Source organism: Rhodococcus sp. BP-316, from assembly GCF_019836105.1.
Classification (GTDB): Bacteria; Actinomycetota; Actinomycetes; order Mycobacteriales; family Mycobacteriaceae; genus Rhodococcoides.
The window spans coordinates 168,689-224,660 of record NZ_JABUEE010000009.1 but is presented as its reverse complement, the minus strand read 5'-3'; the positions used below and the strand labels follow the sequence as shown (position 1 = coordinate 224,660).

The following is a 55,972-nucleotide window of genomic DNA, read 5'->3' as shown; positions in this document are numbered from 1 at the left end:
TCATGGTGTCGAGTGTGTTCGCCGAGAACGAGAACGCCCACGACGTCTCCCGCTACCAGCTCGAGACGATGACCCGATACGTCGAGAAGCACTCCTGACGAGGGCGACCGAGGCGAGCATCACTCGGTGGCAGTCGTCGGTGGTGGGGCTGTCCCGGCATCAGGGCGTGGATGGGACGCTTGCCGAAGGCGCTGCCAGTGCTGCAGTCGTTCAGCGACGGCGTGCTCGTAGCCGTTGCCTGTGGGTTCGTAGAAGATCGTTCGTTCGACGCCGTCGGGGAAGTAGTTCTGTCCGGAGAATCCGTCCGCGGTGTCGGGGTCGTATCGATAGCCGTCGCCGTAGCCGAGCTCCTTCATGAGCTTGGTGGGGGCATTGAGGATGTGTGCGGGCGGCATCAGCGACCCCGTCGCTCTCGCTTCACGCGTGGCCCGGTTCAGGCCACGGTAGACGGCGATCGACTTGGGCGCTGTGGCGAGATAGACCACGGCTTGGGCGAGTGCCAGTTCTCCTTCTGGTGACCCCAATCGCTCGTACGCGTCCCATGCGGCGAGGGTGTGCTGGAGGGCGCTCGGGTCGGCGAGCCCGACGTCCTCACTCGCGAACCTGGTGATCCTGCGAGCAATGAAGAGCGGGTCCTCGCCACCGTCCAACATCCTTGCCAGCCAATACAGTGCCGCATTCGGATCCGATCCGCGCATCGCTTTGTGAAGTGCGGAAATGAGGTTGTAATGCCCCTCCTGCGATTTGTCGTAGAGCGGAGCCCGTTTCTGCACGGCCGCAGCGAGCCCTGCTGTGTCGACGGGGCCGGGGAGCGGATTCACTTGCTCGACGATGTTCAGCAGGTAGCGACCATCGCCGTCCGCCATGGCGATCAGCGCGTGGCGGGCATCGTCGTCGAGTGGCAGCGGTTGGCCGAGCAGATCTTCTGCCCGGCCGATGAGTAGCTCGAGCGCGAGATCGTCGAGACGCTTCAGAACGAACACCTGGCAGCGTGACAGCAGCGCGCCGTTCAGTTCGAAGCTGGGGTTCTCGGTGGTGGCTCCGACGAGGACCACGGTGCCGTCTTGCACGCAGGGAAGGAACGAGTCCTGTTGGGCACGGTTGAACCGGTGGATCTCGTCGACGAACAGGAGTGTGCCCTGCCCGACCTCGCGGCGCTTCTTCGCCGCTCCGAACACCTTGCGGAGGTCCGCGACACCGGAGAACGTTGCCGACAGCGGTTCGAACGCGAGACCGGTCTGCTCGGCGAGAAGCCTTGCGATAGTGGTCTTCCCGCATCCGGGAGGGCCCCACAGCACCATGGACGCGAGTCGTCGTGTCGCGACCATGCGGCCGATCGGACCATCGTCTGCAAGTAAGTGGCTCTGCCCGACGACCTCGGTCAGCGAATGTGGACGCAGCCGGTCCGCCAGCGGCCGGGACACCTCGTCCGCCGCGAACAGGGACGGTGTATCAGTCATCAAGACCCCGACCGGTGGCCGGCTGCAAGCTCGTGAGAGCCGTGCACCAGATCCTCGACGAGCCGCTTCGTCACGCCCCGGCCTGGACCGACCGAGGTCCAGTGCCGCTTGTCGAGATAGCGCCCGGCCGTGATCGAGTCGTGGTCATGTCGCAGTGCAACAGCGTGATGCGGGTCCACCTTCACGGTGATGATCTGCAGATTCGGGTCGTCGTCGGTCACGATGAGGAACACCTTGTCACCCACCTTCCAGACATCCAGATGCGGAGTGAACGGATGTCCGCGGCTGACATCGTCGAGTGTCTCCGCAGTGTCGCGGGCAATCTGCTGCACCTGCGCACCTGACAGTGTCACCGGTACCCCGGATCCGTACGGAGCAGACCGCGTACTTCCGTCGGTGAGTGGCGGCGCATCATGTCCTGTCTCCCTTCGGACTGTGTGAATCATCGTGCGTCACGACGTACGCACGATACTCCCCGACACGTGTTCGCCCGAGGCCCGTCACCCCGTCTGGAGGGCTGGCACGACGCGTTTCGGGGCGTTCGAGGGGCTCGATACCCGACGTTACTTGGCTAGCCACACACATGTGTGTAGAGTACGTGGCTAGCCAAGTAAATCGTTGACGAGCCACGGGCAACCGATGGTCGTCATCACCATCGACGAAATGAGCCTGCCATGCGTGTGACCAAAGACATGATCGATCCATCGTTGCGCCTGCCGGGCCGGATCGTCGACCGACTCATGGGAGGCACGCAGACCGTCACCAGTCTGCGCAAGGGCGACCCCACCGCGTTGAAGCTGCTGAAGTACCTGCCTGCCAGGGGGATTCGCCGCTACGAGGTCACCGTGACTCGTCCGGACGGAACCGATCTGCGGCTGATCGTGATGGCTCCGCTCACGCCGGTCCCCGATGCTCCGGCGCTGCTCTGGATCCACGGCGGCGGCTACGCGTTCGGTTCGCCCGACGGTGAGGCCGTCTCGGTGCGTCCCATGATCGACGCCACCGGCGCCGTGGTGGTCAGCCCGGACTACCGGCGCAGCTCACAGGCTCCGTATCCGGCCGCGCTCGACGACTGCTACACCGCGCTGGTGTGGTTGCGCGAGAACGCCGTACGACTCGGTGCCGGCGACGACCGCATCGTCGTCGGCGGTGTCAGCGCGGGTGGCGGCCTCACCGCTGCGCTGTCCCTCCTTGCTCGCGACCGCGGCGAGGTGAACATCGCATTCCAGTGCCCGATCTACCCCATGATCGACGACCGACCGACCCCCTCGTCGACCGACAACACTGCCCCGGTGTGGAACAGCGTGACCAATCGCAACGCGTGGCGTCTCTACCTCGGCGATCTCTCGGGGGACGACGTGCCGGCGTACGCGGCGCCCGGACGTGCGACCGACCTCTCGGGTCTCCCGCCGACGATCACGTTCGTCGGGAGTATCGAGGCCTTCCACGACGAGACGAGCGCATACGTCGACGCGCTGAACGCGGCGGGGGTTCCCACCGAGTTCCGGGTGGTGCCCGGTGCATGGCACGGGTTCGACGCGGCGGCACCGTGGACTCGCCCGGCGAAGGAGGCCAAGGCGTGGTTCCTGGAGCGGTTCGTCGAGTACACGGCGCGTTACCGCGCACCGCAACCCGATCCCGCCGTCTGACAACAGAGCACGACCGATCCAACTTTCCCGCAACAATGAATCAGGAGACACCATGAAAGCCATTCGTTTCGACCAGTTCGGCTCGACGTCGGAACTGCACCTCGTCGACGTCGACCCACCGCAGCCCGAACGCGGCCAGGTCCGCGTCCGTGTCCGCGCCGCGGGGGTCAACGCGCTGGACGGGAAAATTCGTTCGGGTGCGATGAACGCGGTCTTCCCCACCCAGCTACCGGCCGTTCCCGGCGCCGAGGTGGCGGGTGTCGTCGACGCCGTCGGCGACGAGACCCACGGCGTCTCGGTGGGCGACGAGGTATTCGGCTGGTCCGACACCGGTAGCTACGCCGAGTACGCCCTCGCCACGACCGTCGCGATCAAACCGACTGCGCTCGGCTGGGATGATGCCGTTGCCCTGCCTGTAGCGGGCGCTACCGCACAGCGAGTGCTCGATCAGCTCACCGTCGTCGACGGCGACACCGTGCTGCTGCACGGCGCGGCCGGAGCTGTGGGAACCATCGCCGTGCAGCTCGCCGTCGCGCGCGGTGCGCGTGTCATCGCCACCGCGGGACCAGGGAATCACGACTACCTGTCCTCCCTCGGCGCGACACCCACCACGTACGGGGAGGGGCTCGTCGAGCGAGTTCGCGCACTCGCTCCCGGGGGTGTCGATGCGATCTTCGACATCGCCGGGAAAGGCGCGCTCGAGGACTCGATCAGCCTGCGCGGAGGAACGGACCGCATCGTCACCATTGCGGACTTCCGTGCCCACCAACTGGGGGTCGCCTTCTCCGCCACTCCCGCCGAACGGTCGACCGGCCTGCTCGACGACTTGGCGCGCGCCGTGGCCGCCGGAACAGTGGCCACGACCGTCACGACGTTTCCTCTTGCACACGCGGCCGCAGCCCAGGATCTCAGCGACTCCGGTCATGTGCGCGGCAAGATCGTCCTGTCCGTCGACTGACGCGTCGACGACCCCGCTCGACAGCACCGACAGAATGGTGACATGCCCGAATCCGCATCATCGTTTCCCGCATCCTTCAACGGCGGACAGGTGAGTTACACGATCTTCGAACTCGCGCGCGCCCACCGCGGTTACGCCTCGACTCTGCTGCGCGGCCTCGAGCTCCACCCGGGCCAGGAATTGATACTCATGCACCTGCATCACCGCGACGGGCAGACGCAGACCGAACTCGTCGCCAGTGTGGGCGTCGACCATTCCACGATGTCGAAAGCATTGCGGCGCATGCAGGACACCGGCCTCATCGTTCGAGAACCGGCCGAACACGACCGGCGAGTCTCGGTCGCACACCTGACTTCCAAGGGTGAGGCGATGCGTGAACCCATCGCCGCCATGTGGCGCGAGCTCGAATCCGTCACCACACGCGACCTCACCCCCCAGCAGGCTGCGTCACTCCTGACCGCGGCCCACACCATCATCGACTCCATCCGAGGCCGGACGACACCGGACGGCCCGGACGAAAGAGGCACACCATGAACACCACACCCCCCACCGCACCTGTCCTCGTCGTCGGCGCGACCGGAAACCTCGGCGGACAGGTCGTCGATGCGCTGCTCGACATCGGCAAACCCGTTCGCGCACTGGTCCGACCCACCACCGATGCCGGCAAGCTCGAAAGTCTCGGCGTGGAGATCGCCCGAGGCGACATGCTCGACGTCGACTCCCTGGTGACGGCGATGACCGGCGCCGACGCCGTCATCACCACTGCAGCCGGCTACACCCGAGGCGGTAAGAACGCTGACGACATCGACACGATCGGCAACGCCAATCTGGCCGAGGCCGCGCACCGCAGCGGCATCCGAAAATTCGTCCTGACCAGCATCCTCACCAGCGACCGCACACCCGACGTGCCGCACTTCTGGCACAAGAAGTTGGCGGAGGACCGTCTGGAAAGTCTGGGGGTGCCGTTCGTCGCGCTGCGTCCCGGTGCATTCCTCGATCAGATCGCCACCATGGGTGGTGACCCGATCAGCAAGGGCCGCTTTCTGTGGGTCGGCAACGCAAACACTCCACTGACATTCGTGTTGATCGCGGACCTCGCCCGCTACCTTGCGGCAGCAGTCGACGCGGACACCGAAGTCGGCGAACGCATCGACGTCGGGTGGGACCGGCCCGTCGGTGCCCGAGAGGCCGCGCTCCTCCTGAGTGACGCCACCGGACAGGACATTTCGGTGCGGGCGATCCCGGCACCGCTCGTCCGCGCGGCCGGCACGGTCACCAGCCGATTCGTCCCGATCATCAAGGACATGGCCGCGATGTTCAGCTGGTTCGACACCGGCAACTACGTCGCCGACATCACCCGCCAGACCGAACTGTTCGGACCCGCCCCGACCGCCGAGGACGCCACCCTGCGACTCGGTCACAGGCTTGCGTCGAGCTCGGGGCACTGAGCGGCCACACTCGATGGCATGTCCATATCCGGTTCGAGATCTGTCCCTTCACCGGGTGGTTCTCCACGGCAACCGGAAGGACGAATAGTGAACGGCAGGAAATTTCAGGGGTGAGCGGCCGCCTGCGCGTGTGGAATCCGGCGGCGAACGTGACACATCCGTTCGACACGGACCGGGGAGGTTTCACATATCGCGACACAGTGTTCATACTGCGCACTGTCGTCATTGGTGAACCCATCGTCGTGGTGAGAACGGAAACCTTGCTGGGTCACCGGTTGTCAGGTGCCCGATCTCGCAATCAGTGCTATCGGTGAAATACATCGTAGACAAACGGGATATGGATGGATTACCCCGGGGCACAAGCACCCTCGGTGTCACGGAGATGTCACAAGTCGGGACGGACGGAGGTGGACCGAGGCGGACGCCAGTGGACAAAGGAGAAGCCCAGGACGGGTTTTGAGAGTCCAGGTGAATCCACCTGATCGGGTCGTCGAAGCCTTGTAAGCGAAAGGTCGTCAGTTCAATCCTGACAGGAGGCTCTCGATTTGCCTCTGAGCAACAGAAATGCCCCGAAATAGCGTGATCTGACCTTTCGTTTCACGACTCTTGCCGGTACGTCCGTGCAGGTCCGCCGAGGTCCAGGGGAGTCCACGCACCTGCGACATCTCCCGAAATGCCGCTCGATGTCACGAGTCTTCACAACTTGTTCGTAACTCATTCGATGGACGCAGGTGGACGTGTGTGGTTGTCGGTGGATTTTCGGCAGGCGCGTGGACGACAGTCCGTGGATCCTCGAGGACTTTTGTGGATGGGTTCTACTCGCTTCCAGCTGTGTCAGCGGATGGCGTGGATGTGTGCGGACCTCGGTGGACAGTGCGCTGCCCGCTTCGGGCCTGTCACTCCGCCCACCGACTCATCGCAGGGGGAGCACCAATGAGCGACAACACCGTGAGACCTGTACGAGCGTCCGACCGCGTGCTGCCGCATCTACCGCGGCGGCTACCGGTGGTCGGCGACATTACGGACCTCCACGTCACCGAGTCGAGCCAATGGGCGAAGCGTGATGCGCAGGAGTACGGCTCGGCTTTCGGACGAAACGTATTCGGCACCCGCGTGACGTACGTGTCGGGACTCGTGGAGGTTGCGGCGGTGAACAACTAGACGATCTGGGCAAAGTCGAAGGTGCTGCCGATACCACCCGCGGGCGGACCAACCGATCGATTCATCGTCCGCGCGTCAGCCCATCGACTCGGCAGATGCCGGGCCCCACGACGCCAATATCGGAAGTGCCCGAGCAGTGGACGACTCGGGCTCGACGGTGTAGATGATCAAGCGTTGCTCCGGATCGAGGGGCGACACAAGAGATTCGATGCCGAATGCGAGTCGGCCTACCGCGGGGTGAGCGATCTTCTCGCCGACGGACGTGCGATCCGCTACGCCGTGATCATTCCACCAATGGGCGAAGTCGTCACTTGCCAGACGGTATTCGTCGATCAGAACCGTCAATCGGGCGTCCGCGACGTGGCGTCCGACCTCGTAGCGCATCGCTCCTACCGCGGCTGACGCGTGATCGGACCAGTTGACGATGCGTTCCCTCGCACGCGGGTCCAGGAAGAGCCAGCGCACCAGTACGACACCCCTGTCGACCTCCTCGCCGAGGACTGCCCCCGCCGTTGCGGTGGCCTCTGCGCTGTTGAGAGCGGGCGCCTACTCCCGCGGGCACGGCTCCGCGGGCGAAGCACATCGCGTCATCGACTCGATCAACTCTGTCGACCCCTGAGGACCCGGCCGATCCCGTCATGGGCGCGTCGTCGGCCATAGATGGCGACACGGAGCTCCGCGAGTCGGCTCATGGGCGAATCCGACTCCTGCGTCCGGTGCGGAGGGGACACGCCGGGTGATCGTCGGGGTGGCTGAGCAACCTCCGGCGCTGCCCGCACGCCGCCTCGGAGCTGATGTGCAGGTCTACGCGAATCCCCCGGTAGGCACGCCGGGAACCTCGCGACGGTCGTTCCTTCGCGGCGAGTTCGCCGACGGCCCGGGCGAGGTCACCGGCGAATTGTCGACCCGCAATTTACATGAACTGGTCCGACTCGTTCGAAGATCATCCTCTTTCGGTGCGGTCGAGAATCAGTCGAGTGGCTTCTTTCGGTGCGTCCCATTGCGGAAAGTGACCGCATCGCTCGAACCAGTGCAGAACGGCATCGGGGAACAGCTCCGAAGCGCGCGCCGCTTGCTTCGGCACTGTCACCAGATCTCGTCGTCCCCAACCGATTGTGACCCGCCCGGGCACTGTGCCGGACGAGGCGCCTTCCTGCTTCGGCCCGTGGATGAGGGCATTGAGAGCGGCCTGGGTCGACGGGGAGTCGGCGAGGCCGCGCACGTCGGGCAACACGGTGTCGCGTGAGAGCGCCCATGGCCGCGCCGACAACTGTGCCAGCAGCAGAGTCCTCCCCGCAGGGTTGCCCAGAAGCGCAGGCAGGAAGCGCCGTAACACTGTGACAAGGGCTATCGATGGCCGGAGTGTGGCGCCGAAGACAGCGCGTTCGCGGTCGCTCCAGAAACCGCCGGGGTCGAGTGCCACGGTGTCGCCGCCGACTCCCCGCCGCGCGAGTTCCAGGACGATTCGACCGCCCATGGACTGACCGACGGTGGATATGCCACCTAGATCGTGTTCGCGAATGAAGTCCGCGACGGAGTCGGCGAGAGCGGCGATCGACACGTCGCCCGTCAGCGGCGGCGTGTCGCCGAACCCCGGTAGGTCGACCGCGATGACGTCACGGTGTTCAGCCAGTTCGTCGATGATAGGGGACCACGATCGCCATCCGACGCCCAAGCCGTGCACCAGCAACAGCGGGCTGCCATGTCCGTATCTGACATAATTCAGTGTCATCTAAGTGACGGTACGCGAATTCCCGGTCGACGAACGGCCTCCGGAAGACCGATGGCACCCGCTCACCCAGCGTTCGAGTCGGCCACTCTTCGCCGGGTACGACTGTTCGGGACCACGTCCCCGGCGTGGCGATTCGCGTTCGCTGATGATCTCGAGATGCCCCGGAGGCGACAGCGCGTCTTCGCGTTCCGGCTCGTCCCGCGGTGAGAACGCAGGTACCTGTCCGGGTCGTCGAGGCCGCGTGCGCGAGGCAGCCGGTCGGCTTCCGGCGAGGTTCAGACGAGAGTCGTCCGGCCCATCACGTCGACGTCCCCGACCGGCCCCGAAATTCGACCACCGTGGACCCCCACCCCAGGCTTCCGACACGTGCGTCGGCACCGAGGGACTCGGCAATCAGCTCGCGCACTTCGGCTTCGGTGCGTCGCCCGGATCCGTACAGGCACAGTCGGACCAAGTCGTCTTCGGTGTCGTGATCGTCGGTGGTCGCCGGGTCGAGCACGTCGGTGACGAGGACGACCCTGCGCGCGGAGGTCGCCAGCATCGACAGCAGCAGGAGGGCGTCAGCGTCCGGGTGAGCGTCGATCAGGTCGACGGCGATCGCGAGGTCTACGGGGGATCCCGACGGGGTGATATCGGTGGAGTCGATGCAGTGCACCGCACCGCGCCGCTCGTCGGCCACGTCTGCCAGGTTCCGGCGGTTGCGGTTAGGATGTCCGACGAGCGTGATCTCGAGGTCGGGACGTTCCCGTACGAGGGTGTCGGCGTAGACGCCTGCCCCGTCGCCGTGGAGTGCGACCGTCCGGACTCCGTCGAGATCGACCGCGTCGGGCAGTGCGGGAGCGCGGTAGACAGCGGAGAACGCCGCTTCCTCGTGGAACTCGTCCGCGACACCGGGCTCGGCCATCTTGTCGGCGAAACGATGCCTCGCAGGGGGTGTTCCGGTCCGGATCGTCTCGGTGAGTCCGAGGAGCGACAGTTCGAGTCGGGTGTGGATCCTGTCGTCGTGCAGCGATTGGTTGAGAAACGCGTCCTGGTCGGCGAGCAGGGACCCCATCTCGGTGAGGGCGCAACGCTGACCGTCGGTGGTGAGAAGGTCGAGCAGCACGAGGTGCCGCACCAGCTTCGCCGTGGCGCCGGGGTGAGTGCTGCATGCTGCGGCGATCGCGTCGACGGTGTCGGCGCCGCCGTCGACAGCAGCGACCACCCCGAGCGTCACCGCGGTCCTGATCACCAGCGGGGTCGCCAGGTCCGCCATCTCGTGCAGGCGCGCCGCGGCGTCCCTCGCCTGGCCGCTCTCGGCCGGGGACGCGTCCGTTCGTTCCTCGCGTCTACGCCAGTACCCGGCGATCTCGACGAACTTCTTGTCGATCTGCTTGTCCTGCTTCGCCCATCGACGTAGTGGCGTGATGGTCTGTGCTTCGCCGGCCACCCACAGGTACGGCTGCCCGGGTCGCCACGGCGCCGTGCGGACCGCGTCGACGAGCCGGGAGTCGCCTCCGGCTTCGGACCGGTACAGCCAGGTGATGTCGACGTCGGCAGCCGAGCGCAGCTCCTGCCGGTGCGAGCGTTCGGCCACTTCGACGACCACCGTCGCCGGCAGATCAGCGGGCAGCATCTCGAGGCAGTGCGCGATGGCGGGCAGGGCGGTCTCGTCGCCGGCGACGAGCATCCACTCCACCTCGCGCGGCAGGCCCGCGGAGTGTTTCGGTCCGGCGATCAGTACCGTGTCGCCGGGCTGCACCGTCCGGGACCAGGTCGCGGCGAGTCCGCCCTCGTGGGCTGCGAAGTCCAGCACCATCTCTCGCTCGGCCTCGTCGAACCGGCGCACGGTGTACGTCCGTGCGTACGGGAACGATCCAGAGGGCCAGTCGACGGTGCCGTCGTCCTGATTCCTGGGAACCGGGAACGGCAGGGTCCCGGTGACCGGGTCGACCGGAAGAATCTTGACGTCGTCGTCGAATCCGGTGGTCCGCACCGGAGGCAGCTCGACACCGTCGCGCACGTGCCGGTCCATCGACGGCCCACCCACCACGACCCGTCGCATCCCGGGGGTCACGTCCTCCACCCGCAGGACATCGAATTCTCGCATGCAGATCGGAAAGACCTGAACGTCGCGCACTGTGCCCGCCATAGGAATCCCTACCTCCTGATCCGTTCTCACCGAGTGGCACTGCTACGCGGCGAACGTCTGCTGGATCTGGTCCAGCGTGGCCATGACCCCGTCGTAGTCGGGTCGGTAGCTCGTCGCCGGGAGCTCGTGGACAGTGCTCGCGGCGAAGGCCGGCAACACCGCGTAGGCCGGATCCTGCTTCAGCTGCTCGAGGGTGCGCCCGGCAACCGGGACGACGAACATCACCGGGGCGGTGGCGACGGAACCGAGCAATTCGGGGCTGACGATGAACGAGTCCCCGGAACCGTACAACTCCGGATTCCCGGCCTTGGTGAGAATGTCGTCGGCTTCGAAACCGACTTCCGACAACAACGTCGGCAATGCCGCGGTCTGCGGAATGAAGGAGGGTTCATTGGTGCTCAGCGACAGGAAACAGGCGACGGGAGACCCGGGAACGGTGATGGAATCCCTGACATCGGCGACCTTGTCCTCGTATGCCTGCAGGAGAGAGTCGACCTTGTCGCTCTCCCCGGCGGCGTCGGCGACTGCCGCGAGTTCGCCTTGCCAGGTGGTGACCGTGGACGGGATCAGCACGGTGGGTGCGATCGCGGCGAGCTGATCGTAGGCATCATTGGCCAGGATGGCGGAGTAGCCCTGCCCGCCACCGATGATGAGATCAGGTTCGGCCTGCGCAATGGCTTCGATGTTCAGCGATTCCCCCGCCGGCAGTTCCACTGTGCCCCGGGCCTCAGCCTTGTCGGCCCACTGTGGAGGGAAGCCGCCGTCGAGGTTGGTCACACCGAGCAGTCGGGTGTCGGTGATGGCGACGGGCGCGTCTAGTGTGTAGAGGTATCCGGCGAATCCGGCCGAGAGGACCGCGATGCGCTGGGGGTCGGCGGGCACAGTCACCTCCCCTTTGTCGGTGGCGATCACGCGGGTCTCGCTCGGTGTCGGCTCGACAGTTTCTGCGGTGTCATCGGCGGTCGAACTGCACGCGGACGCGCCGAGGACGACGAGCGCCATCGACGCAGCGGCGGCGAGGCGGACGCCTCGCCGGCGAAGGGGGGAGTGCACCATGGCGAATCCTTTCGAAAGCACTGTCGTGCGTGTCATGGTTGTGTCGAGGCCGCGATACGCACCTCGTTCCGAGGGCGGGCGTACACGGCGGTCCGCGCGCCGTCGATGTCGTGGACGCGCACCCGGGTATCGAACACGTCGCTCAGGATGTCGTCGTGCATGATCGCGCCGGCGGGCCCGCTGACGACGATCCGGCCGTCCCGCATCGCGACGATGTCGTCCGACCAGGCCGCCGCGAAGTTGATGTCGTGCACCACGAGCACGATCGTGCGCCCCAGTTCGTCGGCCGCGCGTCGGAGATGGCCCATCATCGCCACCGAGTGCTTCATGTCCAGATTGTTCAGCGGCTCGTCGAGCAAGACGTACGGAGTGTCCTGCGCGAGAACCATGGCGACGAACGCCCGCTGGCGTTGACCACCCGACACCTGGTCGAGGTGGCGCCCGGCGAGGGTGTCGAGGTGCAGGAAGTCGAGCGCACGGTCGACGTGTTCGTGGTCGTGTGCGCGGAGTCGGCCGCCGCAGTGCGGGAACCGGCCGAACGAGACGAGCTCGCGGATGGTGAGCCGCGCGGTCAGGTGGTTGTCCTGACGCAGCACCGAGACGATGCGGGCCAAGTCTCTCGTGGCCGTGTGCTGCACCACGGCGTCTCCGATGGTCACGGTTCCGGTGGTCGGCTCGAGCAGTCTGCCCATGATCGAGAGCAGGGTCGACTTGCCCGCTCCGTTGGGCCCGACGACCGAGGTGATGCCACCCTCTGCGATGGTGCCGCTGACCGGTCCGAGCACCGTCTCGCTCTGGTAGGTCTTGGAGACGTCCGAGAACGTGATCACAGTCTGCCTTTCCGGAGGACGACGACGAGGAAGAGCAGTCCACCCGCGAATTCGATGACGACCGTGAGGAAACCGGCCGCGTAGAACACGTGCTGCATGACGAACTGTCCGACGACGAGCGTGAGCATGCCGAGCAGGAATGCCATCGGCAGCACGTACTGGTGTTTGTAGCTGCCGGTCAGCTGATAGGCCATCGTCGCGACGATGAAGCCGAAGAAGGTCATCGGCCCTGCCAGCGCGGTGGAGAACGACACCAGCAGCGCCACCAGAACGAGCACGAGCGTCAGTTCACGCTTGTGGTCGACGCCGATGGTCGTCGCGGAGTCACGGCCGAGCAGCAGCGCATCGAGCCGGAAGCGTCTGCGCCACAACACCACTCCCACCGCGGCGCACACCGTGAACGCGAGGGGAAGCATGCCCGGATCCACCCCGCTGAGGCGACCGAACAGGCGAACGGACAGCAGGTCGTACTCGGTGGGGGAGAGCAGACGCTGCAGGAACGTCGAGAGGCTGTCGAAGGCCAGCCCCAGGACGACGCCGACGAGCAGCATCGTGAAGAGACTGCCGAGGCGACCGGAGAAGAGCCAGCGATAGAGGATCGTGGCGAACAGGACCATGGTGAGGGTCTGTGCGATCACTTTCGGGGTGCCGTCGGTCCGCGCGATGACGGAGCCGCCGAAGACGAACACCATGACGGTCTGCATCAGCACGTACAGCGAGTCGAAACCGACGATGGACGGAGTGAGCAATCGGTTGTCTGTGACGGTGTGGAAGACGACGGTGCCGAGCCCGTGGGCGAAGGCCGCGACGGCCATGGCGCCCAGCATCGTGGCGCGGCGTTCCACCGCGAACTCGAAGGAACCCCGGACGAACAGGAGAAGGAAGCAGGCGATCGCCCCCGCCAGCACCGCGGAGGCCACGAGAAGTCGTCGGCGCGGACGTGGTCCCGAGTCGGTGCGTACCAGCGTCGGCATCGAGGGTGATTCACGCAAGAACATGACGTCGCTGCCTCACCACGAGAAGGACGAAGACCGCGGCGCCGAGCGCGCCGAGAATCACCGAGGCTGGAATCTCCATGGGCGCGACCACCGTGCGCCCGATCAGGTCGCACGCCAGCAGCAGTCCGACGCCCAGCACCGCCACCCACGGGAGGTTCCTCCGTACGTCGTCTCCCAGGACCATGGACACGATGTTCGGCACGATGAGGCCCAGGAACGGGATGAAGCCGACCACCACGCTGGTGACACCGGTGCACACCGCCACCATCGCGACGCCGAGCACGACGGTCGCGTCGTAGTTCAGTCCGACCGTGGTGGCGAGGTCCTTCCCGAGGCCGGCGACGGTGAAGCGGTGCGCGAGCAGGTAGACGAGCACGGCGATGACGACGACGGCCCACAAGGGTTCGTAGAAACCGCGCACGATGCCGCTGAATCCGCCGGACCGCCACGCGGACATGGACTGCAGCAGGTCGAATGTGCCGGCGAGGAAGGTGGTGATCGCGCCGACGACGGCGCCCAGCATGATGCCGACCAGGGGGACCACCAGTTGTTGTTCCAACGAGATTCGACGCAGGACGCCCACGAACAACATGGTGCCGACGAAGGCGAACGCGGTGGCGATCAGCATCTTCGGCATCGGCCCCAGATTCGGCGCCAGCAACAGGGCCGCGAGAATGCCCAGCCCCGCCCACTGGCTCGTGCCGGCGGTGGTGGGCTCGACGAACTTGTTCTGAGTGATCATCTGCATGACCACGCCGGACACCGCCATCGCGACGCCGGCGAAGATCAATGAGAGGGTCCGCGGGACGCGAGAGATGAGGAACATCTCCCGCGCCACCGGGTCGGTGAGCAGTGTGCCGAGCGAGATGTCGAACTCGCCGACGAGCAGCGACGCCGCGACCAGGGCGGCGGTGACCACCGCCGTGCCCAGAAGTGCTGTCCTACGATGCATTCGAGAAGGCGTCCGCGAGCTGCTCGTACGTCTCGGCGTACGCCTGGATGCTCTCCCGGGTGTAGAAGTACGGATCGAGGTAGACGATCTGGTCCTCGGACGCGAACGTCGTGCGGGCGAACGCTTCCTGTGCATCGATCACCGACTTCGCCGGAGCGGCACCGGGTTCACCGGCCGCGGCGTCGCGGTCCAGCACGATCATCCAGTCCGGGTTCGCCGCGGCGACGGCCTCCGGCGCGAGGCCGGAGTCGCCGTGCACGTCGCCGGCCTCACCGGCGAAGACGTCGCGCAGGTTCAGTGGTTCGATGATCCGACCGATCCGTCCGGCACCGTTGTCGATCTTGCCGCCCGAGACGACGGACAGGAACACCGACTGGCCGGTGGTCCGCTCCGCCGCGTTGTCTTCGGCGGCGTCGAGAGCCGCAATGATCTCGGCCGCCTGCTCCTCGCGGCCGAAAACGACGCCGAGAGAGGCGGTCTGGCGCTTCAGTGACTCGACGTAACCACCCTCGGCATCGTCGGACGGCGCGATGTCCAGCGTCGGGGCGATACGACCGAGTTCGTCGGTGTACTCCGAGAAGCGGTAACCGCCGATGATGAGATCGGGTTCCGCCTCGTTCACGATCTCCAGATTCGGCTCCCTGTGCGTCCCCACGTCGAGGATGGCGTCGTCGTCGATCCAGTCCTCGAACCCTTCGTACGGCATGATCGGCTTGGGCAGCGCCACCGGTTCGACGCCGAACGCGCGCAGGGTCTCCAGCGACGTGTTGTCGAGGGCGACGACACGCTGCGGGTTCTGGGGGACCTCGACAGGTCCGGTGGCGGTGTCGATCGAAACGGTGGTGGCGGAGTCCGCGGACGTGGTGTCGTCGGTGCTGCAACTCGCGAGCGCGCTCACCGTGATCACGGTGGCGAGGAGGGCGAGGATCGGGGTTTTCGGGGTCTTCACGAGTCTCCAGGGGTGAGTTCTTGACCGAACCTTTACCCGCTGGAGAGTAACTACTTAGGTAAGGCTACGCAAACCCGTCCTGCGTGGCTGCGACGGTCTCAGCGGCCCGCGCGTGAATCGGCGTCCTGTCTGAGCCACCAACATGTCACCCCGTACAACGCTCCGAGCCACACGGCGGCCACCGTCAGCATGCCGCTGAGGCTGTTGCTGCCGGAGAACATCGCGACGGCGATAGCGACGATCAGCACGGCATAGCTGATGGCCACGACCACCACTCGGTAACTCGACCGGCCCACTGCGGCGCGGCGGTCGGCGAGGGAAGCGCTGAGAACGGAACTACTCATGATCAAGGCATACTCTTCCGTCCGAACCGGGGAGCGTTCGAGGCGCTCGCAAGGGGGCGCACCACGCTCAGTTCAGATCAACGGGTCCACCACCCCGTGCCTGGACGGTGTACCGCTCGCTTCGAGAATCTCACATCTCACTCCTTCTGCGTGTTCTCGTGTCGCTGGCGCTGTCTGGTTCCGTAGGCGGCTTCCTCGACTGCGTCGTCGTCTTCGAGGCCGGATCCGAGGGCGCCGCCGATGGTGGCGATGGAGGCGAGGAGCCAGCTGAGTTCGAGGTAGTCGGCGACGGTCGCGCTGTGCCCGAGGGTGGAGGACAGGACGTGCGCTCGGAGGGAGAGCCAGGCGGTGAAGAGCAGCAGACCGAACAGGGCGATGTGGAGGACGACGACGCCGATGGTCAGGGTGATGACGGTCGCAGTGTTGTAGAGCCTTGAGCGTTCGCGTTCCTCGTTGGATTCGGGCCGTTCCCACAGTTCGTGGTCGATGACGAGCCAGAGGATGAGCGCCACCGTCGACAGGATCGTCGCCGCACAGAGGCGCCATCCGCCCATGGTGTCGGCGAACGACCAGATGGTGCTGGTGGACAACGCGAATGCGCCGGTGGCGAAGGCGCCGACGAGCACCTTGGACAGGCCGGTGACCAGCCGCCAGGGCCGGTTGGCTCGCACCATTCCCGAGAGCAGCCGGAGCCTGCGCAGTCCCTTCGGTGCGAGGTACCGGGTGCCGGTCTCGTGCTGTTCGGAGGGGAATCGTCTCGTGCCGCTCGTCGGTGCGAGTTCGGGTTCGCCGAGGATGCGTGCGAGGGCGAGTTCGACGATGGTGGTGACGCGTCGAGCGAGGTCGATGGCGCCGACGGCGGCGATGGAGATCAGCGCGAACGCGTGATCGGCGCTGACCTCGCCGATCACGGGGACGGTGTTGTCGCGGCGGGGGAGGTCGGTGAGGTAGACGACGATGTCCTCGTGGTCGGAGTCGGAGTCGGTGTCGACGGTGTCGATCACGACGTCGAGCGAGGCGTGTTCGTCGGATACGAGGGGTTGTCGGCGCACGGTGGTGGTCCATCGGCGGGGCGGTGATCCTCGTTCGGTGAGGCGTTGGGGTAGGTGGTCTGCGAGGTACTCGGCGAGATCGGCGGGTTTGCCGGGGTCGGCGATGAGCAGTACCGATACGCCGTCTCCCGGTGGACGGGTGGGTCCTTCTCGGTGTGGGTCGTGGTCTGTCATCGCCCGGTGCTACCCGGTCGATCGACCGATAAATGTGACGACTGGCCGTCCGTGGTGGCTTTTCGCCAAGGCCGAGGTGCACGTGCAAATATCGAGCGGGCGGAGAACGCCGACACGGTCGACCTTGGGTGAGAACGCAGATTTCCGGCGCCGGGGATCTCGGAGCGCCCGAGGTGACACTGCGCGTCACAGTTGTCGTTCGCGATGCGATCCTGTGGTCGAGGGCTGACCGATCGCGAGATGCGCGGCGTGCAGTGCCGCCATCACCACCGTCTCGTGCGGCCCGACCGAGGGGACGCTCGGGAACATCGACGAGTCCATCACGTGGAGGCCGTCGATTCCGTGCACGGCGCAGTGGTCGTCGACCACGGAGAGCGGATCAGTGCCCATGCGGGCACTGCAGCACATGTGCGCCGACGTTCCGAGCCTGTCCACCAAGCGCTCCGCGCGAGCACTCTCGACCACGCCGAACGACGACGCGAGCGTTCGAGCCAGAGCGACGCCGGCCTGCAGCTCGGCTCTGTCTCGTGGTGAAGTGAGGTAGCGGTATTCGATTCGCGGCGCGGCGAATGGGTCGGCTGACACCGGCGAGATGCGTCCGCGCGAGTCGGGTCGCATGAGAGCAACACCCAGCACCGGATTCATCGGCGGCAGCCCGGATATCAACTGGTCGAAAGATGCTGTGTAAGGACGGATCTCCACATCACCGACGTGAAGGATGGCATCGAGAGCGCGTGTCCGTCCGCCGGACGTCGATCGAAACGGCACGTACGACACCGTCACCTCCGGGTGATCACGAAACCCCACTCCCACGCCGGGCAGCGTATGGTGCACGTCCACGCCCACGCTTCTGAGCAGTGCCGGGTCGCCGATGCCTGAATGCATCAGAAGCAGTGGTGTTCTCACCGCACCCGCGGTCAAGATGATCGTGTCCGCCCGGAGGACGAAGTGCCCGTCGTCGTCGGTGCCCGTGACGCCGACCGCGCGTGTCCCCTCGAGAAGTACCCGCGCGACACGGGTGCGTGGCCGCACGTCGACGAGATGGCGTACCGGCGCCAGATACGCGTGTGCCGTGGTGACGCGGTAGCCGTCCCGAACATTCGAGGGCACGGCCATCCACGCATCGGTGCCTTTCTCGGCTCGGCTGACACATGAAAACCCGGCTGACGAGCATGCCCGGGCGAAGGCTCGGCCGATCTCCGACTCGATACTCGCCGTGGGCACCATGTGCCGCTCGACGTCGTCGTAACGGCGCCGGACCGTGGGCCAGGACCATGTCGTCCGCGGCCAGGCGTCGAAGTCGGCAGAGGGGGCGCGGAGAAAGTACGCACCGTTGACGGCGCCGCTTCCCCCGAGGACTCGGCCTCTGGCCATGAATCCTGTCCGACCGGCGGAGAGCTCGACCTCGAACGTGTCCACCCGCTCCGATCCGGGCCCGATAGGCAGCTGCGTCGCAGAGCGCAGATCCTCGGCGTCAATGTCGGACTTCCCGGCTTCGAGAAGTGCGACGGTGGCCCCCGCCGCAGCGATTGTCGCTGCGACAACGCATCCCGCACTACCGCCCCCGACGACGACGACGTCGAACGAGTCACCGGTGGTCACAGTCGGCCGTGCGTGTCGGGAGCCCACGATCGAACGGCTGCGGCGAGGGAGTCCCGCATCGATGCCACGAGCAAAGCGCCCTCGGCGGCGCTCGCACCCCGAGGGTCGCCCAGAACACCGTTGCTGGTGATCGCGCTCATCCCCAGGGTGCGTAGGCGCGGAAGCAACGAGGCGATCGGGGCGGTGATTCCCACCTCCACAGCAGACTCGTCGACCAGGTTCGGTGCGAGATGCATCATGAGGGACGTTTCCGTACGACCGGCGTGGGCATCGCCGCCGGCGACCGCGCAGGGAAACCATGCGACATCTCGGCCCTCGTATCGCAGGAGACCGACCGCGGAGACGAGGGACGACAGGTTGCCACCGTGGCCATTGACGAACACCACTCGATCGGCCCATCGGCAGATGGATCGGCCGTACTCGACGAGGACAGCGGTCAGTGCTTCGGCTCCGAGAGAGACCGTGCCGGCGAAGCCCTCATGTTCGCCGCTGGCCCCATAGGCGAGGGCAGGGGCGAGAACGGCGTCATCGAGAGATCCCGCGACTGCTGCGGCGACGCGGGTGTCGGTGTCCAAGGGGAGATGCGGGCCGTGTTGCTCCAGCGACCCCACCGGCACCGCCACCAACCGAGCCCCGACCGTCTCGCGCGAGCGCATCGCTCCCAGGTTCGAGGACTGAGCGGGCCTCGACGACGACACGCTGAGCCGCCCTACCGTCAGGACGACCGACGTGCGGAGGTCAGCACGGTGGTGGCAGCATCGGACACTGCCGGCGCGGGCACGCTCTCGCCCAGCCGGCGAGTGAAGCCGTCCGGAACGACGATGTCCTGCGGGGTCAAGTCGTGGATCGAACTCTTGCCCATGCCGAGCAGCGCGCTGTCTGTGCCCATACGCAGCACATCCAGAACGTTCTCCACACCGGCCTGCCCGTTCGCGGCGAGCCCCCACAGATAGGCGCGGCCGATCATCACTGCGCGGGCACCGAGGGCGACGGCTTTGACGACATCGCTGCCGCGGCGGATTCCGCCGTCGAGTAGTACCTCGATCTCGTCACCCACGGCCTCGGCGACGGCGGGCAACATGCGGATGGTGGCCGGTGTGCCGTCGAGGTTGTTGCCCCCGTGGTTGGAGACGGAGATCGCGGAGAAACCGGCGTCGACGGCTCGGTGGGCGTCGTCGATGCGGGAGATGCCCTTGAGCATGAACGGGCCGTCCCACTGCGCACGGAGCCAGGCGATGTCGTCCCAGGACGGCGGCGGAGTCTGCTGCCACATGCCGTACGCGCCGAAGAACGTAGGTAGCTGAGGCGCGCCGGCGGGCAAGATGTTCGGCGTCGTCAGGTTGGGAACTCTGCCGGTTCGCGCGAACTTGTACAGCCAGGCGGGCCGGAGAATGCCCTCGGGTGCGAACTTGACCATGGCCGCGAGATTCATCTTCTCCGGAATGGCGGGGCTGCCCCAGTCGCGCCCGTAGGAGAACGACCAGTCGAGGGTGAGGATCATCCCCACCGCACCGGCAGTTTTCGCCCGTTCCATGCGGGCGACCATCTCGTCGCGGGTGCCCAGCCAGTAGACCTGGAAGAGTGTTTGCGGGTTGGCCGCCGCCACGTCCTCGACCGACTTGGATGCGAACGAGGACAGGCCGATGGCGGTGCCACGTGCCGCCGCCGCACGAGCCACGGCGACCTCACCGTCGGGGTCGACCGCCTGAACTCCCGTCGGCGAGATGATGACGGGCATGGAGATGTGCTGCCCCATCACCGTTGTCGACTGATCACGCTGGTGACAATGTCCGGCGACCCTGGGTGCGAATCCGAGTTCGCCGAAGGCCGCGAGATTGTCGTCGTAGGTCGTGCCACGTTCGGAACCGGCGATCAGTGCGGAGTACACCGATGCCGGGAGTCGCTTCTTCGCTCGTCTCTGAGCTTCGGCGACAGTCTCCATCCAGGCGGGTCGTGACCAGGGGGTGCGCATGGTGTCAGTCCTTCTCTCGAGGCATCCCCGCAAGGGGACTCTCGTCACACAGTTTCGGAGCCGGTCGGCCTCCGCCCTCCACGAGGGCGGGTGCGCCGTCGCGGCGGGTGAGCAGCGTCAACGGAATCGACGCTTTCGGGGTGGACCGCTTGCCGGTGCGGGAGTGGTCGACACTCGACTTCGGAACGGCGCCGCGGTCGGCGGCCAGGGCGGATTCGCCGTAGCCCTGTACACATTCGGGGTCGGGGCCGTCCATAGGCAGTCCGGTGAAGAACTTCGCGGCCATGCACCCGCCGCGGCAGGCGTCGAAGTGCGCGCATTTCGTGCAGGCGCCGGACGTCTGCGGTGAGCGCAGTTCCTGGAACAGTTCCGAGGTCTGCCAGACGGCCTGGAAGCCGCCCATGTCGGGGGTGGCGTCGCGGACGATGTTGCCGGCGAGGAACTGTTCGTGGATGGCGAAGGGGCAGGCGTAGACGTCGCCGATCGGGTCGATCAGGCACACCACTCGTCCTGCGCCGCAGAGGTTCAACCCCGGCAGGGCGTCGCCGAAAGCGGAGAGGTGGAAGAACGAGTCGCCGGTGAGCACACCGTCGCCGTTGGCGACGAGCCAGTCGTAGAGCTCGCGCTGCTGTCCGGCGGTGGGGTGCAGGTCGTCCCAGACGTCGGCGCCGCGGCCGGACGGTCGCAGGCGGGTGATGCGCAGGGTGGCGTCATAGGCGTCGGCGAGGGCCTTGAAGTCGTCGAGCTGGGAGACGTTGTGTCGGGTGACGACGACGGAGATCTTCGCGTCGCGGAACCCGGCGTCCTTCAGGTTCTTCAGGGCGCGGACGGCCATGTCGAACGAGCCGGGGCCGCGGACGGCGTCGTTGACCTCGGCGGTGGCGCCGTCGATGGAGATCTGCACGTCGACGTAGTCGGACGCGGCGAGCCTGGCGGCGACCTTCTCGTCGATCTTGACGCCGTTGGTGGAGAACTTGACGCCCACCTGGTGGGCGGTGGCGTAGTCGACGAGCTCCCAGAAGTCCGATCGCACAGTCGGTTCGCCGCCGCCGATGTTGACGTAGAACACCTGCATCTTCTGCAGTTCGTCGATGATCGACTTGCACTGCTCGGTCGACAGCTCCCTCGGGTCGCGCCGCCCGGAGGAGGACAGGCAGTGCACGCAGGAGAGATTGCAGGCGTAGGTGAGCTCCCAGGTCAGGCAGATGGGGGCGTCGAGGCCGAGTTCGAACTGGTCGACCAGGCGGCCGACCGGTTGCTCGGGGCGGGCGAGGGTGGAGGTCATGCCGGGCCTTCCTTCACGGGAGTGGGAACGATCATCGTCGAGTCCGCGAGAGCGGCGAGTGCCTGCGCGTAGCGCGGTATCGCCGATTCCTCGATTCCCATGGCCGACATCGCGGATCGTGCATCCGGATGCGACGACAGCGAGGTGACCAGTGACACGATGACGGCGTTCTTGAGGAACGAGAGCTTGCGGGTCCCGAAGTGATACAGCAACGCCCCGAACGGTTCCGGGCGCAACGCGACCTGAGGATTGAGCTGCCACGCCAGGGCCAGGTCCACCGTTCGGGGCGATGCAGCGAGCACGTCGGTCACGGCCGACTCAGTAGACGCCGCACATACCGTCGATGGAGACTTCCTCCACCAACGACTCCTGGACCAACGGTTCCTGCTGCGACGTGTCTGTCGTCTCGGTGGGATCGCTGTGAGTCATGACGTACCTCCGGTCTCGGGTTTCTCAAACGCGCATTCTCGTGTGAGGTGCGTGAATTCACTGTAGGACCGAGAGAGGTTCAGGTGTCCGATGTTCCTCTGTGACAGGCCTGTTGGCGCCCGAGGACTGCCCGATCGGGCAGGTGCGGAACCGGCCGTCACGTTGCGGCGTTCGGCCCTAGGATCGATGCTGTCCCCGACAGATGTGGGAGAGGCCTGTGACCGCGACACTCCAACCATTCGATTCCCTCGCACCGTGTGCGCCCGGTGTGTGGAGGCACGGCAACGTGACCGTCACCCGTTCCGACGATCGGATCGCCGGTGACATCCATATCGGGCGCAGCGGAGGCGTGCTGGAGGTGCGACACTCCCTGACCGCGGACCGTCTGAGCGATGCGCTGGTCGGAGAAGTCACCGACCGAGTGACAGCCGCCGGCTCGAGCAGATCGGAGTTCGAAGCGATCATGGTCGGCCTCGTGCGGTCCACCGTCCCCGGTGCGGTCGCAGCGTGGGCCACGTACTATCGTAATTCTTTGGCAGAGTTGACATCCGGTACGTCCGCCTTTGCGCCGATTCATGCCTGCGCTGACGATCTGGTCGACGGCGACAGCGTGCTCGACCTCGGTTCGTGCTTCGGGTTCTTCCCCCTGCGGCTCGCTTCTCGCGGCGTGAACGTGATCGCCACCGATCTTCACGAGGGAACCGTGCGTCTGCTCGACGCCATGAGTACTGCACTGGGCCTCGACGTCGCCACCCTGGTGTGCGATGCCGCCTCCGTGCCTGTGCCCGACGGTCACGTCGACACCGTGACGGCGTTGCACCTCCTCGAACACGTCGACGTGAGATCGGGTGACGCGATCGTGCAGGAGGCGCTGCGCGTCGCACGCCGGCGAGTGGTGATCGCGGTGCCGTTCGAAGAGGAAGCCGAACGCTGTCACGGCCATGTCCGTACCTTCGATCTCGCCGCACTGGCATCCGCGGTCTCGCGCAGTGGCGCGCCCTTCGACGTGTTCGAGCACCACGGTGGCTGGGCCGTGCTCGACGCACGCTAGATCAAGCCGCCCTTGCTCGCAGCGTAGACGGCCTCTGCACGGCGACTGACGCCCAATTTGCGCATGATATTGCTGACGTGGAACTTGACTGTGGTGGCCGAGATGAACAGTTCGGTACCGATCCTGGTGTTGGACATGCCGTTCGCGAGCAGGCGCAGGACTTCGAGTTCGCGCTCGGTCAGTCTCCCGTCGGGTTCACCTCCTCGGTTCAGTGACCGCACCACGGCGGATGCACTGCGGGCGTCGAACGCGGACTCGCCGCGAGACACTGCACGGATGGCTCGCACGAGTTCCGTGGTGTCGACATCCTTGACCACGTAGCCGCGTGCGCCCGCATGAACGGCTTCGACCACGAGTCGTTCGTCGAGGAACGTGGTGAGCACGAGCAGGCCCATGGACGGATGCGACTTCGACAATTTCTGGCACAGGGTCAGACCCTCGTAATCCGAACTGGCGGAGAGCTTGAGATCCATCAGAACCACGTCAGGGGTGAGGTGAGCCGCCGTCGTGGTGGCTTCGTCGAGTGATGCCGCCTCGCCGACGATTCTCAGGTCGGGCTCACGTTCGAGGACGGAACGCAGACCCTGGCGCAGGATCGCGTGGTCGTCGACGAGAAGGATGGAGGTCATCATGCTCCGATCGGAATCGTTGCGGCGATGCGTATCCCGCCCAGGCGCGAACGTCTGACGTCGAAGGTGCCGTCGAACTCTCGTACGCGCGCCGCCATGTTCACGAGACCGCGGTGTGAGCCGCCGAGGTCGTTGGTCTCCGCGAGTCGCATCACCACGCGGAGATCGCGGGGATCGCCGTCGCCGTCGTCGTCGACTGTCAGCAGTACCGAGTGGTCGCGATACGTGAGGCGGAGTGCCGCGCGGGAGGCGTTCGAATGCACCGCCGAATTGAACAACGCTTCACCGGCGATACGAAGGACCGCGTGCTCGAGGTCGCTCGACAACTCGACAGCGTTACCGACGGTGTTCACTTTGACCTGCAATTCGTCCGGCATGTGCACGACAGCGAGTTGATCGAGCATCTCCGGGAGTGTGGACCGATCAGAGTCACCCGCGTGGTTCAGCGCGTAGATCGCTGATCGCAATTGTTCGACTGCACGCTTGGTCAGGTCTTTCGCCAGATCGAGGCGATCTCGGCGTTCCGCGTCGGGGATCTCGCTGCGGCACACCTCGATCTGCATACCGGCGGACAGCACTGCCTGGGTGACACTGTCGTGTAGTTCACGGGCGATGCGGTGCCGCTCCTCGTCCACTACCTGGTGGCGCTGGACCGCGCCGAGCTGTCGCTGCGTGGTCTCCAGTTCAGCGTTACGCACCGCGAGGTCCGCCGCGGTGCGGCGGGCATTCTGGAACAGGGCCGAGTTCTGCAGCGCCACCGCAGTTTGCGAGGCGAGGATGCTCAGGACGGCCCCGTCGGTGGCATCGAGAGTCCGATGCTCACCGGTCCACGCGGCGAACGCCCCCACAGCGCCGCCCACCGAATCGATGGGGACGAACGCGTAGTGGGGTTCTGTGACAATGCCACCCTGCACCCGCGCTCGGCGGATGTCGTCGAGGCACTTGACCACGTCGTCGGGCAGGGGAGGGCCCTCGACGTCGCCCACGAGAAACGGTGTCGCGTCGGGGCCCAGGACCAGGCGGCGAGGGCCGGCGTCCGGAAGTGCGCCGTCCGTGAGGGCGAAGACGACCCAGCGGGCGCCGAGGTGCGCGCGAGCGGCCTCGGCCACTGCACAGATCAGGGTCTCGGGCCCCTCGACCGTGCGGACGAGTGCACGCGACACCAGATCGAGGGCGTGGAAGATCCGTTCGGCCCGTTCGGCGGCTCCCCGGTATTGCGGGTAGTAGGTGCTCTTCGACGATCGCAGGCCGGTGAGGCGGGACAGGTCCGTCACCGGTTCGCGCTGAGTCACAGTGCTTTCCGGAACAGTGCTGCGATATCGCTCTGAGTGGCCGGCCGCGGATTGGTGGCCATGCAGGCGTCGCGGAGCGAGAACTCCGCGAGGCGCTCGACATCGGCGTCGGTGACGCCGATGTTCCCGAGTGTGCGGGGAACCCCGACGGCCCGCGCCAGAGTCTCGACACGATCCGCGACCGCGAACGCTGCCTCCGCGGCCGATCCGCGGGCCTCGGGGAGCCCGAGACTCGCGGCGACGGGCACGTACGGCCGGCCGTCGGCGCCTGCGTTGAAGCGGATGACATGCGGCAGAAGTATTCCGTTGATGACGCCGTGGGGGAGGTCGAGAAGACCACCCACCTGGTGACTCATCGCGTGCGCGGCTCCGAGGATGGCATTGGTGAACGCGAGTCCGCCCTCGAGGCTGGCCTGGGCCATCACGGTGCGCGCAGGAAGTCCGTCGGGGTCTGCGATCGTGTGGGCGAGAGTCTCGATGACGAGAGTGACCGCCCGGAGGGCATGGTGGTCCGTGAGGGGATTGTGGGCGAGCGAGACGAAAGCCTCGATCCCGTGCGTCAGGGCGTCCAGGCCGGTGGCCGCACTGAGCCATTCCGGCATGGTGGTGAGCAGTCGCGGATCGATGATCGTGATGTCCGGGACCAGTGCACGGCCGAGGATGGTGATCTTGGTGCCACGGTCGGTGTCCGTGACGATGCAGAACTGAGAGACATCGGCGCCGGTGCCGGCGGTGCTGGGGACCATCACGACAGGCGGGATGGGTGATTCGACCGTGTCGACGCCCTCGTAGTCGAGGATGCGACCGCCGTTCGACGCGAGGATGGCCACGCCCTTCGCCGCGTCCATGACGCTACCGCCACCGATTGCGACGAGGACGTCGCATCCGCGGTCGCGATAGACGACGTGGCCGGCCGCGATCTCGTGGTCTTTCGGGTTCGGGGTCGGGTCCGCCCACACCACCGGTGCCATGCCGTGCTCTCGTAATTCCTTCTCGATCGCCGCGACCCACCCTGCCTCGAGCAGTCCCACGTCGGTCACCAGGAACGGGCGCACTCCTCCCAGTCTCGCGACCGCGTGCGCGACCTCGCCGGTGGAACCCACCCCGAAGACGATCTCGGGGGCGTGGAACTTGACGACCCGGCCGACGGCGTTGACGTCACCGAGCGGAACGTCCAGGCCGGGAACAGTCGGGTCCGCCGAATGCGCCGAGGACGGTGCAGAGAATCCGGACATGTGATCCAGCTTACGGCGCAACGGCCTGTCGATACCTGCCCGATCGGGCAGGACCGTCACCGCAGAGCGTTGCCGAGTTCGGGTGCTCGGTCGATGAGTTGCCGAGCATCGCGGGCCACCACGACGCCGTCGCACACGTCTGCGTACTCGCGCATGGAGCACGATGCCTGGTCCCAGTACCGCTCAGATTCCGGGGTGATCCATGCCAGTCGGTGAACCCGGCGTGAGATCTCCTGAAGCCTGTCCACTCCCGCGGGGAGACCGTTGCATCGGCCGTCGCCGACGACGATGACGGACGTCCGTGATGTGATGAACGAGCCGTGGTGGGTGAGTACCTCGTCGAGCACGCGTCCGTAGTCGCTGCTGGCTTCGAGGTCCAGTTCCGGACTGGACAGCACCGTGGCGAGAGCGTCGTCGCCTGTGCTTCGAGCCAACTCGTCCGTGACGTCGACCGGTCGGTCGACGAAGGCCAACACCGTGCATCTGTTGACCCGGTGGCGCATGCTCTGCGCGAGTCGCAGGGTGAATGCGGTGATGGGCCGAACGGACAAGGAGACGTCGGCGAGTACGAGCAGTCGAACCTGTTCCGGAACGGGGGTGCGCACGATCAGATGGAACGGCACCCCATCGGTCCGCATCCCGGCGCGCACGGTCCTGCGCATGTCGAGTCTGCCGCGACCGTGTTCACGAGGTCGAGGTCTGGGCGCCCCCCTCATCCGGCGGAGTATCTCCCGGCACGCCCCGTCCACGTCGACGCGAGACAGGGCATTCGGATCGGCCTCCGTCGCGGGTGTCGTACCCCCCGCGCTGCGCGCCAGCGCATCGACGAAGGCCTCGATGGCCTCCGCGAGTCGATCGAGCTGGGTCCGAGTCATCTCCCCCGCGTCGAGTGCGTCGCCGTAGACCGCCGCGGGATCGTAGGCGTCCAGCCAGCCCAGAATCCCGTTCGGGTCGTCCCACCGAAGAGTTCCCCGCGACACGACCGCGTCATCGGACGACAACTCACCGACCGTCGCGCTGTCGGCACGGTCCACGTCCACGGTGAACGTGACTCCGCGGCGACCCGACGCGGAATCAGCGTCCACGGACACCTGAGAGTCGCTGCTCGTGAGGCTCAGATCGTCGTCGTCCTTGTGCGGATTGAACCCCTGCTCGGCATCGGGCGTGTCGAAGTGTTCGCCCACGTCGGCGGCGCGCTCGTTGAAGTCCGCGTAGCGGGCGGTGGTGTGCTCGTCGCCGGAGACCTCCAAGTCCGTGGGCAATCCGCCGGCCACCGCCGCCGCGCTCGCTGTGCGTCCTGGCTCGTCGATCGGGAGAACGGGATCGAAGAGCGCCGAGAACGCAAGGTCGAAGCCCTCCTGCTCGTGTGGGTACTTCGCGCACGTCGCGCGCAGTGCCGAGCGCAGAAGCGGTGTGTCGGAGGCGCCGATCAGGCCCAGAACCCGCCTCACCTCGATCACCTCGGCGGGCGACGCCGCGACACCGAATCGGCGGAGGAGCCGGCCGAACACGGCCGACAGAACGTCGAGTACCCGTGCCGGAGTGGCGGACGTGGTTGTCACGTCACGCCTTCTTCCCGACTCCGCCACGGTCACGTCCGCCGTGTCCGCGGAAAGCAGCGGTGGTGCTGTTGGGTGGTCGACTGGCGATGCTGGGCGGTGGACCCGAACGGTCGGCAGTGTCGTGCGGTGCAGAGGGCTCTCGTTGTCGCCGAACGAGTTCGACGTCGCTCACGTATTTCAGCAGTGCGGAGGACAGCAACTCCCTCGTGCGCTCGGTGTCGTGCTCCTTCAGGATCATCGCGGCTCGGGCTGCGTCGATGACCTCGGAGACCGACGGGCTCTTGCGCAGGGGCAGTTCCCGCATCGACCGAGCAAGGTCGACGACGTCAGCGACCACGGACTCCTCCACCTCCGGAGCGCGGGAGGAGACGATCTCGCGCTCGACCTCCGCGCTCGGGAAATCGACCGCGAAGTGCAGGCAGCGCCGCTTGAGCGCGGCGGACAGTTCACGAGTGTCGTTAGATGTCAGGATCACCCACGGATCGGTTCGCGCCCGGAAGGTACCGACTTCGGGAATGGTGATCTGCTTCTCAGCCAACACCTCGAGGAGCAGTGCTTCCATCGCTTCCTCTGTGCGGTCGACCTCGTCGATGAGCAGCACCACCGGCTGCTCCGAGAGGATCGCATCGAGGAGGGGTCTGACAGCGAGAAAGCCCTCGGAGTAGAGACCGAAATCCGTGTCGGACAGTAGGGCGGACGCTGCGGCGAGATCCGGTGCATCGGCGAGTTCGGCCCCCATGCGGTCCCGCAACATCTGGACGTGCAGCAGTTGCTTCGCGTAGTCCCACTCGTACAGCGCGCGATTGTCGTCGAGACCCTCGTAGCACTGCAGGCGGACCAGCCGACGCCCTCCCGCGAGGGCGAGCGCCTTGGCCAGTTCCGTCTTACCGACGCCGGCCGGACCTTCGAGCAACAACGGTCGATCCAGCGCGATGGCGAGATGCACCACCACCGACAGGTCGTCGGTCGCGATGTATCCGGTCTCCCGGAGCGATGCGCGCACGTCCGCGGGCGTCGCCAGATCAGAAGTGGTCTCCTGTTGTCGAACGAAGGGTCCGGCCGTGGTCATAGTCGTGGTCCTTTCCGTGATCTTTCGTGTGTCAGTACGACGCGTTGATGGAATGACCGACGACCGGAATCATCGACTCGACCGTGACCTCGCGGGGATTGCCCGGCGTGCACCAGTCGTCCTGGATGTGCTCGGAAATGGCGAGGACGGTCTTCTCGTCTCCGGTGATGACGTCTCCGCGGCCGGTGTACTTGCCCGTGTTCATCCGGTTCTTGTCGTATAGGCGGGTGTTCACCTCTCCGAAGTTGTCCGGGATGCCGACGTCCTTCGACAGTCGAATGGCCGCCTCCACAGCAGCATCCGCGGCCTGCACGGTGGTGAGGTTGCGGGTGTCGACTCCCAGGGCGCCGGCCAGCTGCGCGTACCTTTCGTACCGGCTCGGCAGGTTGTACTCCCAGACCCGCGGAAGAGCGATGGCGTTGTTGAGTCCGTGGTGGCTGTCGAAGAAAGCGCTCACGGCATGCGAGATGGAGTGCACGATGCCGAGGCCGCCGGAGTTGAAGGCTTGCCCGGCGATGTACTGCGCGTTCATCATTCCTTCGCGGGCCTTCAGGTTCCGAGGCTCGTACACCGCTTCGCGGAGGTTCTTCGCGACCAGTTCGACGGAATACAACGCATTGCCCAGCGACGGCGCGAAGTCCAGCCGGGAGACGAAGGGCTCGCTTCCGTGGGCGAGGACGTCGAAGCCGCAGTACGCGGTGAAGTGCTGCGGGCAGGTGTAGTAGAGTAGCGGGTCGTCGATTGCGACGGTAACGATGGAGGCCTCGTCGAATGCCACCCACTTGTGGGGCTTGTCCATGTCGGAGGTGTCGGTGATGACGTAGGCCCACGAGGTCTCCGAGCCCGTACCCGCCGTCGTGGAGACAGCGATGTGCGGTGGGTTCTCCTTGTTGGTCGACTTCGAGAAGCCCTCGAACTCGTTGATGTTGCGTCCGTCGTGCGCGATGACGACGCGTGCACCCTTGGCTGCATCGTGACTCGAGCCGCCACCGACGGAGATGATGCTGTCGCACTTCTCTTTCTGGTAGAGCGCGGCGGCGTCCATGACGTTGTAGTCCTTGGGGTTGGACTCCACCTTGTCGAACAACACGACCTCGACGCCCTGGTATTCGATCTTCCCGATCAGTTCCTCGATGATCCCCGATCCCCGGAGGCCCGTCGTGACCAGAAGTGATCGCTTGAAGCCCAGGTTCTTGGCCTCGACGCCGATGATGTCGTGTGCGCCGACCCCGAGAAGGGCGCGAGGGAAGGGGTGGAACTCCTTGATCGGGAAGTCCCAGATCTGGTTGAGCTCGATGGCCATGGTCGTCTCCTGTGGTCGGCAACGGTTCGACAGTCGATGTGACTGCCATCACCATCCCTGGGGAGATCGACGGGCGGCGGACTTCCCGCTCGAACTGACCTGTTGCGCACCGAGACTGTCCTTTCGGAGAGGTCTCGATGCTGGCCGAAACGAGTGCGCACGACCAATGAAGGCCCTTGCGACGCTCCGCGTGCGCGCTGATGTGCGCTGTGTCAGCAGGACCAGGGTGTGGTAGCAGCGAATGCTACCCCTGACTGTGTGACTGAGATGCTGTGCAAGACAGCGCATTGCGACATCGCGAGTGCTCGCCCCAGCCGCTCCGCGTCGAAAGAATGTCACGCGTCACTCGTGCATGTTCCCCACAGGGTCGACATCGGGGGCGTGACGGCGCGGACGGTCACGTCGAGTAGAACGACGTGAGAGTGTCGACCAGTTCGCGCAGTCCGATCGGCGGTTCATGTCTCCACCACGCGAGATGGACCGGGATGCTCGGTCCGTCCGTGATCGGTCGGTAGGTGACCCCGGATCGGGGATGGTGCAGGGCGGTGGCTTCGGCGGTGGAGCCCACTCCTCGGCCCGCCGCGATGGTGTCGAGCCACTCGTCGACGTCGGTGGTCTCGATGAGATCCGGTACGGGGTCGGTGCCGTCGTGGGTCCAGAGCGCGGGAGTCGTCGTACCCACTCGAGGGTCGACGACGAGCGTGCGACGGCCCACCTCGGCCATGGTCAGTGTCCGCCTGCGGCGCCAGAGTGCGTCGTCGGTCGCGAACGCGGCCAGTCGTCTCTCGAGTCCGACGACGACGGTGTCGAATCGAGAGGTGTTCACCGGTGTGCGGACGACGGCGACGTCACAGAAACCTTCCGCGAGTCCGGCAGTGGGGGAGTTGTGGCGTACGAGTTGCAGTTCGATCGTCGGATGCTCGGCGGGCCACGAACGCAGGAGTGGTGTGGTGTGACGACCGACCGCGGCCCACGCGTAGCCCAGACGTAACCGTCGGCGCCTGGTGCGAGCGATGTCGTCGAGCACGTCGAGTTCGGACAGGATGCGGCGCGCCTGTGGCAGGAGTTGCAGTCCGAGAGCGGTCGGTTCGCAGCCATGAGGTGTGCGACGCAGAAGTCTTTCGCCGAGCCGGTTCTCGGTGGCGGCGATGGCGCGAGAGACGGCCGCTTGGGACACGCCGAGTTCGATGGCCGCATCCGTGAACGACCCACAGCCGGCGACAGCGACGAAGTAGACCACTTCGCGAGACGACCACGTCATAACCGCAGAGCATACCCGGAGCGTTGTATGCATTTCAGTTCTGGCTGGAGCTGCTCCTACGGTTCTCGTCATGGTGCTCAGGCAACGTCCGTCGCAGGGTTCGCGAGTTCACATGGCCGGTGCCCGGCCGGAGAACGGCAGGCGCCGATCGGTGGGCGTGACGGCCGCGCTCGCTGGATCTGCGGCCAACCAGTCCGGCGCAGCGGCGGGCGCTCTGGCTTTTCCCGCGATGGGTCCCGTGGGCGTGGTCGCCGTGCGCCAGTTGGTCACGGCGCTGGTCATGGTGTTCGTGGCGCGGCCGCGCTTCCGTTCGATGACGAGCACTCAAGTGGTGGCGGTGATGGCGCTGGCTGCGGTGTTCGGCGTCATGAATCTGAGCCTGTACCTCGCCGTCGAGCGCATCGGTCTGGGTCTGGCGGTGACGTTGGAGTTTCTCGGTCCGTTGGCTGTCGCGGTCGCCGGGTCGCGCCGCGCCCTCGACGTGCTGTGCGCCGGACTGGCCGCCGTCGGTGTCATCGTTCTCGTCGGACCGAGCGGGACCTCCGACATCGCTGGTGTCGTCGCGGCTCTCGTCGCCGCAGCGGGGTGGGCGGGCTACATCCTGCTCAATCAGCGCGTGGGAGCGCTCTTCTCGGGCTTTCGCGGAACCTCGGCTGCGGCGATTCTGTCGGCAGTCGTGTGGGCTCCGGTGGCGGTGGCGTTGTTCACGGTGAATCCGCCGTCGCCGCGATTCGTGTTGTTGGCAGCGCTGTGCGGTGTGCTCGCCTCTGTGGTGCCGTTCGCGGTGGACATGGTGAGTCTGCGGCATCTCGACGCCGGCGCCTTCGGAACGCTGGCGAGTGTGAATCCCGTCTGGGCCGTTGTAGGTGGGTGGATCGTCCTCGGGCAGGTGCTGTCTCCCTGGCAGATGCTGGCTCTGGTGCTCATCGTCGCGGCCAATGTCATCGTTTCGACCACCCGGTGATCTCCGCGCTGGTTCGTACTCGGGGCGGGCCGGATGCGTTGTGAAGGCACGTCGCGCGGTCCGCTCCCCGTGACGCGACGTGCGCCCCGATGTGACCTCAGACTGCGATCACATGTCGGGACAACCCGTCCAGTGTCTCCCGTAGCCGCTTCTCGAACGTTCCCCGCAGAGCTTTGCCCACCGGGCCGACCAGCAGCGGGCTCGTGACGTCGAGGTCGATGGTGACGGTGGTCGTGTCACCGGACGCGTCCAACCCCAGGCGCATGTGGATCTTCGAGCCGGTCGAACCCTTGCCGCGGAAGACGACCTCGCTCGGCGGCCGGAACGATTCCACCTCGAAGGTGATGGTGTCGACCAGGGCGGCCACCTTGATCTTCTCCACCATCGTCGCGCCGACCTCGATCGTGCTCGGCGGCAGCTCTTCCCAGCCGGCGTGCAGAGCGTGCCAGTGCTCGAAGGTGGTCACGTCGGAGACGGTTTCCCAGACCTTCTGCTGGGGCGCGGCGATGTTCCGGCTCACGGATGTGAGGCTCATTCGGATTCCTTTCGGATGCGGTCGACGAGGCAATCAGGCCATGTCGTTGACTCGATGTCAATATTGACACGAAGTCAACGAAACTCTACGTTCGGTGTCACAGATCGCATCTCCGCTCCTCAGGGGCCCGACCGAGAGTGACACCATGACGACACTGACCGAGTCCTCCGCACCGACCACGGGCATCGATACCGGTGCCGAGGTAGTACGACAGCTACGCGACCTGCTGCCGCAGCTGAAGTCCGGTGCCGCGGCGAACGAGCAGGCGCGCAGGTTGTCCGAGGACACGGTCGACGCCCTCCGCCGTTCCGGCGCGTTCCGGATCGCAGCGCCGGCCCGTTTCGGAGGGCTGGAGACGAACTTGCGGACGATGCTCGAGGTGTCTGCCACCATTGCCGAGGGTGACGGCGGCGCAGCGTGGGTCACCACGCTCTCCAACATCAATCACTGGGCACTCGGAATGTTCACCGAGCAAGCGCAGTCCGAGGTGTACGCGGACGGGCCGGACGTCATCATCTCCGGCGTCGTGTCGCCCACTGCCACCGCGCGACCGGTACCCGGCGGTTACCGCGTCAGCGGCCAGTGGCCGTACGCCTCGGCCAGTCTGCACGCCACGTGGTGCACCGGAGGCGTGGTGATCCTGGACGAGGACGAGACGGTGATGGATCAGGGAATGGCGCTGATCCCCCGAACCGATTACCACGTCGACGACACCTGGTACGTGACCGGAATGCGTGCATCCGGCAGCAACACCGTCGTCGCAGACGACGTGTTCGTCCCCCAACATCGGATGCTCTCGATGATGGGTGCCTTCAGCGGTTCCTATGTCTCCGAGCGCACCGATTCCGCGTTCGCCAGGTCCGCGTTCGGCCCCATGCTGGTCATGGTCCTTGTCGGACCGCAGCTCGGAATGGGTCGAGCTGCAATGGAACTGGTGCGCACCAAGGCTGCGGAAAAGTCTCTCGCCTACACCGTGTTCGAGCGCCAGGCAGACTCGGTGGCGTTTCAGATGCTCGTGGCCGAGGCGGCTCTGAAGATCGACACCGCCCACCTGCACGCTTTCCGCGCAGCCGACGATGTCGAGCGGTGGGCGGACGCGGGGGAGTATCCGGACCTCCTCTCGCGGGCCCGTGTCCGCGGCGATGCTGCGACCGCGCTGCGCAGCATCAACGAGGCGCTCAACACGTTGCTCGATGCCACCGGCGCCGGCGCCTTCGCGGAGGTGAATGCGCTGCAGCGGATCTGGCGCGACTCGAACGTCGGTGCGCGCCACGCGGTGATGCTGCCCCGAGTGTCGATCGAGACGTACGGAAAGGCTCTGCTGGGGGTCGAGCTGCACGATCACATCACCCCGATCATCTGACGATCGCGGCCGTCACCTACTCACCCCGGGTCGGCTGTTCCCGATACAGTGACGTCGTGTCGCGCCCGCCTGCCAAGATGACCGCCCGGTCCGCCCGGGCGGCGGAGACCCGCCAGCGACTCATCGACACCGCCGTCACGCTCTTCGCCGAGAACGACTACGACAAGGTCGGCGTCGGTGAGATCTCCAAGACGGCCGACGTCGCGCACGGGCTGTTGTTCCACTACTTCGGCACCAAGCGAGGCATCTACCTCGAGGCCATGCGATCGACCGCCGAGGCGATGGCGCGCGCGTTCGACGGCATCCCCGACGCAACCCCGGACAAGCAGATCCGGGCAGCGCTGACCGCACACCTGACATATCTGCGTGAACACCGTGGCCTGGCGCTGCGGATGGTTCTGGGCGGTCGAGGCGCCGATCCCGAGGCGTGGCAGGTATTCGAGAATGCCCGCACAGCAGCGCTCGTCGCCGCCGCTGCCATGCTCGGCATCGATCCCCACAACGACGCGATCAGGTTGGTCGGACGGACAGCCGTTGCCGCTGTGGACGAGACGAGTGCTCGGTGGCTGGAAGTGGAGAGTCGGTTCGACGTCGATGTCGTCGTCGACATGCTCGTCCACCTCATCGCCGGGTGCCTGAGATCTGTCCCGTTCCTCGATTCCACGGTCGACGTGGATCACGCGGTGTCCGTTTTACTCGGCGACTCCGCACCCGCGTAGCTCAGGTGGCATGGCCTGTGAGTGGCAGGATTGCCGGCGCCCCTCGACCGAACAGTGCCTCGCTTCCACATCGAAGCCGATCGCGCGTGCTCAGCTCGAAGGGTCGTCGAAGATTCCGGCCGGCGCACGGTGGTGTGGTGGCTCCTGCTCCACGGCCGCGAGCACGCCGTGCACGCCGGCCCGGTCGAGGGCGGTGACGACACCGTCGGCGAAGATTCCGTGCAACTCCGACGACGGATGAAACCCGTCGGAGGCGAACATCCGATGCGACGGTTCGAAAGCCACGTCCGACAGCAGAATTCGCGGACGTGTCGCGATGAGTTCGCTTGCAATGGCAGTGAAGTCGTCCGCTCGGCGTCCGAGCACCGTCTTCAGCGGCGCGGGAAGGGCCGGGAACTCTGCGAGTGGTGCGAGCGGAATGAACAGGATCGCCGCACGAGGGGCGGCATCGATGACGCGATCGAGCAGTGCCGACAACTGAGCCCGCCAGGTCGCCCGTGAGTGGAGATTCTTCGTGTCGTTCACACCGACCGAGACGACCACGATGTCGGCAGCTCCGAGCACCACGTCGTCGACGAGGCCCAGAACCTCGCGTGCGGTCGCTCCGGATCTGCCGACGATCGTCCATTCGACGGGTCTGCCCGTTCGTGTGTTGATGCGCCTCGCCAGATGTCCACCCAGAGCATCGGCATGCTGATCGATTCCCACGGCCGCGGCGAGGCTGTCGCCCAGCACGACGAGCTGCACAGCCCTGGCATCGGTCCCGTCGATCCGACCGTTCACGCCGCGTGCCGCGGGCAGGCGTGGGGTGGAGCGCCGTACCCGAATGCCCTGGGCGAGAACGATCGGAGCTCGATGTCTGCTGAGCCACGCGAGGCGCAGAACACCGGAGGCGGTCATGGTGTCACCGTGCGCTTCGCTCGACGGCGTCGGCCTTGATCTGCTCGAAGCGAGAGCCCATCGCAGCCGACAGGGCCTCGGCCGCACGCAGTGGTCGCACCATCACCATGAAGTCGACGATCCGACCTTCATCGTCGTACCGGAGAAAATCACACCCGGTCAGCGACATTCCGTCCACTGTCGCCTCGAAGACGAACGCGTGGTCTCGACCGTGTCCGTCGTGGATCTCCCGGACGTAGTGAAAGCCCTCGAGCACCTGGAGGACGGTGCGGAGTATCGCGGAAACGATGGCCTTCCCTTGATAAGGGGCGAAGGCCACGGGGCTTCGGAACACGACGTCGTCCGCCAACATGTCGTCGACGGCATCGAGATCTCGCGCGTCGATCGCCTGGCGGAAGGTCGTCATGACAGCCCCTAGTCAATTTGTTGAATACTGTAGAGCGACAGTACTGCGGTGACCGCATCGTGTCCAGGGTCGTCGTTCCTGCCCGATCCGTCCGACGGCAGCACGGGGCAGACGTTCCGTTCGCCGGGCGTCAGGTCGATCGGCCCGACAGGATGTCGCGCACGTAGACGCACCATCTGATGTTCTCCTCCTCGAAAGCAATTCCGCGTGCGAGTGTCAGGAAGTGCCCGATCCTCGCCGTGTCCGCGAGGTACTCGGCCTCGGTCAGTCCATCGAGCATACTTTCTCGAGATTGCCTGTACTGCAACAGTTTGCGTATCGAGGCGGCCTCCCTTGTATCAAGGTGCGCCATGATCGCGCGGACGTCGCCCACGTCCACTGCCTCGATCTGCACCAGTAGTTCGTCACGTACGGCTGTGGGCTTTGGTTCGCGAATAACGAACTGCTGCAACGCTGCTCGTCCTTCGGAGGTGAGCCTGAACAGTCGCTTGTTCGGCCGTCGTTGCTGCTCGACCAGGCGTGCTTCGACGAGGCCATCTGCCTCCAGCTTGTCGAGTTCGCGATAGAGCTGTTGCGAGGTGCAACTCCAGAAATTGGCCACCGCGATGTCGAAGCTCTTCGTCATGTCGTAACCGGAGGACTCACCGTCGAGGAGTGCGGCGAGAATCGCGTTCCGTAGAGCCATTGCGCGATGCTACATCGGGGTAGGTGTCGAATTGAGTACTCAGCGGCATCCTGGGCGCGACGTACCGTCGCGGTCGATGTGTGAAGGCTGCGCGGCGCAGACCACCCGAGCGATGAGCGTTTCGAACCTCCCGGTCCGATCGATGGCACGATGAGAAACAGAGGCGGCTCGGAACGGGGGGCATCGGCGTGAACGACGGTGACGACGCACCACCGGGCGATGATGGTCCGTTGGGTGGACTGGCCGGTGTCGGCGACTGGGTCGATGTGTGCATCGACCTCCTCGGCGCCGACGGTGCCGCGGTGATCGTCACCTCCCCCGAGAATTCGGATGCACGTTCGCTCGTGCACGCGACGTGCGCATCGGCGACGGCGGTGGCGGATGTGCTGTACGTGCACGGGTGCGGTCCCGATCGGGCCGCGATCGACGACAACGCGGTGTGCACGATCACGTCGGGTGATCCGTTGGATCGCTTGCGGTGGCCGGCGCTCGTCGAGCAATTGTCGTCGCTGGGCGTGGGGTGGGTGCAGGTCTATCCGATCGGTTCGGGTGATCGTGCATCGGGTACGATGCAGATGCATCGACGCACCCCGCCGACGCGTCGATGGCCCGGGGAAGTCGACGTCTTCGTTTCCAAGCTGGCCCGCGTGTTGGGTGACGACCTGGTCGGCCACGTCGGGATCGACGGTCTCATGCGTCACCATGTCGATCTGCAGTCTGCGAACATCGCGATCGGCATGCTGATGGCCCGTCATGATCTGGCGGCAGACGAAGCCTCGGCCCTGCTGCGGGCCCGCGATTATGCGTTGTCGATCTCGTCGGTCGAGGTGGCCCGGTGGGTCATCGACGGCGGCGACGTCACTGCCGGAACGGTCTGACACTGGTCGGATCGGCCACCACGTCGCTCTGCCCGCGTCGGGATCACGCGGGCCGTCGCGAGGGTAGATGGCTTCAGGGTCCCGACTTTCGATGGGTGACGTCGTTCGAATGAGCCTCGACGTGCCCGACAAGCTGAGTCGCCCTCACTCGGTACGACGCGATCGTCCGGCCACGACCGGATCGGACCGGACCGGCAGCGCCACGTCACCCCGGCGAGGGGTTTTTGATGGCTCCACCTGCTTGATCCGACGATGTCGCAATCGGCACACTGCAGGTGACCACCTCGCCCCCGGTGCCACCTCCTGCATCCGGGCCACGTCGCACCAGTCCTCATCGCGGTGGCCGCGAGGTACCCCGACGCAGACAGGATCCTGACCATGACCCGAGGAGCGGACCGACGCATCGCACCGATGGCGCCGGAACTGATCGCAGCGTGTTGGACGTCGGCGGGCGATGTCCGCCCCGACGCGCCACACCCTGTGAGTCCGATTCCGATCGCGGACCGGATCACGGCGGTATCCGATGCCGGGTTCGCCGGCATGGGGATGGTCGCCGCGGACCTCGCGGCAATTCGCGACGACATCGGACTACCGGCCCTGCGGAGCATGCTCGACAATTCGCCGTTGAGGTATGTCGAGATCGAACTGCTGGAACGGTGGTGGATCCCCAGAGGAGAGAACGGAAGCACCCACGACACTCGCGACCTGCTGCTGGAGGCCGCTGAGATCCTCCAGCCGACGCACATCAAGATCGGCTCGGAGAATGCGCCGCCTCGTGACCTCGAACCACTTGTCGACGCGTTACGCGTGTTGACCCGCGAGGCCGTGGAGCGCGGCACCCGCATCGCCATCGAACCGATGCCGTTCTCGATCATCTCCACCATCCCGGACGGGGCCGACCTCGCCCGCGCCACAGGAGATCCCGCGTGCGGCGTGATCGTCGATGCCTGGCACGTCTTCCGGGCCGGCACCACCCTCGACGAACTGCGATCTTCCCTGACCGGCGACGTCGTGTTCGGTGTGGAACTCGATGACGCCGACGAGCACGTCGTCGGGTCGTTGTTCGACGACACGATGGACAACCGTCGATTGTGCGGTGAGGGAGTGTTCGACCTGAACGGACTGATCAGTGTTCTGCGCGAGGTCGGATACGACGGAACTTGGGGTGTGGAGATCTTGTCCGACGACTTCCGGCGCATGCCACTCGATCTCACCCTCACCCGAGCGCACGAGAGCGCAGTCGCACTGGTGCATCCCCTGCCATGACGTCGGGTCGGCGAGGTCGATCCACTGTCAAATGATCGTGGGGAGTACACCGCCGTCGGCGCGAATGGCTGAGCCGTTGATGGCCGAGGAGCGAGGACTTGCCAGGAACGTGACCAGGTCGGCAACCTCCTCGGGTTCGATGAAGCGTTCAATGAGTGAACTCGAGCGCACCAGCGACGACGTCAGATCCTCCGGCGGGACGCGCTGGGCGGACGCGATCCCCTCGACCGCTTCGGCGACGCCATCGGAGTAGGTCGGGCCGGCAAGAACGGTGTTCACCGTGACGGCGGTACCTCTGGTGAGTTTGGCCAGCCCATTGCCGAGAGCCAGTGCCGTGGCCTTGGTCGCTCCGTAGTGGACCATGTCGACAGGGACATCGATCGCCGACTCAGTGCCTGTGAAGATGATTCTTCCCCATCCTCTGTCGATCATTCCACCGAGCAGGGCTCGCGAAAGCCGAACTGCGCTCATCACATTGATGTCGAAATAACGCGACCACTGCTCGTCGGTGATCTCGAAGAAGGGCGCGACCTCGAACACGCCGACATTGTTGACCAGAATGTCCACCTGTCCCAGCCTGCCCAGAAGTGTGGATACCTCTTCCATGTCGCACATGTCCGCTGAGATGCCGTCGACACTCGCGCCGGGGACGGCCTTCCGGAGACGGGTCACAGCCCCGCTCACCTTCTCCTCGGTGCGACCGTTGAGGACGACCGATGCGCCTTCGCCTGCGCACGCTGCGGCCACGGCGTACCCGATGCCTCGAGTGGAGCCGCTGACGAAGACTCGTCGTCCGGTGAGGTCCAGGTTCACGGCTACTCCTCCAGTCATTTTACTTGCCTGAGCAACTTAACTGTAGCGGCAGACACTTTCCCAGGCAATCAATGGGTAGGGTGCGAGTCATGGACCAACCGCTGCATCCCGTCGACTTCACGGCCGACGAGCTCGCGACGTGGTCCTCGTTCGCCACGATGCTCGAGTGGCTTCCGGTCGCTCTCGACGGTCAGCTGCAACGGGATTCGAATATGAGTCATTTCGAGTACGGACTGCTCTACGCCCTGTCGCGTGCCGAGGGGCGCACAGTGCGCATGAGTACGCTGGCAGGCTTCGCCAACAGCACTCTGTCGCGTTTGTCCCGCGCTGTGGCACGGCTGGAGCGCCGCGGGTGGGTGCAGCGTTCCCCCGATCCGATCGACGGCCGGGTCACGACAGCGACCCTGACGCCGAGCGGTCTCGATGTCACGCGGGCTGCCACACCGGCTCACGTGGCCCTGGTCCGGACGCTGGTGTTCGGCTCGCTCACCGGCGGTCAGGCAGAGGAACTCAGGCGCATCAGCTCGCAGATCGCCAGTTCGATCGGTGCCGACGGTCGATGGGTTTCGGGTGGGTGACTCACGGAGATCCGAGCGCCCGTCGGAGAGGTCACGCGGGCCTGGTCGCCACGATCCCACCGGCGACGTCGAGGGTCGTCCCGTGTACGAAGGCAGCCTCGTCGCTCGCGTCGACGCATTCTCGTCCTCGACGAGCCGGTCTCGCTCGCGGCGGCCACGGTCGGCTACGTCAGCGCCGCGCATTTCTCGCGGGACTACCACGCGGCCTACGAGGTGACTGCGGCGTCCGATGCCGCGCGCCGACCATGAGCTGACACAGCCACCGGCTCGGGCATTCTCGCCGCGTGTCAGTCAGTCCTCGAGCAGGCTCAGCTCGTCCGTTGCGTGTCGTATCGGGTGAGAACAGTCCCGGAAGGAAAGGCGCGGAACTCCCGCAGGACGAGGTGTCGTGGGGGAGTTCCGTCGAACAGTCGCCTTCCGTGTCCCCTCGCGAACGGGTGGACGAAGAGCCTGTACTCGTCGACGAGATCTGCGCCGATCAGGGCATGGCAGAGGTCGATACTTCCCGTACAGACGATGTCGGAGCCGTCGAGTGCGGTGATTCGACCGATCTGGTCGACGAGGGGACCCGACAACATTGTGGTGTTCGCCCACCCCGGGTCCTGCAGCGTCGAGGACACCACGTACTTCGCGACGCGGTTCAGATGTTCCGTCACGCCGGTCGTGTCATCGGTTCGAGGTGCCCAGAAATCGCGCATGCCCTCGAACGTCCTCCGTCCCACGAGAAACCCGTCGGATGCGTCGCGCTGAGCGGCCAATGCCCTGTCCATGTCGGGATCGTGACCGGCGCGTGCGAACCAGTCGTCGGTAGCTTCGATCACCCCGTCGACCGTGATGTTCTGGGTCACGACAAGTCGTCGCACGACTCGATCCTTTCTCGCGCGTGCTCAGCCACGGTCGACCGTGTCCCAGAACGCGCAGTGATGTTCGGCGCGGTGGTCGATCAGGTGTACCCCGGAGCCGGTGGCGGCATTGTCGAATTGCATGACCGTGGTCTCGGTGCCGGTGGTGGCCGGCCACTCGGCACCGTCGGCAGGACCGGGTGTGCCGTTGTGGGCGAACGCAGCCCATGCCGCCACCATGGCGTCACCGAGCTCGCGTTGCCCTGGTCCCGTGAGGAGGTTCTCGCCGCCGAGATCGAACAGATACGGCAGGTCGGTGGCGTGCGCCGCGCCCTGCGACATACCGGACGCCGACACTCCGCTGACATCGGGCGCACTGCGATCGGCGAATTCGTAGCTGTAGACCGGTGTCCCGTCGGCGGCGAGCTCACGGGCGCCACGGGAGGTCGTGCATGCCCAGGCGACGTCGGTGACCAGGGTCGCCCAGGCGACGGGCGCCGACTCGTAGTCCGCCAGCGGATAGTGCGCGCCGACGGATGCAGCGTCGGCGGGAAACGAGGCTTGGATGAGGGACTGGTAGTTGTCCGCCGTGACCGCCGCGGGATCGGTCAGGAGCAGACCGCCGATGAAGGAACGGTGCTCGTCCCGGTTGCCGCCGGACAGGACGGGCACGTGAAGCCAGTCTCCGGCCTCGACGGCGAGTGCGGGTTCCTGTGGGAGCAGGCCGGTGCCGTAGGCCAACGGGTTGCCGAACGACGCGGCTTGCCCGAGCAGAGCATCGACGGGTCGTTCTCGCAGGCAACCCATCGGGTCAGGGTCGGTGCACCCGAGTGCAGTGGCGACCGCTACGCCCTGTGATTCGCTGTCGGACAACGGGATCAAAGACGATGACGCGGGTAGTCCGGGGAACAGGGTGCCGGGAGGCCACGCGAGACGGCAGGAACCGGAGGAGAAGATGGCGCGGTCGATCAGTCCTTCGGCGGCCGGTGAGGTGAGCGCCGCGCAGGTGGAGGTTCCACCGGCCGACTCCCCGTAGAGCGTCACCGAATCCGGGTCTCCGCCGAAGGCCGCGGCATTGTCGTTGGCCCAGCGCAGGGCGGCCAGTTGATCGGCGAGACCGAAGTTGCCGGATCCTGCCAGGCCGGGCAGTCCAAGATATCCGAGCATCCCGAGTCGGTAGTTCGCCGAGACGACGATGACGTCACCCTGGTCGGCGAGCTTCTGCGCGTCGTACTGCGAGCCGGCTCCGCTGGTGAATCCGCCACCGTGCCACCACATCAGAACCGGACGGGGCTCGGCGCTCGCGCGTGCCGGGACGGTGACATTCAGAAACAGGCAGTCCTCGTCGGTCGAGGAGACTGCCTGCGCGGTCTCGCCGGTCTGCGGACACGGTGAGCCCGCTTTCGTTGCGTTGAGGACCTCGTCGGTGTCGGGCATCGGCTCGGGGAGGGTCCATCGGCGGTCACCGGTGGGGGGTTGTGCATACCGCACGCCGAGAAACTGGTGCGTGTTCCCGACTGCGACTCCCTGCAAGGTTCCGGTCGTGCTGTCCACCACCGGGTTCGACTCGGTGTCCGGTTCGATCCCCGTCGAGGTGCACGCGGACACCATCAGAGTGGTGGCTGCGACGACGGCAGCGAGTGCGCGCCTCACGGGAGCGCCCGCGTTGCGGCGTCGAGGGTGTTCACGAGTTCGTCCGCGAGAACACCGGGGTCGGCTCCTGCTGCGGTGAGCCCGACCGCGGTGTCGAGAACGGCGCGGATGGTCAACGCCATGAGTGTCACATCGAAATCACGCATCTCGCCGGACACCTGACCTCGTCGGAGAAGATCGGCGACGGACATCATCTCGGTCGCGTGCTCGGGTCGCTCGTCCCGTCGCAGGCTGTCCTCGGTGCGGCTGGTGTAGATCGCCGTGAGAGCTCGAAGGTGGATCGGGTAGCGGGCGTAGAAGGCGATGCTTCCCCGGACGAACGATGCCAGCCCGCGTCGTGGGGACGGGGCGGACTCGGTGTCGGGCTGCACTTCGCGGCGGCCCAGGTCGTAGATCTCGTCGACCGCGGCCTCGAACAGTTCTCGTCGCCCGCCGGGAAAGTGGTAGTTCACCACCCCACGGCTGACACCGGCGTGTTCGGCGATGCGTGAGAGTGATGCTCCTTCCACGCCCAGGTCGGCGAGAGAACGAATGGCAGCCTCGACGAGCTGTGCGCGTCGTGCCGTGCGAAGGAACGTGCGAGTCATGGTTCAGAATCTAGCAAGCATGACCATAATCTGACAGTGCTGTCAGAAAATTTGAGGATCGAGGTGCCTGCACGTCAGGCGGGCCCGCGAAGCTTCCCCCGTACGACGATGACTCCGACCAGGATCACCAGTGCCGCGACGACGAGCGCCGACGGTCCGCCCCGAGGTAGCGAGGTCAGAACCGGTGCGGCTGCGAACAGCGCGAGACCGAGCGGGGGCAGGGTCATCAGTCCCACCCCCGTCCCGTACCAGAGGCCTTGTCGTTTGTCCCAGTCCGATCTGGCCTGCACGGCTTCCTCGAAGCGGACGATCGCGATTCCGAGTGGCGTAGCGACGAGGAGCCACAACAGCGGCGACGTCGGTAGTCCCGGTCGACCGAGAAGTGCATCCGTGACCAGAGTGGCACCGAGATAGGCCGGCAGGAACATACTCACCGCCAGAACGACTCCGAGCGTGACATCTGATGGCTCGTCACTTGATGGCGACCCGACAGACGAGGTCGGGTCGGGACTCATGACTCGAGCGTATCGACACCGAGGAGATCGAGGGCGGTGTGCCGCCACCGCGCCGTGCACTGTTGTCAGGACCCAGCGCGGACACATCAGAGTTCTGCGCGAGTGGACCGTTCACCGCGATCCGATCGCCGAGCGTGGTCTGTCGCGCGACGATCGGCGGTCATTCCCCGGTGTCCCCGTCGATGCACTGGCGGAGGAGATCTGCGTGTCCGTTGTGTCGGGCGTACTCCTTGATCAGGTGCAGGTGAATCCAGCGCAGCGAGACCTGCAGGCCATCGACCGTGCCGATCGACAACGCTTCCAGGTCGGTGTTCACGGCGAGGGCCCGACTCTCCTGGACGGCCCTCTCGTAGGCAGCGAACACCTCCGCGACAGGTGTCGAGTCGAGGCTGTCGAAGTCTCCGTCGGGCTCGGCGTCCGAGTAGTACAGAGGTGGGCGTTCACGGCCGGCGAGCCGTCTGGCGTACCAACTACGTTCGACTTCTGTCAGGTGTCTCACCAAGCCGAGAAGGGACAGAGTGGACGGCGGTATCGACCGCACTGTCAACTGCGTGTCGGTGAGACCGTGGCACTTCCACAGCAGAGTTGCTCGGTGGTAGTCCAACCACGATTCGAGCATGGCCACTTCGTCCGCGACGAACGGCGGTTCCACGCGGTTCACAGGGTCGGTCATGGTCGAACTCTATGTCCGGACACCGACACGTGGGTTCGACCGACTGGATGCCACGGATCCAGGTGAGCTGCGCGAGTGGGTCATCCGGAGCGCTCAGTCAGTGGAACGCGGACTCCGGGTGCTGACGCGCCATCGAGGACCACGTCGCGCGGACGGTGGTCCCCGTGCCCGAGTGATCCACTGTCGACGAGGTGCTCAGTGCCGTGATGAGCGGCAGGCCGTTACCCCGAAGAGCGTTGTGCACAGGCAGTTTCCACCGCCCGAGATCAGCGACGGTGACGTCCAGCGCGCCGAGGTCGACCGAGTAGGTGGCGCTGATCTGCATCGTGCCGACACCGTCCGTGTCGAGGTACGCGTGGTCGACGACATTGGCCATCGCTTCGTACACCGCCAGCACCACATCGGCTCTGCGCGCGTCGTCGAACGGTAGGACACGGAGCCATGCGGACAATGCTCGGCGTACGGCGCCGATGCACAGGGCGTCAGCGGGGACATCTGACATGACGAGGCCCGGGTTCCGGACGCTCGGACCGAGAGTGCTGTCTGCGACACCGTCATGGGTCGCGTTCAGCACGCCCGCCGTGCGACCGTTCAGGACGACACCGCGGCCAGTGCCGCGTCGAGGTCGGGGTGGAGCGAGAGCATCTCGTCCATTCCGACGAGCGTGAGTGGACGGGTGGTCGCAGGCCCGTTCGACACGACAGCGAGCGCGACGAGTGCGCCGAGTCGGCGGTGCGTGTCGATGAGGGCCGTCATGCCGGTGGAAGAGAGAAAATCGACGTCGGTCAGGTCGACGATCACCGCAGAGGGCACGTTGTCAGACAGTGCTCGGTCGAGACCTGCCGTCAGCATGGGCGTGGACTCGAGGTCCAGATCGCCGCGGACCGACACGATGAGTACAGACCCGTTGCGGGCGGCGGTGACCTGGACGGATCGTCGGTCGACGTCCTGTTCGCGTGCGCGATCAAGGGTCACAGCGGTACCGCCACGACCGAGGTGACCGTGCGTTCCGCAAGCACCGACACACGCACGTTCTCTCGTTGCGATTGCTCGACCAGAGCGGCGAAGGCCGCGTCCGCGGTGATACCCCGCACTGCCATGACGATGCCCTTCGCCTGTTCGATGCAGGCGCGGGTCTCCATCGCTCGACGCAGATTGCCTGACTCTTCCCGAGCGTCCGCGGTGTGCCGCGATTCCCACACCGCGACCTCCACGGCGGTCACGAGCACCGTGACCAGCACTTCGTCGATGTCGCTGAAGCCGTGATCGCCGAAGCTGTAGATGTTCAACGATCCGGCATGTTCGAAATCGACGTCCAGGGGTGCCGACAGGAAGCTGCGCACACCGGCCTCGGAGGCTGCCGCGGCGAAGAGCGGCCATCGCGCCGCAGCATCCTCGACGTGAACGCACACGATGCGCCCGGTCCGGGCGGCCTCGAGGCAGGGCCCCTCGTTCACGCGGTACTGATCGGCATCGATGTCGCTGACTCGGGAATCCGACCGCGCCGCGGTCTCAGGGTTCGCCGCGTCGTGATGCAGGAGGGTCACCCCGGCCATGTCCGCTCCGGGGATCGCGGCGACCGCCTGTTCGCACAAGCCCTGGAGGAGAGTCTCGAACCGACTGTGCGACAGCAGGAGTCCACGAAAGGCGTCCAATGCGTCGAAGGTGTCCGCGGCGAAGTACTGCATCGTGATCGCCGTGCGGACACCACTGGCCGTGCGGGACGACAACGCTCCCGCGATCTCGTCGTCGAAGGCGTTCGCGGCGGCCAGTGCTGCCGCCGTGCTGTGATCGTCCGGGGGCAGGCCGGGCGTGACCGAATCCGTCATGCGGAGTCCTCTGTGGTGCAGTCATGACACCTGTCGACGTGCGCGGAGGACGCTGCGCGGTGATGACTTCACCGGATGCGCCCAACCGTACGCCGCGGGTCGACCCCACACACGGTATGTCGCAACGCGCGACCACCGGACGTCCGGTCGATGCTCGTCCGACGCAGACCGACTAGTGACGTGTGGGTGCGCGGGAGGTGACACGGGGCAGGAATGCGCGGTCACGACCACGGGACAGTGCGGCCGGGTTGTGAGACCGCCAGACAATGGTTCGGCCGCGCTCTCGGTGGAAGGCCCGAATCTAAAATTCATGCATGGAGCACCCAGAAGTTCGTCGAAACGGCCTGTCATGACTGCCACAGTGGAGCAGAAAGGCTCTGTCTCCGTCGAGATCGACGGTGCGGTCGCATGGGCCGTGATCAGCAATCCGACCCGTCGCAACGCATTGAGCGCAGCGATGATGCGCGATCTGCACGCGCGACTGCAAGAGCTGGACAAACGCCCCGACATCCGCGCCATCGTGCTGCGCGGGGAAGGTTCGGAGGCATTCGTCTCCGGAGCCGACATCTCGGAGTTCGAATCGCAGCACGGTTCCACCGATGCCAAGCAGGCCGCCGACGACGCCATTGCCGCGTTGTTCTTCGGACTCGCCGCCATGCACACGCCGACCATCGCGATGGTGCACGGCTTCTGCATGGGCGCCGGCGTCGCCGTCGCGCTCACCGCGGACATCCGCATCGCCGATGAGGCGTGCGCGTTCGCGATTCCCGCCGCACGTCTGGGAATCGCATACCCGGTTCCGCCGACGCGCGTGCTGCAACGCATGGTCGGCTCCGGTCACGCCGCCGAGATGCTGTACACCGGCGGTCGCGTCACGGCAGAGACCGCTCTCTCCATCGGTCTCGTGAATCGGGTGGTCCCGAAAGACCAGTTGCACGAGGCCGTGCGCACACTCGCGACGACCATCGCGGCCAATTCACCCATGTCGGTGCGGGCTGCGAAGGTGGCCCTCGCGAGCGACCTCTACCCGGAGATGCTCTCCGAGGCCGAGGCTTTCGTGGCCATGTGCGCCGGCTCGGACGATGCCGTGGAAGGTGGGCGCGCCTTCATGGAGAAGCGGCGACCCAAGTTCACAGGCGTCGTGTCCTGACGCAGTCCTGCAACCACGTTCGGGTTGCGAGAATCATGTGGGCCGGTCGCACCGACTGAACGCATCGGGTCGAGGCGGTGCTCGAGGTGCGTTCGGTGTTCGCGTTCGCGCTGGCTGCCGGGGAGTCGACCACCGGTTCACTGGAGTTGTACCGCCAACGCCGACCGACGAGGAAGCAGGGCTCGAACACGCCGCTGTGGAGAAGTTTTCGCGCACGGAGGTGCACACGGCCATCGGGATGCTCGCTGCCCAGTTCGCTCGCACGGCGAGCGTCGACGTGCCATGGTGGTGAGCATCAGTCGTCGGGGTAGTCGAAGGGTCGTGCCGTTGCCTCCTCTGCCCCAGTTCCAGAGTGCGATCCGCGGTCCGTGGTTGACGTCGGTGTTCGGTGCCGTCCTTCTCGTGTCGCTGCCGGTGATCACCGTGACCGGTCTGCTGTCCTACATCGCCTACGGTCCCGAGTTCGGACAAGCCCGCCCCGGGGACGTGGGGTGGTTGAGGTTGCCCCAGTTCGACTGGCCGACCGATCCGTCCTGGATCTATCGGCTGAACCAGGGCCTGCACGTCACGCTCGGCCTCGTCGTGATTCCGCTGGTTCTCGCGAAGCTGTGGTCGGTGATGCCGAAGCTGGTGCAGTGGCCGCCGGTCCGATCCCCGGCGCAGGCGCTCGAGCGGCTCAGTCTGCTGATGCTCGTCGGTGGTGTGCTGTTCGAGATCGTCACCGGTGTGCTGAACATCCAGTACGACTACGTCTTCGGTTTCGACTTCTACACGGCCCACTACTTCGGGGCGTGGGTGTTCATCGCCGGGTTCCTCGCGCACGTGGCCATCAAGGTTCCGGTCATGTGGAGGACGCTGCGGACGACGTCGCTGTCCGACGTGCTCCGGGACCGCAACGATGCGCCCGGCGCGGAACCGGGGCAAGGGGAGGAAGCGACCCAGGGCATCTCCCGGCGCGGCGCCCTCGCACTCGTGGCCGGCGGGAGCGGACTGCTGGCGGCACTCACTATCGGGCAGACCATCGACGGGCCATTGCGATCGACCGCTCTGCTGGTGCCCCGCGGCCGCTCCTACGGCGACGGGCCGAACGACTTCCAGATCAATCGCACGGCGGTCGCAGCGGGAATCGATCCGGCGTCCACCGGGGATTCATGGCGTGTGGAGTTGTCGGGAAAGACGAGCGTGGTTCTCGACCGAGCAGCACTCGAGGCGATGGATCAGCACACCGCGGTATTGCCGATCGCGTGCGTCGAGGGGTGGTCGACGACGCAGGAGTGGACCGGGGTGCGCTTGCGGGACCTCGCCGGCCTCGCCGGCGTGACCGACGGCACCGCCACAGTGGCCTCGCTGGAACAGGGAGGTGCGTTCGCGCAGGCGACGCTGGCGCAGAACCAGGTGTGGCATCCGGATTCGCTTCTCGCGTTGACCGTCAACGGTGCGGCGCTGTCGCTCGACCACGGCTATCCCGCGCGGGTGATCGTTCCGGGCCTTCCCGGTGTCCACAACACCAAGTGGGTGTCACGTATCGACTTCGCCGGCGGGGCCGATCGATGAGGCGGCTGTACGGGGCAGGCGCCGCTCATGCGGCCGTCATGGTCGTGTCCTTCGTCCTCGCGGGTGCCGCCGTCCTGACTCTCGGGGTGGACGCACTGTGGAACCCGGACAGGTGGTGGCAGTCGATCGCCGTGTGGTTCATCGGCGCGGCGATCCTGCACGACCTCGTTCTGTACCCGCTGTACTCGCTGGCGGATCGGGCGACGCGCCCGACTCGCACCTGGACGGTTCGACAGGTTCCGGTGCGGCAGCACATCCGGGTGCCGGCCCTCGGCGCCGCGCTGACGCTGCTGGTGTTCTTCCCGGGCATCCTGAACACCGACGACACTGCCATCGTGGCGGCCACGGGCCTCAACCGTGACCCGTATCTCGAGCGGTGGCTGTGGGTCGTGGCGGCCATGGTCGCAATCAGCGTCGCGGTGTTCCTGGTGCGGGTGCTCGCGGCGGTGAGGCGGCCGTCACCTGCGACGCCACGCGGCCACGATCGGACGGATACACAGGGCGCCTAGGGGAGGTGCGAAAAGACCTCCGCTAGAACGTTTCACGTCCGCTTCCGGTGACGTTCCACCGTCGCTGCCACGCACGTGGACGCGGGAACGATTGCGGTCGAACACCATCCATGGGCCGCGTCGCGGCGAATGTGGAGTGACTATTACCGACGACAAGGAGCTGCAATGTTCACCATTCGTAAGTCCGTGGCCGCTACCGCGATCGGCGTGATGTCCCTCGTCCCGCTGGCCGCCTGCTCGTCCAGCGACGACGGCGGATCGGCAGCGGCAACGACGTCCAGTTCGTCCTCCGCTGCCGCATCGACGTCCACTCAGCCCGAACCCGCCGCGCAGGTCGATGCTCTGACCGGCGTGGACACCGCCGTCGCGCTCGATACCGGCTTCACGGACGCTCTGACCACGCTCGGGTTGACCCCGGGAACTGTGGGCACGGCGACCCTGGCGGACGGATCACTTCGATTCCCGATCACCGGCGGCAACGTCAAGTACTGGACGCCGGGCACGGTCGATCCGTACGTGCAGGGCTCCATCGACCACGAAGGCAGCGGATTGTCCCTGACCGCCGGCGGCACCACGGTGGAGCTGACCAACTTCGTCATCGATCCGGGCACCTCACTGCTCATGGGTGATGTGACCGTCAACGGAGAGAGCGCCGCCACCGACGCCGTGCTGTTCGATCTCGACGGCCGCACCCTTGAGCCGCTGGCCACCGGCTCGAACAACACCGCGATTCTGCAGGGCACGACCGTGCATATCTCCGAGACCGCCGCCGGCCTGCTGAACGAGACGTTCAAGACCGACGCCGTCACCCCGGGACTGCTCGTGGGAGTCGCCACGATCACCGTCAACACGCAGTAACGAGGCACAGCCTCTTACCCGGCCCACATCGACACCGATGTGGGCCGGATCGTGTCGACGAGTCGGGCGATGGCCCCTGAACGTGGAAAACGACTGAACGCGACGTTTGTCGCCGACGTCCACCGGGAATGGACAATCATCCACATCGAGGAAGTGCCGGACCAGTCGGGGTCTGTAGAAGGGACAAGCGTGACAGCGACTTCGGCGGGCGAGGCCCCTGACAATTTCGATGTTCTGTTCGACACTGCCTCCACCGGTACCGCGTGGTGGGTGCGGCACCGGGACGGCCGACGGAACTTGTTGCCGGTCGGGCGTTGGCTCGGCGGCGAGCACGCAGACGCCGATGACCGCGCAGTGGACGAGACGTTGCTCGCCCTCTGCCGGGGGCGCACGATCGATCTCGCGTGCGGGCCTGGCCGGTTGGTCGAGGAGTTGCGGCGACGGGGAGTGTCCGCTATGGGTGTGGACACGTCCCCGGCAGCTGTCGCGCTGGTCCGTGAACGCGGCGCCAAGGCCGAGCTGGCCGACATCTTCGACATCGTTCCACACGAGGGGCATTGGGACACCGTGCTTCTCGTCGACGGGAACATCGGCATCGGCGGGGATCCCGGCCGTGTCATCGGTCGTGCGCACGACATCGCCTGTGAGAGCGGGACGGTGCACGTCGAAGTGGCAACGCCCGGAACGGGATTCGTCGCCGAATGTCTGCGTATCGAGAACGACGAGACTGCGGGGCCCTGGTACGACTGGGCGCGAATCGATGCGGACACGCTGGCGCCACTCGCCGCGGCACGAGGGCTGGTACCGGTCGGTGTGACCGCGATCGCCGGTCGGCACTTCGCTCACTTCGTCAAACCCCCGTACGGTTCGGCCCCCGAGACTTCCGAGTGAGCGGCCCGACCGCGACCGATCGGCGGCGCGGGTGGGTTCCTCGAGTTCCGGAACTGATCGGCGCACTCCTCGCGGCCGCACTGGTCGTCGCGGCAGTGGTCGTGGCGCGGCGGGAGAACGCCGTCGTCACTCCGCTGATCGACGGCATGGGCTTCGACTTCGACGATTTCGCGTCGCTCGCGCCGCTGTTCGGGCGGGTGGGCGCTCATGTGGGCCCGGGTACCCCGGTCGCGGTGATCGTCGGCGTCCTGGTGGTGATTTTCGGCCCGTCCGTGGCGGCACGCATGTCGTGGCGGCTCCTGCTCCTCGTGACCTGGGCGACGACCCTCGTCTGGACCGTCGGACTGGCTGCGGTCGACGGCTGGCAGAGAGGGTTCGTCGACAAGTTGACGTCCCGCGACGAGTATCTGTCCGAAGTCGGCGGGATCGACGACATCGGGGCCACGCTGCGTGGGTTTTCCGACCGGATCGTCGACGGCCAGGCGGACTCGTGGGCCACGCACGTCTCCGGCCATCCCCCCGGCGCCATCCTGACGTTCGTGTGGTTGGACCGCATCGGACTCGGTGGAGGCGCGGCGGCCGCATGGTTGTGTGTGATCGTCGGGTCATCGGCCGCCGTCGCCACCGCTGTCGCCGTGGCAGCGCTCGTCGGCCGCGACACCGCCCGACGGTTGATCCCGTTCGCCGTGATCGCCCCCAGCGCGATCTGGATCGGTGTCTCCGCGGACGGATTCTTCACCGGTGTGTCCGCCTGGGGCATCGCCCTCCTGACCGTCGCAGCAGCCGGTCGACGAGCGCGACACGACGTCGCGGCCGTCGCGGCGGGTCTCCTGCTGGGGTTCTCGGTCTATCTCAACTACGGACTCGCTCTGATGGGCCTGGTTGCTCTCGCGGTCCTCATCGCCTCCCGCCGCGTGCGGCCATTGCTACCGGCGATCGGTGGCGCCCTCGTCGTTGCCGGACTCTTCACCGCGTCGGGCTTCTGGTGGTTCGACGGGTACGTCGCGGTCCAGGAACGGTATTGGCAGGGCATCGCGTCAGCGCGCCCGTTCCAGTACTGGAGTTGGGGCAACATCGCGGCTCTGGTGTGTGCGGTGGGACTCGCGGTGCCCGCTGCGCTGTCCCGCGTGGTGTCACTGCCGCGTGTGCGACGTGCCGAGCCTGTGACTCTGCTCGTGGTGGCCGCTCTGCTGGCGGTGGCTTTCGCGGACCTGAGCAGGCTGAGCAAGGCGGAGACGGAACGCATCTGGCTGCCGTTCCAAGTGTGGATGACGGTTGCCACTGTCGCGATCGGGGACCGCTCGGTGCGCTTCTGGCTGGCAGCGCAAGTCGTGCTGGCACTCGCGATCAACCATCTGACGTACACGAACTGGTGAGCGACCCGCCCCCTCGGTCGACACGACAAGGAGAAACGATGCACGTGTTACTCACCGGCGCGGCCGGTTTCATCGGCGAACACATTCACGAAGCACTACTGGGGGCCGACCACGACGTGACGGCTGTCGACGCGTTCCTGCCTTCCGCGCACGGCCCGACGCCGCGGCACGCGCCGAACGTGACGGCTGTCGACGTTCGCGACCCCGGCGCTCTGGACGACGTGATGGTGGGGGTGGACGTGGTGTGCCACCAGGCTGCTGTCGTCGGAGCCGGCGTCAGCACCGCGGATGCACCCGCCTACGCCAGCCACAACGATCTGGGTACTGCCGAAGTACTTGCCGCGATGGCCCGAGCCGGGTGTCGGAAGCTGGTTCTCGCGTCGTCGATGGTCGTCTACGGCGAAGGTCGCTACCGCTGCCCAGTGCACGGTGTCATCCGTCCGCGCCCTCGAAACCCGTCGGATCTGCGGAACGGTGTCTTCGATGCGAAGTGCCCGGAGGGTGACGAGCCGGTGACGTGGGAGACGGTGGACGAGGACGCTCCGCTCGAGCCTCGGAGTCTCTATGCGGCAAGCAAACTCGCGCAGGAGAACTATGCACTTGCGTGGTCGCTGGCGACGGGCGGATCGGTCACGGCGCTGCGGTACCACAACGTCTACGGCGATCGAATGCCCCGTGACACACCGTATTCGGGTGTCGCGGCGATGTTCCGCTCATCGCTGGAGTCTGGTGAGCCGCCGACGGTGTACGAGGACGGCGGGCAGATGCGAGACTTCGTCGACGTCCGGGACGTCGCCGCCGCGAACCTTGCCGCCGTCGAGCACGACGGAGCGGGGTTCGTGGCCTGCAACGTCTGTTCGGGACACCCGATCTCGATCGGTGACGTGGCCCGCATTCTGTGTCGTGCACACGGCGGCGGCATCGAACCGGCGGTGACGGGTCAGTTCCGTCCCGGCGACGTGCGGCACATCGTTGCCGGTGCCGATCGGGCCGACGAGATTCTCGGATTCCGAGCTGCCGTCGGTCCGGACGAGGGGCTCACGCGGTTCGCGTCGGCACCGCTACGGGCGGCATCCGACGGCTCGGCCCCGGTGGTGTGACGATGATCGATCCTTCCGATGTCACCGTCGTACTCCCGTGCCGCAACGAGGCGCAGTCTCTTCCCGATGTTCTCGACGCCGTGCCCGACGGCTATCACCGCCTGGTCGTCGACAACGGCTCCACCGACGGCACCGCGGACGTGGCCCGTGCGCACGGGGCGGAGGTGGTCATCGAGGCGATACCCGGATACGGCTCAGCCGTGCACGCCGGAATCACCGCTGCTCGAACGACCGTCGTGGCTGTCATGGACGGGGACGGGTCGATGGACCCTCGCGAACTGCCCGGGCTCGTCGCAGCGCTGGACTCCGCCCAACTCGTCGTCGGTCGGCGCCGCCCGGTGCACCGCAGTGGCTCGCCGTGGCACGCCCGCCTCGGCAACACGGCCATCGCCTTGCGTCTACGCAGACGACTGAAGATCGACGTCCACGACATCGGCGCTCTTCGGGTGGCCCGCCGCGACGATCTGCTCTCGCTCGACGTCCCGGACCGACGCTCCGGCTACCCGCTGCAGCTGTTGGTTCTCGCCGCTCGGGCAGGGTGGACAGTGGTCGAGCACGACATCTCGTACCGCCCGCGGACCGGGGGAGTGTCGAAGGTGTCGGGGTCGGTTCGCGGCACGGTGGTGGCCGTCTGGGATTTTGCGAAGGTGATTCCATGATCGATGCGACGCTGCTCGTCATCGCGAAAGCGCCGGTACCCGGCTTTGCCAAGACTCGACTGATGGCCGCCATGACCGCCGAGGATGCCGCGTCGGTGGCGGCCGCGGCGCTGCTCGACACACTCGCCGCGGCGAGGCAGGCTCCTTTCGCCCGGCGGGTGGTCGCGATGACCGGCGACTTGGCCGAGGCGATGCGCAGCGACGACATTCAGAGGTCACTGGCTGACTTCGACGTCATCGATCAGCGCGGCGACGGCTTCTCGGAACGGTTGATCCACGCGCATCGCGACGCCGCCGGATCCGGTTCCGTCGTGCAGATAGGCATGGACACACCGCAGGTCGACCCCGCGATGCTCACCGACATCGGTGAGGCTCTGGCACCGTCGTCGGCGATCCTGGGCCGTGCCGAGGACGGAGGGTGGTGGGTGCTCGGACTGCACGACGCATCCGATGCGCAGGCCCTGCGAGCAGTGGAGATGTCCACCGACCGCACCGGTTACGACACCCGGGACGCCCTGCAGCGCCGCGGCCTCGTCGTCGGTGCAGCACCGACTCTGCGTGACGCCGACGAACTCGTCGATCTCGACCCGATCGCACGACAGTGCCACCCGGACAGCGAGTTCGCCCGATGCGTGGCTGCACTCCCTGTTTCGAGGCCGACGGGGGAGACACTCTGACCGCGACCTCCGGCACCCGGAGTGTGCTGTTCCGCTTCTATCTGGTCGGCGGTGCGAGCGCCGCCGCGTACGTTCTGTTGTTTCTGGTGTTCCGAGTCGTCATGTCGTCCCAGGCCGCGAACGTGCTCGCGCTCCTCGTCTCTGCGCTCGCCAACACCGCGATCAACCGCCGGTTCACCTTCGGAATCCGTGGAACCGATGCGATCGTTCGCCAGTACGTGCAAGGGCTCGTCGTCTTCGCCCTCGGGCTGGCGGTCACCAGCGGCTCGTTGGTACTCCTCCACAGGTGGGTACCCGATGCATCGCGAGCAATCGAGGTGTCCGTCCTGGTGGCCGCGAACCTCGTGGCCACGGTCGTGCGCTTCGTCGGGTTGCGCCGGGTGTTCACCGAACACCGATCGTGAACGT

60 protein-coding genes and 1 pseudogene (1 of these 61 only partly in view) are annotated in these 55,972 nt (G+C 66.2%); 23 read left to right on the top strand and 38 right to left on the bottom strand.

The window, feature by feature from the left end; all coding sequences use genetic code 11:
- Positions 1–98, top strand: partial view of a sugar phosphate isomerase/epimerase gene (locus HQ312_RS18435; protein WP_222640274.1) — the 3' portion only. The gene continues 772 nt to the left of window position 1, outside the view; 98 of the gene's 870 nt are visible here — the last part of the coding sequence; its start codon lies off the left edge, out of view; the stop codon is at positions 96–98.
- Positions 99–119: 21 nt separating this feature from the next.
- Here HQ312_RS18435 and HQ312_RS18430 read toward each other — a convergent pair whose 3' ends face one another.
- Positions 120–1,460: a replication-associated recombination protein A gene (locus HQ312_RS18430; RefSeq protein WP_222640272.1), complete on the bottom strand. Its 1,341-nt coding sequence runs from the start codon at positions 1,458–1,460 to the stop codon at positions 120–122.
- Positions 1,460–1,813: an MmcQ/YjbR family DNA-binding protein gene (locus HQ312_RS18425; protein WP_222640270.1), complete on the bottom strand. Its 354-nt coding sequence runs from the start codon at positions 1,811–1,813 to the stop codon at positions 1,460–1,462. The genes HQ312_RS18430 and HQ312_RS18425 overlap by 1 nt, the downstream gene beginning before the upstream one ends.
- Positions 1,814–2,134: 321 nt before the next feature.
- Here HQ312_RS18425 and HQ312_RS18420 point away from each other — a divergent pair, with 321 nt between their 5' ends.
- The 5 genes from HQ312_RS18420 to HQ312_RS18400 all read left to right on the top strand — a co-directional run bounded on the left by HQ312_RS18420 (position 2,135) and on the right by HQ312_RS18400 (position 6,676).
- Complete coding sequence (locus tag HQ312_RS18420) at positions 2,135–3,109, top strand: alpha/beta hydrolase (RefSeq protein ID WP_222640264.1); 975 nt, start codon at positions 2,135–2,137, stop codon at positions 3,107–3,109.
- 52 nt (positions 3,110–3,161) lie between these two features.
- Positions 3,162–4,067 carry an NADP-dependent oxidoreductase gene (locus HQ312_RS18415; protein ID WP_222640262.1) on the top strand — a complete coding sequence of 302 codons (906 nt, stop codon included), beginning with the start codon at positions 3,162–3,164 and terminating at the stop codon, positions 4,065–4,067.
- A 42-nt stretch (positions 4,068–4,109) separates the two neighbouring features.
- The gene (locus HQ312_RS18410; protein ID WP_222640261.1) at positions 4,110–4,601 is read left to right on the top strand and encodes a MarR family winged helix-turn-helix transcriptional regulator; all 492 of its coding nucleotides are present in this window, start codon (positions 4,110–4,112) and stop codon (positions 4,599–4,601) included.
- Positions 4,598–5,515 carry an SDR family oxidoreductase gene (locus HQ312_RS18405; protein WP_222640259.1) on the top strand — a complete coding sequence of 306 codons (918 nt, stop codon included), beginning with the start codon at positions 4,598–4,600 and terminating at the stop codon, positions 5,513–5,515. The genes HQ312_RS18410 and HQ312_RS18405 overlap by 4 nt, the downstream gene beginning before the upstream one ends.
- A 933-nt stretch (positions 5,516–6,448) precedes the next feature.
- The gene (locus tag HQ312_RS18400) at positions 6,449–6,676 is read left to right on the top strand and encodes a hypothetical protein (protein WP_222640257.1); all 228 of its coding nucleotides are present in this window, start codon (positions 6,449–6,451) and stop codon (positions 6,674–6,676) included.
- A 75-nt stretch (positions 6,677–6,751) separates the two neighbouring features.
- Here the strand turns inward: HQ312_RS18400 and HQ312_RS18395 are convergent.
- From HQ312_RS18395 to mftA, 16 genes and pseudogenes are all read right to left on the bottom strand, one after another.
- Positions 6,752–7,186: pseudogene (locus HQ312_RS18395) on the bottom strand (transcriptional regulator); the annotation flags it as partial.
- A gap of 433 nt (positions 7,187–7,619) precedes the next feature.
- A complete protein-coding gene (locus HQ312_RS18390; RefSeq protein ID WP_222640255.1) occupies positions 7,620–8,408 on the bottom strand; it encodes an alpha/beta fold hydrolase in 789 nt (262 codons plus the stop codon).
- Positions 8,409–8,706: 298 nt separating this feature from the next.
- A complete protein-coding gene (locus HQ312_RS18385) occupies positions 8,707–10,497 on the bottom strand; it encodes a siderophore-interacting protein (protein ID WP_261782435.1) in 1,791 nt (596 codons plus the stop codon).
- Between the two features lie 84 nt (positions 10,498–10,581).
- Complete coding sequence (locus HQ312_RS18380) at positions 10,582–11,595, bottom strand: ABC transporter substrate-binding protein (RefSeq protein ID WP_222640247.1); 1,014 nt, start codon at positions 11,593–11,595, stop codon at positions 10,582–10,584.
- A gap of 32 nt (positions 11,596–11,627) precedes the next feature.
- Positions 11,628–12,425, bottom strand: coding sequence for an ABC transporter ATP-binding protein (locus tag HQ312_RS18375; RefSeq protein WP_056449125.1), 798 nt, complete (start codon positions 12,423–12,425; stop codon positions 11,628–11,630).
- Positions 12,422–13,399 carry an iron chelate uptake ABC transporter family permease subunit gene (locus HQ312_RS18370; protein WP_261782434.1) on the bottom strand — a complete coding sequence of 326 codons (978 nt, stop codon included), beginning with the start codon at positions 13,397–13,399 and terminating at the stop codon, positions 12,422–12,424. The genes HQ312_RS18375 and HQ312_RS18370 overlap by 4 nt, the downstream gene beginning before the upstream one ends.
- 10 nt (positions 13,400–13,409) lie before the next feature.
- Positions 13,410–14,375 (bottom strand): ABC transporter permease, encoded by a 966-nt coding sequence (locus HQ312_RS18365; RefSeq protein ID WP_222640231.1) that lies wholly within the window; start codon positions 14,373–14,375, stop codon positions 13,410–13,412.
- Complete coding sequence (locus tag HQ312_RS18360) at positions 14,365–15,324, bottom strand: ABC transporter substrate-binding protein (RefSeq protein WP_222640224.1); 960 nt, start codon at positions 15,322–15,324, stop codon at positions 14,365–14,367. The genes HQ312_RS18365 and HQ312_RS18360 overlap by 11 nt, the downstream gene beginning before the upstream one ends.
- Positions 15,325–15,422: 98 nt before the next feature.
- Entirely contained in the window at positions 15,423–15,668 is a 246-nt protein-coding gene (locus HQ312_RS18355) for a hypothetical protein (RefSeq protein ID WP_222640214.1), read from the bottom strand.
- 137 nt (positions 15,669–15,805) lie between these two features.
- Positions 15,806–16,894, bottom strand: coding sequence for a hypothetical protein (locus HQ312_RS18350; RefSeq protein ID WP_222640211.1), 1,089 nt, complete (start codon positions 16,892–16,894; stop codon positions 15,806–15,808).
- Between the two features lie 186 nt (positions 16,895–17,080).
- Positions 17,081–18,496 carry a mycofactocin system GMC family oxidoreductase MftG gene (gene mftG / locus HQ312_RS18345; protein ID WP_222640208.1) on the bottom strand — a complete coding sequence of 472 codons (1,416 nt, stop codon included), beginning with the start codon at positions 18,494–18,496 and terminating at the stop codon, positions 17,081–17,083.
- A complete protein-coding gene (mftE, locus tag HQ312_RS18340) occupies positions 18,493–19,152 on the bottom strand; it encodes a mycofactocin biosynthesis peptidyl-dipeptidase MftE (RefSeq protein ID WP_222640199.1) in 660 nt (219 codons plus the stop codon). Before mftE ends, mftG begins: the two co-directional genes overlap by 4 nt.
- A 59-nt stretch (positions 19,153–19,211) precedes the next feature.
- The gene (gene mftD / locus HQ312_RS18335; protein ID WP_222640192.1) at positions 19,212–20,468 is read right to left on the bottom strand and encodes a pre-mycofactocin synthase MftD; all 1,257 of its coding nucleotides are present in this window, start codon (positions 20,466–20,468) and stop codon (positions 19,212–19,214) included.
- A gap of 4 nt (positions 20,469–20,472) precedes the next feature.
- Complete coding sequence (gene mftC, locus HQ312_RS18330; protein WP_222640184.1) at positions 20,473–21,753, bottom strand: mycofactocin radical SAM maturase; 1,281 nt, start codon at positions 21,751–21,753, stop codon at positions 20,473–20,475.
- Positions 21,750–22,064 (bottom strand): mycofactocin biosynthesis chaperone MftB, encoded by a 315-nt coding sequence (gene mftB, locus HQ312_RS18325; RefSeq protein ID WP_307095959.1) that lies wholly within the window; start codon positions 22,062–22,064, stop codon positions 21,750–21,752. Before mftB ends, mftC begins: the two co-directional genes overlap by 4 nt.
- Positions 22,065–22,071: 7 nt before the next feature.
- Positions 22,072–22,182: a mycofactocin precursor MftA gene (gene mftA, locus HQ312_RS18320; RefSeq protein WP_155957132.1), complete on the bottom strand. Its 111-nt coding sequence runs from the start codon at positions 22,180–22,182 to the stop codon at positions 22,072–22,074.
- 202 nt (positions 22,183–22,384) lie between these two features.
- Between mftA and mftM the strand changes: the two genes are divergently transcribed.
- A complete protein-coding gene (mftM, locus tag HQ312_RS18315) occupies positions 22,385–23,233 on the top strand; it encodes a mycofactocin oligosaccharide methyltransferase MftM (RefSeq protein ID WP_222640177.1) in 849 nt (282 codons plus the stop codon).
- On the opposite strand, the gene HQ312_RS18310 is transcribed toward mftM, so the two are convergent.
- The 7 genes from HQ312_RS18310 to HQ312_RS18280 all read right to left on the bottom strand — a co-directional run bounded on the left by HQ312_RS18310 (position 23,230) and on the right by HQ312_RS18280 (position 31,584).
- Entirely contained in the window at positions 23,230–23,862 is a 633-nt protein-coding gene (locus HQ312_RS18310; protein WP_222640465.1) for a response regulator transcription factor, read from the bottom strand. The two genes, mftM and HQ312_RS18310, sit on opposite strands and share 4 nt — an antisense overlap.
- On the bottom strand, positions 23,862–25,154 hold the full coding sequence (locus tag HQ312_RS18305; RefSeq protein ID WP_308115855.1) for a histidine kinase: 1,293 nt from the start codon (positions 25,152–25,154) through the stop codon (positions 23,862–23,864). Before HQ312_RS18305 ends, HQ312_RS18310 begins: the two co-directional genes overlap by 1 nt.
- On the bottom strand, positions 25,151–26,389 hold the full coding sequence (locus HQ312_RS18300; RefSeq protein ID WP_081821461.1) for an iron-containing alcohol dehydrogenase: 1,239 nt from the start codon (positions 26,387–26,389) through the stop codon (positions 25,151–25,153). Before HQ312_RS18300 ends, HQ312_RS18305 begins: the two co-directional genes overlap by 4 nt.
- A gap of 56 nt (positions 26,390–26,445) precedes the next feature.
- Positions 26,446–27,951: a VWA domain-containing protein gene (locus HQ312_RS18295; protein ID WP_027507089.1), complete on the bottom strand. Its 1,506-nt coding sequence runs from the start codon at positions 27,949–27,951 to the stop codon at positions 26,446–26,448.
- Between the two features lies 1 nt (position 27,952).
- The gene (locus tag HQ312_RS18290) at positions 27,953–29,020 is read right to left on the bottom strand and encodes a MoxR family ATPase (protein ID WP_222640175.1); all 1,068 of its coding nucleotides are present in this window, start codon (positions 29,018–29,020) and stop codon (positions 27,953–27,955) included.
- A 31-nt stretch (positions 29,021–29,051) separates the two neighbouring features.
- Complete coding sequence (mdo, locus tag HQ312_RS18285; RefSeq protein ID WP_222640167.1) at positions 29,052–30,323, bottom strand: NDMA-dependent methanol dehydrogenase; 1,272 nt, start codon at positions 30,321–30,323, stop codon at positions 29,052–29,054.
- Between the two features lie 397 nt (positions 30,324–30,720).
- The gene (locus tag HQ312_RS18280; RefSeq protein ID WP_027507092.1) at positions 30,721–31,584 is read right to left on the bottom strand and encodes a LysR family transcriptional regulator; all 864 of its coding nucleotides are present in this window, start codon (positions 31,582–31,584) and stop codon (positions 30,721–30,723) included.
- A gap of 70 nt (positions 31,585–31,654) precedes the next feature.
- Between HQ312_RS18280 and HQ312_RS18275 the strand changes: the two genes are divergently transcribed.
- Positions 31,655–32,548 (top strand): DMT family transporter, encoded by an 894-nt coding sequence (locus tag HQ312_RS18275; RefSeq protein WP_261782433.1) that lies wholly within the window; start codon positions 31,655–31,657, stop codon positions 32,546–32,548.
- A 97-nt stretch (positions 32,549–32,645) separates the two neighbouring features.
- Here HQ312_RS18275 and HQ312_RS18270 read toward each other — a convergent pair whose 3' ends face one another.
- Positions 32,646–33,083: an SRPBCC family protein gene (locus HQ312_RS18270; protein ID WP_222640159.1), complete on the bottom strand. Its 438-nt coding sequence runs from the start codon at positions 33,081–33,083 to the stop codon at positions 32,646–32,648.
- Positions 33,084–33,228: 145 nt separating this feature from the next.
- Here HQ312_RS18270 and HQ312_RS18265 point away from each other — a divergent pair, with 145 nt between their 5' ends.
- Together HQ312_RS18265 and HQ312_RS18260 are read left to right on the top strand one after the other, a co-directional pair.
- Positions 33,229–34,446 (top strand): oxidoreductase, encoded by a 1,218-nt coding sequence (locus HQ312_RS18265; RefSeq protein ID WP_222640157.1) that lies wholly within the window; start codon positions 33,229–33,231, stop codon positions 34,444–34,446.
- Between the two features lie 56 nt (positions 34,447–34,502).
- A complete protein-coding gene (locus tag HQ312_RS18260) occupies positions 34,503–35,165 on the top strand; it encodes a TetR/AcrR family transcriptional regulator (protein WP_222640156.1) in 663 nt (220 codons plus the stop codon).
- 90 nt (positions 35,166–35,255) lie between these two features.
- Here HQ312_RS18260 and HQ312_RS18255 read toward each other — a convergent pair whose 3' ends face one another.
- From HQ312_RS18255 to HQ312_RS18245, 3 genes are all read right to left on the bottom strand, one after another.
- Positions 35,256–36,065 carry an SGNH/GDSL hydrolase family protein gene (locus tag HQ312_RS18255; RefSeq protein ID WP_222640154.1) on the bottom strand — a complete coding sequence of 270 codons (810 nt, stop codon included), beginning with the start codon at positions 36,063–36,065 and terminating at the stop codon, positions 35,256–35,258.
- A gap of 4 nt (positions 36,066–36,069) precedes the next feature.
- Positions 36,070–36,471: a nuclear transport factor 2 family protein gene (locus tag HQ312_RS18250; protein WP_222640147.1), complete on the bottom strand. Its 402-nt coding sequence runs from the start codon at positions 36,469–36,471 to the stop codon at positions 36,070–36,072.
- Between the two features lie 130 nt (positions 36,472–36,601).
- Complete coding sequence (locus HQ312_RS18245; RefSeq protein ID WP_222640145.1) at positions 36,602–37,156, bottom strand: PadR family transcriptional regulator; 555 nt, start codon at positions 37,154–37,156, stop codon at positions 36,602–36,604.
- Between the two features lie 188 nt (positions 37,157–37,344).
- Between HQ312_RS18245 and HQ312_RS18240 the strand changes: the two genes are divergently transcribed.
- Together HQ312_RS18240 and HQ312_RS18235 are read left to right on the top strand one after the other, a co-directional pair.
- A complete protein-coding gene (locus HQ312_RS18240; RefSeq protein WP_222640143.1) occupies positions 37,345–38,034 on the top strand; it encodes an ANTAR domain-containing protein in 690 nt (229 codons plus the stop codon).
- Positions 38,035–38,412: 378 nt separating this feature from the next.
- Positions 38,413–39,300 carry a sugar phosphate isomerase/epimerase gene (locus HQ312_RS18235; protein ID WP_222640141.1) on the top strand — a complete coding sequence of 296 codons (888 nt, stop codon included), beginning with the start codon at positions 38,413–38,415 and terminating at the stop codon, positions 39,298–39,300.
- A gap of 27 nt (positions 39,301–39,327) precedes the next feature.
- On the opposite strand, the gene HQ312_RS18230 is transcribed toward HQ312_RS18235, so the two are convergent.
- Positions 39,328–40,113 carry an SDR family oxidoreductase gene (locus HQ312_RS18230; RefSeq protein ID WP_308123927.1) on the bottom strand — a complete coding sequence of 262 codons (786 nt, stop codon included), beginning with the start codon at positions 40,111–40,113 and terminating at the stop codon, positions 39,328–39,330.
- Positions 40,114–40,202: 89 nt separating this feature from the next.
- Between HQ312_RS18230 and HQ312_RS18225 the strand changes: the two genes are divergently transcribed.
- Positions 40,203–40,691: a MarR family winged helix-turn-helix transcriptional regulator gene (locus HQ312_RS18225; RefSeq protein WP_222640136.1), complete on the top strand. Its 489-nt coding sequence runs from the start codon at positions 40,203–40,205 to the stop codon at positions 40,689–40,691.
- Positions 40,692–40,999: 308 nt separating this feature from the next.
- Here HQ312_RS18225 and HQ312_RS18220 read toward each other — a convergent pair whose 3' ends face one another.
- The 8 genes from HQ312_RS18220 to HQ312_RS18185 form a co-directional block, all read right to left on the bottom strand.
- Positions 41,000–41,554 (bottom strand): dihydrofolate reductase family protein, encoded by a 555-nt coding sequence (locus HQ312_RS18220; protein ID WP_222640129.1) that lies wholly within the window; start codon positions 41,552–41,554, stop codon positions 41,000–41,002.
- Between the two features lie 24 nt (positions 41,555–41,578).
- Positions 41,579–43,186, bottom strand: a complete 1,608-nt coding sequence (locus HQ312_RS18215) for a carboxylesterase/lipase family protein (protein ID WP_222640127.1) — start codon at positions 43,184–43,186, stop codon at positions 41,579–41,581.
- On the bottom strand, positions 43,183–43,773 hold the full coding sequence (locus HQ312_RS18210) for a TetR/AcrR family transcriptional regulator (protein WP_056449305.1): 591 nt from the start codon (positions 43,771–43,773) through the stop codon (positions 43,183–43,185). Before HQ312_RS18210 ends, HQ312_RS18215 begins: the two co-directional genes overlap by 4 nt.
- Positions 43,774–43,847: 74 nt before the next feature.
- A complete protein-coding gene (locus tag HQ312_RS18205; RefSeq protein ID WP_222640125.1) occupies positions 43,848–44,207 on the bottom strand; it encodes a hypothetical protein in 360 nt (119 codons plus the stop codon).
- A 241-nt stretch (positions 44,208–44,448) separates the two neighbouring features.
- Positions 44,449–44,961, bottom strand: coding sequence for a DinB family protein (locus HQ312_RS18200; protein WP_222640123.1), 513 nt, complete (start codon positions 44,959–44,961; stop codon positions 44,449–44,451).
- Between the two features lie 97 nt (positions 44,962–45,058).
- The gene (locus HQ312_RS18195; protein WP_222640121.1) at positions 45,059–45,463 is read right to left on the bottom strand and encodes an ATP-binding protein; all 405 of its coding nucleotides are present in this window, start codon (positions 45,461–45,463) and stop codon (positions 45,059–45,061) included.
- Between the two features lie 89 nt (positions 45,464–45,552).
- Entirely contained in the window at positions 45,553–45,936 is a 384-nt protein-coding gene (locus HQ312_RS18190; RefSeq protein ID WP_222628122.1) for an STAS domain-containing protein, read from the bottom strand.
- The gene (locus HQ312_RS18185; protein ID WP_222640119.1) at positions 45,933–46,790 is read right to left on the bottom strand and encodes a GAF and ANTAR domain-containing protein; all 858 of its coding nucleotides are present in this window, start codon (positions 46,788–46,790) and stop codon (positions 45,933–45,935) included. The genes HQ312_RS18190 and HQ312_RS18185 overlap by 4 nt, the downstream gene beginning before the upstream one ends.
- Before the next feature lie 349 nt (positions 46,791–47,139).
- On the opposite strand from HQ312_RS18185, the gene HQ312_RS18180 reads away from it, so the two are divergent.
- The 10 genes from HQ312_RS18180 (at position 47,140) to HQ312_RS18135 (ending at position 55,968) form a co-directional block, all read left to right on the top strand.
- On the top strand, positions 47,140–47,940 hold the full coding sequence (locus HQ312_RS18180; RefSeq protein ID WP_056449321.1) for an enoyl-CoA hydratase-related protein: 801 nt from the start codon (positions 47,140–47,142) through the stop codon (positions 47,938–47,940).
- A 282-nt stretch (positions 47,941–48,222) separates the two neighbouring features.
- Positions 48,223–49,494, top strand: coding sequence for a molybdopterin-dependent oxidoreductase (locus tag HQ312_RS18175; RefSeq protein WP_222640117.1), 1,272 nt, complete (start codon positions 48,223–48,225; stop codon positions 49,492–49,494).
- Positions 49,491–50,003, top strand: coding sequence for a hypothetical protein (locus tag HQ312_RS18170; RefSeq protein WP_222640115.1), 513 nt, complete (start codon positions 49,491–49,493; stop codon positions 50,001–50,003). The genes HQ312_RS18175 and HQ312_RS18170 overlap by 4 nt, the downstream gene beginning before the upstream one ends.
- Positions 50,004–50,168: 165 nt before the next feature.
- Complete coding sequence (locus tag HQ312_RS18165; protein ID WP_222640113.1) at positions 50,169–50,861, top strand: hypothetical protein; 693 nt, start codon at positions 50,169–50,171, stop codon at positions 50,859–50,861.
- A 189-nt stretch (positions 50,862–51,050) separates the two neighbouring features.
- Positions 51,051–51,752, top strand: coding sequence for a class I SAM-dependent methyltransferase (locus HQ312_RS18160; RefSeq protein WP_197027722.1), 702 nt, complete (start codon positions 51,051–51,053; stop codon positions 51,750–51,752).
- Positions 51,749–53,128 (top strand): hypothetical protein, encoded by a 1,380-nt coding sequence (locus tag HQ312_RS18155; protein WP_374198312.1) that lies wholly within the window; start codon positions 51,749–51,751, stop codon positions 53,126–53,128. The genes HQ312_RS18160 and HQ312_RS18155 overlap by 4 nt, the downstream gene beginning before the upstream one ends.
- Positions 53,129–53,166: 38 nt before the next feature.
- Entirely contained in the window at positions 53,167–54,228 is a 1,062-nt protein-coding gene (locus tag HQ312_RS18150) for an NAD-dependent epimerase/dehydratase family protein (RefSeq protein ID WP_222640112.1), read from the top strand.
- Positions 54,229–54,230: 2 nt separating this feature from the next.
- On the top strand, positions 54,231–54,887 hold the full coding sequence (locus HQ312_RS18145; protein ID WP_222640102.1) for a glycosyltransferase family 2 protein: 657 nt from the start codon (positions 54,231–54,233) through the stop codon (positions 54,885–54,887).
- Positions 54,884–55,564: a DUF2064 domain-containing protein gene (locus HQ312_RS18140; RefSeq protein ID WP_222640099.1), complete on the top strand. Its 681-nt coding sequence runs from the start codon at positions 54,884–54,886 to the stop codon at positions 55,562–55,564. The genes HQ312_RS18145 and HQ312_RS18140 overlap by 4 nt, the downstream gene beginning before the upstream one ends.
- Positions 55,516–55,968: a GtrA family protein gene (locus tag HQ312_RS18135; protein WP_037184092.1), complete on the top strand. Its 453-nt coding sequence runs from the start codon at positions 55,516–55,518 to the stop codon at positions 55,966–55,968. Before HQ312_RS18140 ends, HQ312_RS18135 begins: the two co-directional genes overlap by 49 nt.
- The last annotated feature ends 4 nt before the right edge of the window (positions 55,969–55,972 follow it).

Bases quoted from the DNA above. Each gene is read 5' to 3' on its own strand.
- HQ312_RS18430 (WP_222640272.1), bottom strand. From the start codon at position 1,460: ATGACTGATACACCGTCCCTGTTCGCGGCGGACGAGGTGTCCCGGCCG.
- HQ312_RS18420 (WP_222640264.1), top strand. From the start codon at position 2,135: ATGCGTGTGACCAAAGACATGATCGATCCATCGTTGCGCCTGCCGGGC.
- HQ312_RS18415 (WP_222640262.1), top strand. From the start codon at position 3,162: ATGAAAGCCATTCGTTTCGACCAGTTCGGCTCGACGTCGGAACTGCAC.
- HQ312_RS18410 (WP_222640261.1), top strand. From the start codon at position 4,110: ATGCCCGAATCCGCATCATCGTTTCCCGCATCCTTCAACGGCGGACAG.
- HQ312_RS18405 (WP_222640259.1), top strand. From the start codon at position 4,598: ATGAACACCACACCCCCCACCGCACCTGTCCTCGTCGTCGGCGCGACC.
- HQ312_RS18400 (WP_222640257.1), top strand. From the start codon at position 6,449: ATGAGCGACAACACCGTGAGACCTGTACGAGCGTCCGACCGCGTGCTG.
- HQ312_RS18390 (WP_222640255.1), bottom strand. From the start codon at position 8,408: ATGACACTGAATTATGTCAGATACGGACATGGCAGCCCGCTGTTGCTG.
- HQ312_RS18385 (WP_261782435.1), bottom strand. From the start codon at position 10,497: ATGCGAGAATTCGATGTCCTGCGGGTGGAGGACGTGACCCCCGGGATG.
- HQ312_RS18380 (WP_222640247.1), bottom strand. From the start codon at position 11,595: ATGGTGCACTCCCCCCTTCGCCGGCGAGGCGTCCGCCTCGCCGCCGCT.
- HQ312_RS18370 (WP_261782434.1), bottom strand. From the start codon at position 13,399: ATGCCGACGCTGGTACGCACCGACTCGGGACCACGTCCGCGCCGACGA.
- HQ312_RS18365 (WP_222640231.1), bottom strand. From the start codon at position 14,375: ATGCATCGTAGGACAGCACTTCTGGGCACGGCGGTGGTCACCGCCGCC.
- HQ312_RS18355 (WP_222640214.1), bottom strand. From the start codon at position 15,668: ATGAGTAGTTCCGTTCTCAGCGCTTCCCTCGCCGACCGCCGCGCCGCA.
- HQ312_RS18350 (WP_222640211.1), bottom strand. From the start codon at position 16,894: ATGACAGACCACGACCCACACCGAGAAGGACCCACCCGTCCACCGGGA.
- mftE (WP_222640199.1), bottom strand. From the start codon at position 19,152: ATGCGCTCGCGCGAGACGGTCGGGGCTCGGTTGGTGGCGGTGCCGGTG.
- mftD (WP_222640192.1), bottom strand. From the start codon at position 20,468: ATGCGCACCCCCTGGTCACGACCCGCCTGGATGGAGACTGTCGCCGAA.
- mftC (WP_222640184.1), bottom strand. From the start codon at position 21,753: ATGACCTCCACCCTCGCCCGCCCCGAGCAACCGGTCGGCCGCCTGGTC.
- mftA (WP_155957132.1), bottom strand. From the start codon at position 22,182: ATGACTCACAGCGATCCCACCGAGACGACAGACACGTCGCAGCAGGAA.
- mftM (WP_222640177.1), top strand. From the start codon at position 22,385: ATGTGGGAGAGGCCTGTGACCGCGACACTCCAACCATTCGATTCCCTC.
- HQ312_RS18310 (WP_222640465.1), bottom strand. From the start codon at position 23,862: ATGACCTCCATCCTTCTCGTCGACGACCACGCGATCCTGCGCCAGGGT.
- HQ312_RS18300 (WP_081821461.1), bottom strand. From the start codon at position 26,389: ATGTCCGGATTCTCTGCACCGTCCTCGGCGCATTCGGCGGACCCGACT.
- HQ312_RS18290 (WP_222640175.1), bottom strand. From the start codon at position 29,020: ATGACCACGGCCGGACCCTTCGTTCGACAACAGGAGACCACTTCTGAT.
- mdo (WP_222640167.1), bottom strand. From the start codon at position 30,323: ATGGCCATCGAGCTCAACCAGATCTGGGACTTCCCGATCAAGGAGTTC.
- HQ312_RS18280 (WP_027507092.1), bottom strand. From the start codon at position 31,584: ATGACGTGGTCGTCTCGCGAAGTGGTCTACTTCGTCGCTGTCGCCGGC.
- HQ312_RS18275 (WP_261782433.1), top strand. From the start codon at position 31,655: ATGGTGCTCAGGCAACGTCCGTCGCAGGGTTCGCGAGTTCACATGGCC.
- HQ312_RS18270 (WP_222640159.1), bottom strand. From the start codon at position 33,083: ATGAGCCTCACATCCGTGAGCCGGAACATCGCCGCGCCCCAGCAGAAG.
- HQ312_RS18265 (WP_222640157.1), top strand. From the start codon at position 33,229: ATGACGACACTGACCGAGTCCTCCGCACCGACCACGGGCATCGATACC.
- HQ312_RS18255 (WP_222640154.1), bottom strand. From the start codon at position 36,065: ATGACCGCCTCCGGTGTTCTGCGCCTCGCGTGGCTCAGCAGACATCGA.
- HQ312_RS18250 (WP_222640147.1), bottom strand. From the start codon at position 36,471: ATGACGACCTTCCGCCAGGCGATCGACGCGCGAGATCTCGATGCCGTC.
- HQ312_RS18245 (WP_222640145.1), bottom strand. From the start codon at position 37,156: ATGGCTCTACGGAACGCGATTCTCGCCGCACTCCTCGACGGTGAGTCC.
- HQ312_RS18235 (WP_222640141.1), top strand. From the start codon at position 38,413: ATGACCCGAGGAGCGGACCGACGCATCGCACCGATGGCGCCGGAACTG.
- HQ312_RS18225 (WP_222640136.1), top strand. From the start codon at position 40,203: ATGGACCAACCGCTGCATCCCGTCGACTTCACGGCCGACGAGCTCGCG.
- HQ312_RS18210 (WP_056449305.1), bottom strand. From the start codon at position 43,773: ATGACTCGCACGTTCCTTCGCACGGCACGACGCGCACAGCTCGTCGAG.
- HQ312_RS18200 (WP_222640123.1), bottom strand. From the start codon at position 44,961: ATGACCGACCCTGTGAACCGCGTGGAACCGCCGTTCGTCGCGGACGAA.
- HQ312_RS18195 (WP_222640121.1), bottom strand. From the start codon at position 45,463: ATGTCAGATGTCCCCGCTGACGCCCTGTGCATCGGCGCCGTACGCCGA.
- HQ312_RS18185 (WP_222640119.1), bottom strand. From the start codon at position 46,790: ATGACGGATTCGGTCACGCCCGGCCTGCCCCCGGACGATCACAGCACG.
- HQ312_RS18180 (WP_056449321.1), top strand. From the start codon at position 47,140: ATGACTGCCACAGTGGAGCAGAAAGGCTCTGTCTCCGTCGAGATCGAC.
- HQ312_RS18175 (WP_222640117.1), top strand. From the start codon at position 48,223: ATGGTGGTGAGCATCAGTCGTCGGGGTAGTCGAAGGGTCGTGCCGTTG.
- HQ312_RS18170 (WP_222640115.1), top strand. From the start codon at position 49,491: ATGAGGCGGCTGTACGGGGCAGGCGCCGCTCATGCGGCCGTCATGGTC.
- HQ312_RS18165 (WP_222640113.1), top strand. From the start codon at position 50,169: ATGTTCACCATTCGTAAGTCCGTGGCCGCTACCGCGATCGGCGTGATG.
- HQ312_RS18150 (WP_222640112.1), top strand. From the start codon at position 53,167: ATGCACGTGTTACTCACCGGCGCGGCCGGTTTCATCGGCGAACACATT.
- HQ312_RS18145 (WP_222640102.1), top strand. From the start codon at position 54,231: ATGATCGATCCTTCCGATGTCACCGTCGTACTCCCGTGCCGCAACGAG.
- HQ312_RS18140 (WP_222640099.1), top strand. From the start codon at position 54,884: ATGATCGATGCGACGCTGCTCGTCATCGCGAAAGCGCCGGTACCCGGC.
- HQ312_RS18135 (WP_037184092.1), top strand. From the start codon at position 55,516: ATGCGTGGCTGCACTCCCTGTTTCGAGGCCGACGGGGGAGACACTCTG.